The sequence below is a fragment of the uncultured Algibacter sp. genome, assembly GCF_947490405.1.
GTDB lineage: Bacteria > Bacteroidota > Bacteroidia > Flavobacteriales > Flavobacteriaceae > Algibacter_B.
Window position 1 is genome coordinate 57672 of sequence record NZ_CANLGU010000001.1, and the last position, 57671, is coordinate 115342.

The window sequence follows — 57671 nt, forward strand, 5'->3', positions numbered from 1 at the left end:
TTCTTTTTAGATTTTCTAATCGTTTTCATAGGTAAAAACAAAATAGAAGCGACTAGAGTTTTACCCGATAAATTTTCAAATGGCGATAAAAATCAAATAAAACTTGAGATAAGAAACAATTATTCTTTTACCATTCACCTAGAAATTATTGATGAAATCCCAGAACAGTTTCAAGTCCGCGATTTCAAAATAAAAGATGTCGTCTCATCACGAAAATCAAAAACCATTCAATACAATTTAAAACCCACCGAACGTGGCGAATATTATTTTGGAAGCCTAAACGTTTACGCATCATCTGTATTAAATATAGTTGCCAAACGATTCACATTTCAAAGTGGCGCCATGGTACCCACCTACCCGAGTTTTAAACAATTAAAAAAGTTTGAGCTACTAAATATCAATCAAAACTCACTAGAATACGGCCTTAAAAAAGTACGCAGACTGGGGCATTCCATGGAATTCGAACAAATAAAAGACTATGTATTAGGAGACGATTTACGCACCATAAATTGGAAAGCCACCGCAAAGAAAAACCAGCTAATGGTTAATCAATTTCAAGACGAAAAATCACAACCCGTATATTCTATAATCGATAAAGGACGTATCATGAAAATGCCTTTCAACGGTTTAAGTCTTTTAGATTACGCCATAAATGCATCTCTCGTTATTAGTAATGTAGTTTTAAAAAAGCACGATAAAGCAGGCATGCTTTCATTTTCAAAACGTATAGAGAATGTTGTTATTGCCGAAAGACGCAGCTCTCAAATGCAGCTTATTCTAGAAGCGCTTTACAATGTAAAAACAGATTTTTTTGAGAGCGATTTCAGCAGACTTTACAGCAGTATAAAAAGACACATTACTCACCGAAGCCTCATTTTAATGTACACCAATTTTGAAACATTAGATGGCTTAGAGCGCCAACTCCCCTACCTAAAAGCCATTGCAAAAAGTCATTTACTGGTTATTATCTTCTTTAAAAACACAGAGTTAAATAGCTTAATAGAAAACAAAGCAGAAACCATCGAACAGGTTTACGACAAAGTTATTGCAGAAAAATTCGCCTTCGAAAAACGCCTCATTGTCAACGAGCTCAAAAAATATGGCATCCACTCCATCCTCACAACTCCAGAAAACTTAACTATAGACACTATAAATAAGTATCTTGAAATAAAAGCCAGAGGCTTATTATAATTTAGGGCGTTACCACAAGGGTCGGGCTATCCGTTACAAGTCCTCGCACTTCCTTCGTCAGGCTGTGGGCTATCCACTACTATCCCTAACGCAGGCTTATTTGCTAGCTAGTTTTTTAAGCTGAAAGTTGTTTTATTTTTGGAAAGGTTCGCTTGACGGTCTTGTATACGAAATGTTGCGTGTTTGTGTGCGAGGATTTTCCGAAGGAAAATCAGAAGCTAGCAATCGAGCAACTGACATTGGTTTAGCCAAAACCAGCAATTTTTTATATACTATGTTGTAGCTAGTTTTTACAACCCAAGTTTATCCATTTTACTTTTCTCATACCTACTGTCTTCAGCAGGATACCTTAATTCATTTTCGTATTTTTTTGAATCTTTGGCTAATGCCCAAATTAAACTTTCACCAGCATAATTTGGAATGTTACTAAAGATAGGGTCATTAAAAGCTTTATCAGCAGAAATAACTTTCCAGCCCTTTTTCTTAAACATGTCAATTAAATCATCTAAAAATAAAGCAGCAGCTAGGTTATGATGAAGTAATAATGTATGACTTATATGTCTATTATTAAGCTTATATGATAGTGTTTCATAATATGAAGATCGTTCAAATATATGTTCTAAATAGAATTGTTTAAACGTTTCTATATCAGCTTTAGGGTTTTCTTTTAATCTTTTATTTAACCTACTATCAATATACCAATCAGATGCATCAATTGTAACATATCCATTTTTATATCCACAATCATTTAAAATATGTCGAATACTATCTATTTTAACTTTAGAAGTTCCTTCTTTTAAATAAGGAAATCTAAATAATTTTTTGAAATTACTGTAACCATTAATTAGAGAATCGGTTTTTAGTAATTCCTTTTTAAAATCTAACGCACTTATGTTTTTTCTATTGAAGTTAGGGTGTGAAAAGGTGTGATTTGCAATTTTATGACCTCTTTCATTCCAACTATCTAATAAATACTTACCTTTTTTATTTACCACTCCATTTCCTTTAATAAAGAAAACGGCTTTAATGTTTTCATCATCTAAATGGTTAAGAATTAAATTATTCCATTCTTCAAATTTATAAGAGCCTTTATTTGATGTGCTTCCATCATCAAATGTAAAGCTAATAGTTGGTCGGGGTGGTTCAAATAAATTGATTGTATAATCTAATAATTCGGTTCCTCCATATTTCCCATGTCCTGGAATTACCGTTTTTAATTGAGGATATTTTTGTTTTATTTTTTCTACTGTTGAAGACCATTCTGCTAAACTAGCATCTTTTAAATTGCCTTTACGGGCATTTGTTTCTTTAATTAAGCATCCTCCAAATAGTAGGTTTTCACTTGGAATATAGCTTACAATATTATCCACTGTATGACCCTTTCCAAAATAGGTGTTTATGATTTTTTTGTTTCCAATATTTAATATTAATTCCTTGTCAAAACCAATTTTAGGAACTGTAGTATTATCAGCTTTAGATAATGTAATGGTTTTATTATTTGCATAAGATTTAATTCCATTTAGATGAAATTCATCTAATCCACCTAGACAGTCATCATGAAAATGATTTATAACAATTGATTTTATTTTACATTTTAATTCTTGAGTAATCCATTTGATTAATTCTTTGGAAACTACATTGTCAATTGGAGTATCAAATACAATAGCTTCTTTATTGTTTCTAAATATCAATCCATTGAGAGGAAATTTACCATATTTTGGAATTTCTAAAAATGATGTGTGAATAAATGTATTATTCGATACTTTTCTAATAATAAGTGTTTCTGATTTATATATCCTATTTTGTGTATAGCAATTAATGTAAAATAGGACACTCAAAAATAAAATTAAAGATTTCGTCATTTTTTTGAAATTAGCTACAACGCAAAGATAAAGTTCCGTTTCAATGAACTTTATCGATTGTTAAACGAAATTATCCTTTTTTTCTGACAAAGTCAAGTACGATAATTAACGATTCATCATGTAAAAAATACAGTTCGGTCATTACAATTTTAAAAACCTATACTGGTGTTAGATATTTGAAGTGTCAAACACATAAAACCATATATCATGAAGACATTAACATTAATCATCGCACTAGTAGTATCAGTAAACTTTAGTAACGCTCAAGAAGGCGCAGACACAGGAAAATCAATTACAGTAACCATAGAAAACATAACCAATAATAACGGTAGTGTTATTCTAGGACTTCATACCAAAGACACCTTTATGAAAGGTCAAGGTATTATGAATGCAGAAAGCAAAATTGTTGACGGGAAAATTACAGTAACTTTTAAAAACGTAAAAGCTGGGAGTTACGCTATTATGGCATTACACGACGAAAACGAAAATAAAAGAATGGATTTTCAAGAAAACGGTATGCCTAAAGAATCTTACGGAATGTCAAATAATCCAATAAGTTATGGACCTCCGCAATTTGACTCAGCAAAATTTGATTTGAATGATAAAGATTTAGATTTAAAAATTATATTTTAAAATTTATAAAAAAACTTAATAAATTAAAATAAAAAAAGCGACCTCTTTTTAAGATGGTCGCTTTTTTAAAACTAACTCTAAACTAATCAAACTAAACTAATACCTTAGACGTTACAATTAAGACAACCTTTCAAATCGTAACATTTTTCTCTTTCTAACCACAAGATTAATTTATAATTAACATCTGTTTCTATAAGTTTTATTGATAGTTTTTATATTTTTATGACCTAAAATCACATCGATGACAATTACTCAATTATATTATGTTTTAGCTGTTGCAGAGAACCAAAATTTCACCAAAGCTGCAGAAAAATGCTTTGTAACTCAACCTACCTTGAGTATGCAAATTCAAAAATTAGAAGATCAACTTGATGTTCAAATTTTTGATAGAAGCAAAAAACCTATTGAGCTTACTGATGTTGGTAAAAAAATAGTAACCCAAGCCAGAAACATTGTAAACGAATCTTATAGAATACAAGATATTGTAGATCAGCAAAAAGGATTTATTGGCGGCGAGTTTAAATTGGGAATAATTCCCACTGTTATGCCAACATTACTCCCAATGTTTTTAAAAACTTTTATAAAAAAACACCCTAAAGTTAAGCTTAAAATTGAAGAGCTAACTACCGAGGAAATTATAGCTAGAATAAAGGATGGGCATTTAGATGCTGCTATTGCTGCTACACCATTAGAGGATGACAATATAAAAGAACGCGTACTGTATTTTGAGCCTTTTGTAAGTTACATTCCAAAAGGCCACCGTTTACATTCAAATAAAAAAATTGAAATAGCAGATTTAGATATTGATGATATGTTACTTCTTGAAGACGGACATTGTTTTAGAGATGGTGTTATTAATTTGTGTAAAGTTTTTAAAGACCACTCTGATGATAAATTTCAATTAGAAAGCGGAAGTATTGAAACCTTGATAAAATTATCGAACGAAGGTTTGGGTATGACACTGTTACCTTACTTACATACTATAGACATTAACGATAAAGAAAAAGCTAATCTACATCACTTTACAGAGCCTACTCCAGCACGAGAAGTTAGTATTATTTATCACAAAAGTGAGTTAAAGATGCAAATTATAGAAGCGCTACAAGATGTGATTTCTGGAATAATACGAGGCGCTATTGCTTTTCAGAATGTAAAAATAATAAGTCCGTTGCCTAATAAATAAAGTATATTAAAAAAGCGACCCGTGGGTCGCTTTTTTTATTTTAGATAAATTAAACATTGATTTAAATCTGGGTTTTGCTGTACCATTGATTGAATAAAAATTTTAAGCTCTTCAATCTCATAAGGCAGTAATCTTTGTAATGCCTTTTGTACTTCTTTGCAAAACAACGTTGTATCAAAACTAACTTTATTAAGCACAGTTTTGGTATACTCTAGCATTGCTCTCGCCATGTTCTTGTTAAGGTTTTAGGTTTAAATTAATAGTAGATTTTTTTATAGGCTCTTTTATTTAGAACTCTAAATTTAATAAAAAATTACATTAGTCTACTATTTTAATAGGACTTTAACACATTAAAACCTGTTATCGCCGTCCAATAAATCGCCCAAACCACCTAAAATGCTTCCTTCGCCTTTGTCTTTACCACCACCTCTTGGAGCTGATGCCAATACTCTTCCTGCAAGCCTGCTAAATGGCAAAGACTGCACAAAAACAGTTCCTGGACCTTGCAACTTAGCAAAGAATAAGCCTTCGCCGCCAAATACAGTATTTTTAATACCGCCAACAAACTCAATATCATAATCTACAGTTTGATCAAACCCTACAATACATCCAGTATCAACTCTTAAAGTTTCTCCTGTTGCTAATTCCTTTTTAGCCATCGTTCCCCCAGCATGAACAAATGCCATACCATCACCTTCTAATTTTTGCATGATAAAACCTTCGCCTCCAAAAAGTCCGCGACCTAATTTTTTAGAAAATTCTATACCCACGCTTACACCTTTTGCTGCACATAAAAAGGCATCTTTTTGACAAATAAACTTACCTCCAAATGTTGTTAAATCTATTGGGATAATTTTACCAGGGTATGGTGATGCAAAGGATACATTACGTTTTCCAACAAGATCATTATAAAAGGCTGTCATGAATAAACTTTCTCCTGTTAAGATACGTTTTCCTGCTCCTAGAATTTTCCCTAAAAAGCCTGTATCTTTTTGTGAGCCATCTCCAAAAATGGTTTCCATTTTAATACCGTCATCCATCATCATAAAGCTTCCTGCTTCGGCTACTACGCCTTCTTGTGGGTCTAGTTCTATTTCTACGTATTGCATTTCTTCCCCGTAGATGCGATAATCTATTTCGTGTGATGTCATTTTTTATTGTTTTTTGTTGATTTGTTTATATGTTGATTTGTTTTGAGTTTTGTTACAAGTTTTTTTAAAATTCCAAACTGAGAATAAATTTATTTTCTCACAAAGGCAATAAGTCGCAAAGAATTAAGAGACTTATTGACTACCTAGACTGATACTGAGACTGAGACTGAGACTTTAAACTAGCTCTTAACTTTTACGCTCCACTCAAAATTGAAAGTGGAGACTACAACACCATCTTCATTTAACCCAACGGATTGCATCCATAAGGTTTGCCCTTCTCCTGTTTCTATGGCTTTTTTTAGAATTTCATCTATTGCTTTTCCATCATTGCAGGTAAATTTAATTTTTCCTGTGGCCTTTTTGGTAAATGTGGCATTGTTTGATGTTACTAACATAGAGATACGTTTACCAGATTCTTGTATCTTACTTATCATTAATGCACCCGTTGAAAACTCTGCTGCCATACCCTGTACTGCCCAAAACATAGACTTAAAAGGATTTTGGTTTATCCATTTAAATGTAACACCTACCACACATTTCTCGTTATCTATATGTTTTGTTCTAACACCACACAGATATGCTGCTGGCAGTTTAAACATAGTGTAAGTATTTAATTTTCTTGGTGTTAACGTCATTATATTTTTTTTAATTCTCTACTAAGTTATGAAATTATAAGCTATTGATAAATGTTAAATTTATGTTAATTTTTAGTACTATGCGTAACAAAGTACCTTCTTTTAGACATATATTTGCATAAGAAACTATTATATGTTTTAATCAATCATCAAAAATCATGTTAGACAATCATCAAAAAAACATTGCCACTTTTATTCATTTATCTACCTTTAGTAGATTCTTTATTCCGTTTGGAAATTTTATTGGCCCAATAATATTATGGAGTGCCAATAAAGAAAAATCTGAATTTATAGATACGCATGGAAAACAGGCTATTAATTTTCAGATTAGTGTTTTTCTGTATGCCATAATTTTAGGAACGTTGACGATTCCGCTTTTTATTTTTAAAATTTTTAATGGCATTGACTTTATAGATTTTCATGGTTTTGAGAGTTTTCATATTAATATTGGAAAGCCTTCTCCGCTACTTTATATAGGTGGTGTTTTAGGTGCTTTTGCAGTAATTGGTTTTATTATTGAACTAGCCTTGATTGTTGTTGCGAGTTTAAAAGCTAGAGATGGTCAGGTTTATAAATATCCGTTAACTATTAACTTTTTAAAATGACACTATGCTTAGGAACGCGTTTAGTTAGCAAATATGCCCGCGTTAGGGATTGTAGTGGATAGCCCACAGCCTGACGAAGGAAGTGCGAGGACTTGTAACGGAAAGCCCGACCCTTTAGGGTAACGCCCAAATTATAATTTAGAATACAAATTTCATCAAAATAATCATCAATCAAATCAATCAAAAAATGAACAGTTTCACAACATTAAACGAATGACACTATGAAGATAGAAAACACAAAAGCACAAATGCGTAAAGGGGTTTTGGAATTCTGCATACTATCGGTTTTAAAAGACGACGATGCATATGTAGCAGAAATACTGGGCACCTTAAAAGATGCGAAGTTGCTGGTAGTTGAAGGGACCATTTACCCTTTATTAACACGACTTAAAAACGCAGGACTTTTAAATTACAGATGGGAAGAATCGACCTCTGGACCTCCAAGAAAATATTATGGTTTAACCGAAACCGGAAAATTATTTTTAAAGGAATTGAATACCACTTGGAGTGAATTACATAATGCAGTAACTATAGTAACAAGCCAAAAAACAACAAAAAAATGAATAAAACAGTCAACATAAATTTAGCAGGTATATTTTTTCATATAGATGAAGATGCGTACTTAAAATTGCAACGCTATCTGGAGGCTATAAAACGTTCATTTACAGACTCACAAGGTCGATCTGAAATTATAGCAGACATTGAAGCGCGTATTGCCGAACTTTTTAACGAGCGCGTGCAAAACGATAAACAAGTTATAAGAATTAAAGAGGTAGATGAAGTAATCTCAATTATGGGGCAACCTGAAGATTACTTGGTAGATGACGAGATTTTTGAGGATGAGCCCAAAACCTCGTACAGAAGCAGCAAATCTGCTTCTTCTAGAAAACTTTTTAGAGATACAGACAACTCTTATATTGGAGGTGTATCGTCTGGATTAAGTCATTATTTTGGTATTGATACTATTTGGATTCGTTTAGCTTGGATTCTTTTAATTTTTGGAGCAGGTACAGGTATATTACTATACATTTTACTTTGGGTGTTAGTTCCTGAGGCTAAAACAACTGCTGAAAAGCTAACCATGACAGGGGAGCCTGTGAACATTAGCAATATTGAAAAAAAAATTAAAGATGGATTTGATACGGTAACTGAAACTGTTGGTGATGTTGCGAAAAATGTATCGGATTCCGTATCGAATGCTGCCAAAAATATTGATGTAAAAAAAACTGGTAACTCGATAAAATCGTCGTCAAGAACTTTTTTTGATACTATTGGGGATGTTATTATGTTTTTCTTTAAGGTGTTTGCAAAGTTTATTGGTGCTATCTTAATAATTGCGGGAGCTGCTGCTTTAATTGGTTTAATTATTGGTTTGTTCTCATTAGGTGTTGCAGATATAATACACATTCCAGGGTTAGATATGGTTGAACTTGTTAATGCAGGAGAAACCCCTATTTGGTTAGTATCGCTATTAGCATTTTTCGCTTTTGGCATTCCTTTCTTCTTCTTATTTTATCTAGGACTTAAGATTCTTATAAACAACTTGAAATCTATAGGAAACGTTGCAAAATTTACCCTACTAGGGTTGTGGTTAGCTTCTATTATAGCTTTAGTTGTTGTGGGAGTAAGACAAGCGAGCGAACATGCTTTTGAAGAGAGTTATACTTCAAAAACAGAATTACCGATTACAGCAAATGACACTTTAGATATTAAAATGGTAAATAGTGATAATTTTAATACCGACAGACATCGCCATAATAGATTTAAACTTGCGTATAATGAAAATGGAGACAAAGTATTATACTCCTCTGATATAGATATTATAGTAAAATCTACCACAGATTCTTTAGCAAAAATTGGAATAAGAAAACGAGCAGATGCCAGCAACTATGAAAAAGCTATAGAGCGTGCTAAAAATATTGATTATGGCTTTGAGCTTAGAGGAAAAACTTTATTGTTAAACTCTTACCTAACTACGAATCCTGATAATAAGTTTAGTGATCAAGAAGTAGATGTTATTCTGTACTTACCAGAAAACTCAATAGCTTATTTTAATAATAGCACCAGAAACTATTTGCACTATCGCACTTATGATGGTAACATTGTTTCTAGAGATAAGACCAACCATTACTTAAAAATTGGTTATGATGAGGCTGAATGCTTAGATTGTCCTGAAGAAGATTTTGATGTAACGGTAGATACTCCTAATTTAAAAATCAATGATGATGGAGTAGAAATTCAATCTGATGATGTCCATTTAAAAATAGATAAAAACGGAATAAAAGCTGAAGCTGAAGATGTAAACGTTAATATTAACTCTGAGGGTGTTGATATAAAATCTGAAGACTAACGAAAGATATCCCGATATAAAATTCGGGATTAGTTTAACCTTTAAAACTTTATTCGCTACGCTTTTAAGTTTTGGGTTTCTCTAACAATTCATCATTAAAATACAACAATTCGGATATTTAATTTATTAAACACACACGTAACATTAGATATTTGAACAACTAATTAATCATCAAAAAACAAAACAATCATGTCAACTCTAATCAAATTAATTATTGCCACCGTATTGAGCTTAACGCTTTTTTCATGTAATTTCGATGTTAACTTCAACTCAGGTGTTAAAGGAAATGGTAACGTAATTACTGAAGACCGAAACATTAATAAACCTTTTACATCAATTAAAGCTACTGAAGGTTTAGATGTTTATTTAACACAAAGCAACAACGAAAGTATAACTGTTGAAGCTGATGAAAACTTACATGAATTTATTTTAACTGAAATTGAGGATGGTGTTTTAAAAATACATACCAAACAGAATATTGGTAGAGCAACTTCAAAACGTGTTAATGTTAGTTTTACAAATATCTCCAGTATTATTTCTACTAGCGGCAGCGATGTATATTCTACAAATACGATTAAAGCCGATAGGTTGAATTTGAAATCTACAAGTGGTAGTGATATGAAACTTGACGTTAATACTTCTGTTTTACATTGCAAATCTACTAGCGGAAGTGATTTAAAAGTCTCAGGAAAAACTATAAAACTGGTTGCTGAAGCTACAAGCGGAAGCGATATTAAAGCTGCAGATTTAAGAGCTGAATCTAGTGAAGTTAAGGCTACTAGTGGCGCCGATATCACGGTTAATTCAACAAAAGAATTGTCAGCGAGAGCATCAAGTGGAGGCGACGTTAAATATTATGGAAATCCTGAAAAGGTTGATAAAAGTGATAGCGCCTCTGGCAGTATAAGACAGCAATAAATCAAACAGAAAAACCAGCTGATTTTGAAACCACTCTAAACTTTCATAAAAAGTTTGGAGTGGTTTTTGTTTTATATTTGTTAGTGACTAATTAGGCGTCTATGTGTCTAATTTGTAACATTTAAGCAATTAATCTATTTCAAAAATGAAAAAAATCCTAGCACTTCTTTTTTTTGGTTTATTGTCTTTTTCATTTTGTTACGCGCAAAGTTCTGAAAAAATAAAAGGCAATAGAAATGTAACCACGGTTCAAACAAATATTGAATCTTACCACACGATAGCTTTGGACGAAGATTTTGAAGTTGAAATCATTTATGATAGAAATCCTTATGTAGAAATTGAAACAGATGAAAATCTACACGAATTTATAGAATTTCAGGTCATAGACAGCGTGCTAACTTTCAATAAGACTATTAGAATCACTTCAAAAAAACGATTGAATATTAAAGTTACTTATAATGATGCCTTAAAACATATTGAAACTACGGATAATGCCGAAATATTATCATTAGCCACTATGGATTTAGAAAATGGGACATTAAAAACCAGAGGTGCATCAAAAGCTGGTTTAACTATAAAATCTGATAACTTTGATTTTAGTTGCGATGATAAGTCTAAAGTAAAACTAAACTTAACATCTGAAAATTGCATCTTAAACATGAGCGGAAACAGTAAACTCGAAGCTTTAATAAATACAACTGATATTTCTACAACATTATATCAACGTGCCAACGCTAATATTGAAGGTTCTAGCGAAACTGCTAAGTTAGATTTAGACAACAATACGCAATTCAATGGAAAAAACTTTACAATCAATACTTGTGAGGTAGTTTGCGAAATTAGTAGTGATGCATATCTTGAAGTTTTAGATAATATTACTATTGATGCTTCTGGCAGCAGCAGTATTAACCTTTATGGGAACCCTAAAATTATTATAAATAAACTTACTGATACAACAAAACTTCAGAAGAAAGTGAAGTAATATGTTTTTTAACTCATTTTAAAAGATACTATTCAAGTTAAACTACAAAATTATATATAAAATTATTAATAATTTAAAAAAGATAAAATCCCGTAAAAACGGGATTTTATCTTTTTTATTACTGACTTTTTAAAATAATGTATTTGATTTATTTCTTCCAAAGATCTTCCATCTCTTCTAAAGTTTTCCCTTTTGTTTCAGGCACAAACTTCCAAACAAACCACATGGCTAATAAAGACATAATACCGTAAACCCAATATGCAAAACCATGATTAAATTGTTCGGTTAAAGCTGTATTATCATTCATCATTGGGAAGGTTAATGATACTAAATAATTAGAAATCCATTGAGCTGCAACTGCAACTGCCATAGCTTTCCCTCTAATTTTATTAGGAAATATTTCAGACAATAAAACCCAAACTACAGGTCCCCAACTTAATGCAAAACTTGCAACATAAAGCATCATACATGCTAAAGCTAAATATCCTGTTGCTCCAGAGAAAAACACAAACCCTAAAGCCAACATAGCTACTGCCATACCTAATGCACCAATAAGCATTAACGGTTTTCTACCACGCTTATCAACTGTTTTAACTGCTATAATTGTGAATAAAAAGTTTACAATACCCACAATAATGGTTAATAACAGAGCGCCATCTGTATTAGGATCAATAGATTTAAAGATTTCTGGTGCATAATATAATACCACGTTTATACCCACAAATTGTTGGAATACAGAAAGAGCAATACCAATAAGTATAATACCCCAACCGTATGATAATAATTTTCCAGAGCTTTGAGTTTCTGTAACAGAGTTTTTTATTTCAGCTAAAATTCTGTTTCCTTCTTCTTCACCATTTACTTTTTTAAGAACATCCAATGCTTCTTCTGGTTTATTTTTAAGCATTAAAGAACGAGGCGTATCTGGTACAAAAAACAATAAGCCCAAAAATAATCCTGCAGGAATAACTTCTGAGGCAAACATCCATCTCCAACCTACTTCATTTAACCATGCATCTGATCCACCACCTCTAGAGATAAAATAATTTACAAAATAAACGACCATGAATCCACCTACGATAGCCAGTTGATTAAAAGAGACCAGTTTACCTCTACTATCTGCAGGAGCAATTTCTGCAATATAAAGTGGAGATAGCATAGATGCTAAACCAACACCTATACCTCCTATAATTCTATAACAGATAAAAATTGTGGAAAACGTATGATCTAATTCTCCAATTGGTGCTAGACCCATTTCAGGCATTGCAGATCCCAAAGCAGAGATTAAAAACAATATCGCAGCAAGAATTAATCCTTTTTTTCTACCTAACTTTTTACTTACAAGTCCACCAAAAATACCACCAATTATACAACCAATTAGAGCACTAGCCACCAAAAATCCCTTAAATGCATTTGCTGCTGCTTCTGATAAGCCTTTAGGTTCTACAAAAAAGCTATCTAAAGAACCTACGGTCCCCGAAATAACACCTGTATCATACCCAAACAAGAGCCCTCCTAGTGTAGCCACTAAGGTAAGTTTTAATAAATATCCTGAATTTTTTGATGTTCCCATAATTTATATTTAGTTAATTAATATTTAAAGATGTTTCAAGTTTAAAAACCTGAAACATCTTATGGTTATTATATGTATTGATTAATAATATTCTCAAACAACTCTTGTTTACCACTTTTTAATTGTAATTCGCCGTTTTCTTGAGCGATTTTATATAAATCTTGTAAACTTAATTTACCATTTTCAAAATCTTTTCCTTTACCTGAATCAAAAGAACTGTAACGTTCCTTTCTTAATTTTTCATAAGGAGACGAAGTTATAATTTTATCTGCAATTAATAAAGCGCGAGCAAAAGTATCTGCACCACCTATGTGCGCGTGGAATACATCGTCTAAATCTGTAGAGTTTCTTCTGATTTTAGCATCAAAATTAACACCTCCACCTTGTAAGCCTCCTGCTTTAAGGAAAACCAACATAGCCTCTGTGGTTTCTTGAATGTTATTAGGGAACTGATCTGTATCCCAACCATTTTGATAATCACCTCTGTTAGCATCTAAACTTCCCAACATACCTGCTTTTGCAGCTGTTTCAATTTCGTGTTGGAATGTATGTTGTGCTAAAGTAGCGTGATTTACTTCTATATTTATTTTGAAATCTTTATCTAATCCGTATTCCTTTAAGAACCCGATAGCTGTTGCTGTATCAAAATCGTACTGGTGTTTTGATGGTTCCATAGGTTTTGGCTCAATAAAGAAATTCCCTTTAAAACCTTGGCTACGTGCATAGTCTCTTGCCATACCTAAAAACTGCCCCATGTGGTCTAGCTCACGTCCCATATCTGTATTTAATAAAGACATATAACCTTCTCTACCACCCCAGAATACGTAGTTTTCACCACCTAATTTTATGGTTGCATCTAGTGCTAATTTAATCTGCCCTCCTGCTCTGGCTACTACATCGAAATCTGGATTTGTTGACGCACCATTCATGTAGCGTGGGTTTGAAAAACAGTTTGCTGTTCCCCATAATAATTTAACACCACTAGCGGCTTGTTTGTCTTTGATATAATCTGTAATGGTTGCTAATCTTTGTTCTGATTCTGCAAAGGTTGCTCCTTCTTGGATTAAATCGAAATCGTGAAAACAGAAATAATCAAAGCCCATTTTACCTATAAATTCAAAAGCGGCATCTGCTTTGTCCTTTGCTGCTTGAATAGGATCTGATGATTGATCCCATGCGAAGTTTTGTGTTCCTGGACCAAATGGATCTGAACCTTGACCACAGAACGTATGCCAATAAGCTATTGAGAATTTAAACCAATCTTTCATTGATTTTCCTGCTACAACTTGATCCGGATTGTAGTATTTAAATGCTAATGGGTTATCTGAATCTTTCCCCTCAAATTTAATTTTGTCTATTCCTTTAAAATACTCTGTATTTGCCATAATTAAAATATTTATTTGTGTTTTTATATTTATGTCTTTGCTTAATTCTTGTTCTATATTGCGTTAGGGATTGCAGTGGAAAGCCCACAGCGAGGTACGAGCGAGGACTTGCAACGTAAAGCCCGACCCTTGGGTAACGCCCAACTATTTTTTATTTATTATAAGTTCTAATTCGTTTTTCCAATTATTATAAGCTTCTAGATAGGGCTTCTTATCTTTAAACGGCATAAACGTCATAACATGGTCGTTATCCATAATAGCCTTTCCGAAGGCTTCAAAATCACCATTGTGTAAATTTGCTGCTCGGGCTGCTCCTATAGCACCAGTTGTATTGTAAATTTCTATTTCCTGCTCAATTAAAGTGGCTACTGTATTTGCGAAAATTTCTGAGCGGAATAGATTATCGTTTCCAGCACGAATTACGCTTGGTTTTATACCGTCTGATGTCATGATTTCCATACCGTATACAAATGAAAACGCAATCCCTTCTAGGGCTGCTCTACACATATGCCCTTTGTGATGATTGTTTAAATTCATGTTGACGATACGCGTACCTATTTCTTTGTTATTTAGCATACGTTCTGCACCATTTCCGAAAGGAATTAAACAGACACCATCCGATCCTACTGGAATTTCTGATGCCAACGTATTCATCTCTTCATAAGAGCTTACTGCTAAATTATTAAGTAACCAGCGGTACTGAATACCTGCGCCATTTACGCATAGTAACTTACCAATTCTTGGATCTGCACCTTTTTGATAATTGACATGGGCAAAGTTATTTACCCTTGAACTTTCTTTGGCAGATAAACTATCAGTTACTGCATAAACCACGCCTGAAGTCCCTCCTGTTGCTGCTACTTCGCCGGGATTGAAAACGTTTAATGACAAAGCGTTGTTTGGTTGATCTCCTGCTCTGTAAAAAATAGGCGTTCCAGCGGCAATACCACTTTCTGCTTCTCCTTTCTCATCAACTGTAGATTGTACTCCAAATGTTTCAACAATATCTGGAACTAAGGCTTTATCTATACCATAATGTTCTAATAAAAAATCAGCTACATTGTCTTCTTTGAAATTCCAAAAGATACCTTCTGACAATCCTGAAATAGTCGTATTTATTGTATTGGAAAATTTATATGCTACATAATCTCCTGGGAGCATGAATTTATAAATCTTATTATAAATGTCTGGTTCGTTATCTTTTACCCATTTTAATTTTGAAGCAGTAAAGTTTGCAGGAGAATTTAAAAGGTTTGTAGCACAGATATCGTTTCCAATCTCATTAAAAGCTGTATTACCAGTTTCAACTGCTCTACTATCACACCAAATAATACTTTTACGAAGAGGGTTGCCTTCTTTGTCTATTACGACAAGCCCATGCATTTGATAAGAAATACCTATACCTTTAATTTGGGTTTTGCTTACGTTATACTTCTTTTTTAATTGTGTAATAGCGTTGCAAATGTGTTTCCACCAATCGTTTGGACTTTGTTCTGCCCATCCATTTTTTGCGGCGTACATTCCCATTTCTTCTTTTGGTTCTTGCACTACACCTAAACTTTTACCTGATTCTACTTCTACTAAAGCGGCTTTAATAGATGAACTTCCTATGTCTAATCCTAAGTAATAATTCATTTTATAATGAGTCTCTAATTATTAATTTTGTTGGTACATAATGTTGCATCGGTTTATCTTGAGTTACAAATTCTGCGGCTTTGGTTCCTAATGCTTTAAAATCTGTTGAAATAACCGAAATGCCTTTATAAATAAATTTTTTAGTTGGTGTTTCGTTATAGGATAGAAAGCCTACATCTACACCAGGTTCTAAATTATTTGTTTTACATTGTTCTAAAAATTGCCCTAACATTCTATCGCTAGTTGAGATATATGCTACATTCTTTTTTACCTCAAATAATTTTGGGTTTGATATTATCTCATAGTCAAATTGAAATAATTTGCAATATTTTTTAAAATAATCAATAGTTTCCTCTGGGTGAAACGTAAATGTTGGATAAAGAAAAATTAGTTTCTTATATTTTTTAAAAATACTATTAGCTGGCTTTAAAGCTTCAAAAAAAGCTTTACCAAAATCTTGAAACACATAATTATTATCTGCATTAGAGTGTATGCTCCAATCTATAAGCAACAGCTTCTCGTTGTCAATATCTGAAAGCACCGAAGGGACATCATCATGATTAAACGTCATAACAATATACTTATAATACTTGCCCTTACTGTTATTCAAAATAGTTTTGAAGTTGTCAATATTATAATGATGAAATTGAACATCTGTAATAATATTATCGGGTAAATTATTTACAAAAGAATGATAAACTACTTCTTTATAAGCTTTAAAAGTATCTAACACCAATAGTACTTTTCGCGTATCATTTGCAATGTAATACCCTTTATTGGGAACTGACTCTATAACGCCTTGTTCCTTGAGAATAGAATAAGATTTAAATACAGTATCTCTGGATAATTGATAAGTATTACATATATAATTAACAGAAGGTAATGCATCACCACTTTTTAACTTATTATTTGCAAGTTCATTATTTATAGCGTTAACCAATTGTTGATATTTTGGCACTTCACTATTAATATTAATGGTTAAATTTATACTCATTAAACCGTTCTGTTCTGTTCTGGTTTGCAAATATAATATAAAATTGTTTCTCTAAAATAATTTACTGCTTTTTTATATTAAAAACAGAATATGTTAAGCGGTATTATTTTGTAATAAACGAACAATATGTCTAATAAATTTTTGCGAATCGGAATTATTTATATTTTGCGAATTTTTCCATAGAATATAACTCGGGTTTACCACCTCTATTACCACTTCCTGCAACTATATAAATCTCTTTTTTATAAACTATGGCCTGAGAACCATGTCTGCCTCTTTTTAAATTATTAAGCTTTCTCCAAGTTTTAGTTTTTATATTATATGCATCAACATCATGATGTGCCTTTTTTTGAGATATACTTTCTCCTCCTATTAATACCAAATCATCTCCTAAGAATACACAAGATGCTCCAGCACGTTGAACGTTAATATTATTTTCCTTACCTAAAGTCGTCCAATTATTTGTATCAATATCATAAACGTCTACTTCTGGAATGGTTAATTGAAATGTTTGCTTCGTAGCGTAAGAAGAATTTCTACCACCAACAGCATAAATTTTACCATCGTTAATTGCAGCATGAAAATGATCTCTTGGTCTGGGGGCATCTTTTAAAATTTTCCATATTTTGGTTTTAAAATCATAAACATCTACCCAAGGTACATGTGTACTATTATGTCCATCTACAATACCACTAACTATATATGCATCGTTTTTTTGAATAACGACACCCGCAGAACCACGACGTCTTTCTTTTGGGATTTCAGCGCCTTCAGCCCAAATATCTTTTTTAGGATTATAAATTAGAATATTGGGTAATGGCGTTTCGTATGGATACTTACCAGTCATGGCTCCAAATATGTAAATATTTCCTTTATAGGTAACAGCTTGAAAATGATGAATCTCTACAGGTGGTTTTGCTCCTTGACTCCAAGTATTCGTCTTTACATTATAAATTGAAATTGGTTTTATACCGCGACCACCGAGTAAATAAAACTTATTTTTAACACGAACAAAGCTATTTTCATGACGTGCTAAAGGTTGGTTTATAGTTGTTATAGTTTCCCATATTCCTCCAGAAACAAAACTTTGTGAAAAACTTAATATTGTTGAAGTAAAAAAGAGATAGAAAATAAAAAACCTTAAAGATTGCATTGTTTTAATTTTAAACAATTAGGAATCTCTAAGGTATGTTTTTTATTTGATTATAATAAACTCTATTCTTATCGCTTCTGAAATTTTTTACTAAAAAATAAAAATAAAATACCACAAAGTAACCAAGCTGGTAGTGTTACAAAAGATAAAAACACATCGAACTGAATAGAGATAAAATAAAATATTCCAAAACTCACAGCCCATGCTAGAAATACTGATTTGTTAAAAGCTAAATTAGCATGTTCAGCATAATTTTTAATAATTCCTACCTTCTTATGATAAAAATGTTCAAATACGATTATGGCTCCAAATGGTGCTAGTATAAATCCATATAATGCTACAAAACCTAATAATTTCATAGCAAACGCAGGAAATAAACCAGCTATAGTAGCCACAGTTCCTGCTAATATTGTAACCTTGGCAGTTGATAGTTTTGGTAGTATAGCTTGAAATGCTAAACCTGCCCTATATATTGTTGGATTAGCGGTAGTCCAGCCAGCAAGTACTACGGCAATAATACCAAATACACCAATAGCATTATATGCCATTGGTCCAGGTGCAACTGGAGGCGCAGAGTTTGTTGATAAAAACGCTTGCGCTTCGGGAGATTTTAAATATACTGCATATAATAGCGCAGCTGCTATCCACGCCATATAATGTCCAACATACATACCTGCTGCTGTAGCCCAACCTGCTTTAGCTTTCTTAGCAAAACGAAAGACTGATAAGTCAGACATACCAATATGCATAGCACCATTAGCAAACCAAGACCAAATAACAACATGCCAAAATGTGAATTTAGTTTGCCCTGGAAATGGTTCACCACCTTCTCCCCATATATCCCAAAAATCCGAAAAACTTTCTACTCCTAACTGTCCTAAAGCCACAATACCACAAGCTACAAATGCTAAAACGATTATAGGTGACATCCAATTCGCTGCTTTAGTAACTGTATCATAACCTCTAGCTGCGATGACTGAGATTACTGCACCTATTACAATTACAATGATTATCCAAGTCATTCCATTTGGAAGCGTATCATCTAACTTAGGCATAGGCATATTAAAAGGAATACCAACTGCAGTGGCAGATACTGTAATCATAGAACCAGCAAGAAAACAAAACAGTATACCATTTGCTAAATTATATCCGGTTACTAATTTTTTACCACATATTTTTTCTAATTGATAATAAAGAGTAAGTCTATTTTTTACTGCTATTTCTGCTGTTAAAAATCTCCAACTTAAAACTGCTAATAAATTCCCTAAAAGTAAACCAACAATTAAGTCGAAGGCGCTAACACCTGCCGTTAGAAACAATGGACCAATCATAAATTCAGTTCCCGCAGCATGTTCTCCTGCATACATTCCTATAAAGCTTTTCCAGCCTTTTAATTTAGATTGAGGAACGGGAGTTCTTTCAAATTCACCTCCTGCTATTTCTTCTACATCTTCTTCAATATTATACTGACTCATAGTTAATTTAGTTTTGGTTAGTAGTATTTGTCCACAATTAATCTTTTTAGATTCATGGTGAAAACGAAAATATGATGTGTATTAATTTATTCTATCCTGTACTGTACCGCTAAAATTAAGAATAAAATATCAGAGTACTTATTTTACTAGGATTGAATCCAATAATAATTTCAATTTATAATTGAAATTAAACAGGTTATGTCAGGACAGATATTACTTAATATTACTGTATTTTTATTTTTATAATTTATATTAAATTTAATATATGAGAAAAGCAGTATATACCCTATTCACCTTATTTACACTATCAAGCTTTCAACAAAGCTCAAATATTGACAAGGTGCTAAGTGCCATCAACAATAGATTTAACAGTATGGAAGTAAGTTTGGTAAACTGGCCCGATGAATTGTACCCTAGACTAGGTGGGCTAAAAAAAACAGCGTTTATGGCCTTTCCTAAAACAAAAACTACTAAAAAACTACCACTTCTAATATCGCTCCATGGTGGAGGTGGAAAGGCATGGACCATAGAAGAGCAACTTAAGCGTTCTGCTGAAGTAAAAGGGCTCTCACTTGCAGAATTAGCTAAGAAAGACTTAATACTCTTAGAACCAAATTCTTTTGAAAAGTGGAATCCTAATACCCTTAACATTATGCTAGATTATATACTTGAAACATATGAACAAATAGACCATAGCCGTATTTATGTGATTGGACATAGTATGGGAGGACGAGGCTCTTGGGATTGGATACAACAATCTCCAGAGCGTTTTGCAGCTGCTGCACCATGTGGTTTTAGTGGTGTATCTGAAAATGATAACTTCACTAAGCTAGCTAGATTTCCTATATTTGGAATGGTAGGTGGTGAAGATGAAAAAAATGTAGAATCAGTAAAAAAGATGACAACGCATTTAAAAGCGGTTGGTAATAAAAACGTAAAGTTTATTGCTTTTCCCGGAGCTAATCATTCACAAGGAAACAAAAAAGTGTTTAGCTATATTGAATGTATAGATTGGATGCTTAATTTTTCCAAAGAAAACTAGTAACATGTATTCAATTAAAAAAATACTTAGTTAAAATGAAATTTAACTGAGTGTTTATATACAATATATAAATGAGTTTTTTTAGTAATACTTAGCAAACCATTTTGTATATAAATATTCTATTATAAAATGCGTACCATAAGCTCCTCCTATACCAAATTTTTTCTATCCTGCATGAAATACTTGTGTGGCTTCAAAACTGTTCTCTATTTACATAAGTTTCTTAAAAATGTAAACCATTCGTAGCTTTCATGATATTATTAAAATTTCCAAAAAAATATTAAAGCACCATAAACTGCATATTAATAAATTGTTTATGGTGCTTTAATATTGTTTAAAGTTTAATCTGTTAGTGTAATTCTACTTTATCAAGTGCTCAGGAAAATCACTAGTTTTTTCACAACACAATTGTTCCATTACCTGCTGTAACTCAGTTTTTAATAAAGAGATCGTATGATCGCCTCCTTTTTTTCCTAATGCAGAAACACCATACATGAATGAACGCCCCATAAAAGTAAATTTAGCCCCACTTGCCATAGCTCTGGCTACATCAGGTCCAGAACGCACACCACTATCCATCATAATTTCAATTTGATCTCCATATTTCTCGGCTAGAGTTGAAAGTGGTTTTATTGTAGATTGACCTGCATCTAACTGACGACCACCATGGTTCGACACTATAATACCATCTAATCCTAGTCTAATTGCCTGTTCCGCATCGTATTCAGAGGCTACACCTTTTAAAACTAACTTTCCTTTCCACATATCGCGGATAGGCTTAATTTTTTCCTCATTTAGCCTTCCTGAAAAGGTTTGGTCCATAAACTTACCCAACTGTTTCAAGTCAAGGTTTTTAGGCATATAAGGTAGTAAGTTTGCAAAATTAGGTATACCATGTTTTAGAGTTTGCAAACTCCAATGTGGTCTACCAAAAGCTTGTAAAATATTACTCAAATTCATTTTAGGGGGCATTGCCAAACCATTTCTAATATCTCTTGGTCTAAACCCAAAACTTGGTACATCACAAAGAATTACTAAAACTGGACATTCTGCAGCCGCTGATCTATTGATTATATCATCTCTTAGCTTATCTTCTGTAGGATGATATAATTGAAACCAAGCTTTACCTTCTGTTAATTCCGCGGCACGCTCTATACTTGTTGTAGTTACTGTACTTAATATAAAAGGGATATTATGTTCGTATGCTGCCTTTGCCAAAATTTCTGGAGAATTAGGCCACATTAAACCTTGTAAACCAACGGGTGCAATTCCAAAAGGTGCATCATATTCAATTCCAAATAATTTGGTTTTTAAAGATGAACCATGGTGCTTACGTAGATAATTTGGTTTTAATTGAACTTCTCTTAACTCTGATGTATTTCTGATTAAATTGACATCTTCATTACATCCTCCATCTAAGTACTCAAAAGCAAATTTAGGTATCTTTTTTTGTGCCTTTGTTCTTAAATCATCTATTGATGGATATCTTGTATCAAAATTTATTGCCGCCATATTTATTTATGATAAAAACTTTTTTCTTAAATCTTCTACTTGTTCATCGTTTATTGGAACCATATCACCCAATGAGTTTCCTAAAACAATAGATTTTGCACTAAACTCTGCAACTTCCAAATAATCAAATGTTTGTAATAATTTATCACCAGTTACAATTACAGAATCGTTTTCTATAATCAATGCTGTGGCACAATTATCTACAATTTCTGAATTATTATTTTCTCTGAAGTGGTGTCCATATTCTACAAAATTTATGTCCTGTAAAAATATCCAACTTTCAGGTATCGTTCTTACATTAAGATATTCTCCAGTGACTCCAAATGCCATTAAATATGGTGATTGCGTCATAATAATTGAATTGACATCAGGATTTCGGTTGTAAATCTCTTGATGAATCCATGTGGCTCTGCTTGGTATTTTTCCTTTTTCGCGTTTACCATCTTTTATTTGAACAATATCTTCCAAGTCTAAATCCCACCTGTTTACATTTGTTGGTGTAATTAAAAAGTCATTACCTTTCCATCTCATAGATACTGTCCCATAGGAACCAATCATCAAACCTTGTTGACAAGAACGTTGAACTATTTTACAAATCTCCAAACGTTTGGCAACTTCTTCAGATGTATAGTTAGTAGTTTCCATTTCTGGCAAAACACCTGTTGCTTGAGATTCGAATTTATCTATTTGCTGGTCTGTCAAATATTTTGGTGTTCCAATTTGAGATCCGTAAGCTATAGTCCTTGCACAAAACTCTAAAGCTTCAAAACGCTCATAAGCATCTGTTAAATCACTTCCACCTAAAACAGTACCGTGGTTTTCCATGATTACTGCCTTATATCCCTTTTTGAATTCATCTGCTATAACATCTCCTAAATCTTCACTACCTGGAAGCCTATACTTAGCATATCCTATGGGTCCACATATGTGCTTTGCTTGAGAAATGATATTCGTATTTGGAATTTGACGAACTATACTAAATGACACCAAAGCTGGTGGATGTGCATGAATAACTGATTTGATATCTGATCTTGCTTCGTAAATAGCTTTATGAAATGGAAATTCTGAAGAAGGTTTATGCTTCCCAATAATAGTTCCATCTTTTTTTACACAAATAATATCTGAAGCTCTTAATGAACCTTTATCAATAGCCGAAGGTGTAACCCAAATATCACCTTGCTCATCTATGATAGAAATATTACCACCTGAAGTTGTGGTCATTCCTCTTTTATAAACTCTACTAATAATTTCAGTGATTTGATCTCTCGGGTGAATTAACTTTATGTTTTTAGACATCGTATTTTGATTTAGAAATGGGTTTTATTATTAATTTACACCTATTTTAGTCACTTGAATTAACCGTTGACTATAAAAGGAACATGCTTTTTAAGCGCATAATTTTGTTTTAAAAATTTAGAATTCAATTTTTTATCTGAAATTGAAATTGCTGCTCCTAATGCTGAACCAAGTGATGCATCTGTTGTACTCAACTTTTTATCATTAAAATTATGAGACAGTAATTTTATATATATATCGTTATTACTAAATCCACCATCAACATATATTCGAGCAATTTTATCAGCTCCCAACGCTTCTCTAATACACTTAATTTGTAGGAGTACAAGCTCTGTCATCATTTGATGGTATGCATGTTCATACTTGTCAAAATAAAAAGATGTTTTTTCAGGCATGTTTTCATCTACAAGACTTTCCCATTTAAAACAATACTTAAAGTCTTGTTTAATCTCAAGATAGGTATCGTAATCAAAATTTACTTTACGATGATATTCATCATTTACACCAAAGTGTTTATTTAGTTTTTCTACTTGTAATTTATACTCATTTCCTAAGAATACACGTGTAGCCTTGACAGGTCTTCCATTAATTCGCATATAATTAAGAGTATCACTGTTATAATCATCATTAACACCATGGTCTCCAGTAAATGGATTAAATACTATACTCCAAGTACCAGTAGATACTAAAACAAATTTTTTCTTTATACTTCTTACATAAGGTAAAAGTGCAGCTGAACTATCGTGAATACCAACACCAATTTTTATTCTATTGCCATTGTAATTCATGTTTATACTCGTTTCGGTTGAAACTATAGGTGGTAATATCTTATCTATCTCTTCTTTGTAAACCCAGTCATGATAATCTTTTTTACTAAAATCCCATAATGCAGTATGGCATCCAATACTAGTATATTCACTTAAAGGGATGCCTGTAAATACATAACTTAAATATTGAGGTAAATGTAGTGAGTATTTAATTTTAGCAAACACCTCAGGTTGGGTATATTTTAACCAGTATAATTGCAATCCTGAATTAAGCATACTTAAATCTACACATCCGGTAGACTTTAAAAACGCTTCTCTTGGTCCATACTTTTCAAAAAAAGAATCTACGATTTCCTTAGGTAAAGATTTTGTATAATTATAAAGAGGCGTTAAAGGATTTCCGTTTTCATCTATATGAACAAAACTAGCACCATAAGTCGAAAAATTTATAGCCTCAACGTTAAATTCCTTTTTTTCTAAGATACGATCAAAAACTTGTTTTAACCATTTTTTTAAAGCTGGTAGGTTTTCAGTTGGATGTCCATCTTCATCTTCTACTTCTTCAAAAGAAATATATTCTTTATGGACTTCTTTGAAGCGTTTATCAAAAAGGAAAAACTTTTTATTGGTTTTTCCTATGTCGAAAACTGCTGTAACTTTTTGCTTCATTTTTACGGTTATAACCCTGTTGCTACTGTATGTTTACCTCTTTCGGTAATTAAAATGTTTCTGATATCTAAATCGCGATATGCATTTATTGGACTTAATACGCCTCCAGCATTTAACCTTGCTTTCTCTAACAAAGGTCTAACATCTGTTCTATATGCCCCTTGCAAAATTTCTTGACACTTAACAACATCATTATCTAGCTGCGCAACTTTTAAAGCGTTTTGGTCAATCAGCATCGCTTTAGCATAAGCTTCTTGAATAGCTTCTAGGGACTGAATTAAATCTTCTAATGGGTCTTTAACATTATGGCTAGCATCAATCATCCAAGCTAAATCTGGATTCTGAGGATTATTCTGCATACCGTATACTAACTCATTAAAAATTAAAAATAATGCATATGGCTTAATGCTACCTACTGTTAAATCATCATCTCCATACTTACTGTCGTTAAAGTGGAAACCTCCTAACTTACCCTTTAATTGTAAGATAGAAACTATTTGTTCTATATTAGAATTAGGCAAGTGATGTCCTAGATCTACTAATGTGTATGCTTTGTCTCCACAACCATTTGCTAGCATCAAAGAAGCTCCCCAGTCTTGAATTACTGTACTATAAAAGTTTGGTTCATAAGGCTTGTATTCAACTAATAACTTCCAATCATCTGGTAAACCTTTATAAATATCTATTAAGCTATCCTGTGTATTTTGAAAAGCAGTTTGAAAGTTATTCTGTCCTGGAAAACAAGAACCATCTGCTAACCAAACAGTTAATGCTTTTGAACCTAATTTATTACCTATGTTAATTACATCTAAGTTATGTTGAATAGCTTGATCTCTAACCGCTTTACTCGTATTACTTAACGAACCATACTTATAACTCTCTGATGCATCTTTTTGATCTTGAAAAGTATTAGAGTTTACTGCATCAAACTTTATATTTAATGCATCAGCTTTTTCTTTTATAGCATTATAATCAGAAGGGATATCCCAAGGAATGTGTAAAGAAACAGCGCCAGCAGTTTGAGTTAAACTATGTAAAACACCAATATCATCAATTTTCTGCTCAAGATTTGAAGGTTCACCATAAAAAGAAAAACGTCCAAAACGTGTACCTCCAGCACCTAAAGCCCAACTAGGTATTGCCACTTGAAAATCAGCTAATTTTGAAACTAATTCATTAACATCTTTTCCTTGTTTTGTTAATTTATTTGCTAAAAAATCGAAATTTTCGTTATGATTTTCTAAACCTTTTTTATTCGATTCTAATATTTGATTCTGACTTACTTTCATGCTTTTAAACTTTTCTTAATTAAAGAAACTTCCATAAATGTATGTTATTTATGGAAGTTTTCTTTCAACTAAACTAACTAAACAATTATACTATTATTTTATCTAACGAAGGCATTTGCCATACCTCCATCAACATTTATTATATTTCCTGTTGATTTATCGAGTACACCTACCAAAGAGAAAACACCATTTGCAATATCGTCTGGCGTAATAATTTCATTTAATAAATTTCTTTTAGCGTAAAATGCAGGTAATTCTTCAACAGTAATTCCATTAGCTTTTGCTCTACCTTCTGCCCAGGCACCTTCCCATATTTTACTACCAACAATAACTCCATCAGGGTTTACTGTATTTACTCGAACCTTATCCTTAGCTAATTCCGCAGCTAACAAGCGTACCATATGCTGTTGGGCAGCTTTAGCAGTTCCATAAGCGACATTGTTTGGTCCAGCTACTAAACCATTTTTACTCGCAATAGCAATATAATCGCCTCCTAATCCTTGTTTACGAGTAATAGCAGAGAATTGTTTTGCTAGATCAAACTGACCTTTAACTAATATGCTTTGTAATATATTCCAATCTTTATCTGTTGTATCTAATAAAGGTTTAGAAATTGCTAATCCTGCACTATGCACAATAATATCAACTCCTCCAAACTCAACAACTGCTTTTTTATAAGCACTAGCTATTGACTCTGTGCTAGTTACATCACAAATAGCATAAGTAGAAATATCTCTAGCGTATGTTTTATTTGCTTCTATAAGTGCGTCTTCATTAATATCCGTAAGAACAACATTCGCTCCTTCAGCAGCTAATTTATCAGCAATTGCTTTACCAATTCCACCACCAGCTCCTGTAACTAAAGCTACTTTACGAGATAATGGTTTTTCTTTTGGCATACGTTGTAACTTAGCTTCTTCTAACAACCAATACTCAATATCAAAAGCTTCTTGTCTTGGTAAAGAAGTATATTCTGTAATAGCTTCTGCACCACGCATCACATTAATTGCGTTTATGTAAAATTCACTGGCCACACGTGTAGTCTGTTTATTTTTAGCAAAACTAAACATTCCTACACCTGGATAAATAATAATAACTGGATTAGCATCACGGATTGCAGGACTATTATCCTTTTTACAAGTATTATAATAGTCTACATATTCTTGACGGTATGCTTCAAACGCTGGCTCTAACTTTTTTAAGATAGCATCAGCATCAGATAAATCTTCATTTTTATCTAAGTCTAGAACTAATGGTTGAATTTTTGTTCTTAAGAAGTGGTCTGGACAAGATGTACCCATTGGCGCTAATCTCTCTAAATCATTACTGTTTATGTATTCCATTACAACATCAGAATCAGAGAAATGTCCAATCATTCTATTTTCAGAAGAACATAATCCTCTTAATAATGGCATTAACTGAGCTGCTTTTTCTAAACGCTCATCTTGAGGTAAACTTTGAACCTTTTGACCACCAAAAACTTCACCTTGTTCTTTTAATTTATTTTCAATGTATTCAGAAGCCATCTCAATTACTTCTAAACTATTCATATAACATTCATAAGATGTATCTCCCCATGTAAATAACCCATGGCTACCTAAAACGATACCTCTGATACCAGGATTATCAGCTAAACACTTTTCTAATTGTAATCCTAAATCAAAACCTGGTTTTTGCCAAGGTACCCATCCCATTGTATCTCCCCAAATTTCTTTGGTTACTTTCTCACTATCTTTTGCAGCTGCAACTGCAATAAGTGCATCTGGATGTAAGTGGTCAATATGAGCAAACGGCAGTAAACCATGTAATGGTGTATCAATAGATGGTGCTTTACTATCTAAATCATAAATACAATGATTAAAAAGACCAACCATTCTATCTTCATCATGTAAACCTTTGTAAACATTTTTCAAATCTCTCAATCGCTTAGTATATAACCCAGCAATCCCAGATCTAGTTAGAGTTCCAATATCTCCACCAGAACCTTTCACCCACATTACTTCAACTTCTTCGTTGGTTAATGGATCTGTTTCTATTGTTTTACAGCTGGTGTTTCCTCCACCATAATTTGTAATCCGCAAATCTGCTCCTAAAATGTTCGAGCGGTATAAAAATAATTCAACTTGGTTATCACCCAACGATGCTGCTTTTTCATCATCCCACAGATAATCAACGTATTTAAAAGTCTTTGTGATGTTTTCCATATTACTATTCTAAAATAATTTATTTAATCAAAAATATATTAGTCTGCCAACTTTTGTATCCTGTACTATACGGTAAGTCTTAAAAAAAATATATATACAAGAATGTGCAGTAGTATTTCTAAGCTAAAAAACTCAAAGATGTTACGGCTTTCTTAGAAAAACAAGTACAGGACATCGCAGGATAGAACAAATAATTTAAAATATTAGATTTGGATGTTAGCTCATTAAAAATTAAAAAGTTACCAAGAAAAATTATAAAACTTCTTACAGGCTAAAAAACTATTTTTAGAAATCTCTAACATAGGTTTCTTTTACATTTTTAATTATGGAAATATATAAGTACATAAAAATTGACGATCACACTAGAATACCTAAATATCAGCAAATTGTCAACTCTATCATACATAACATTTCCATAGAAAATTTTAAAATCGACCTTAAAATACCATCTATAAATACCTTAAGCGAAGACCTTTATCTCTCTAGAGACACAGTTGAAAAAGCATATAATATTCTTAAAGATCTTAATATTATAATTGCTGTTAGCGGTGAAGGCTATTATATTGCTAAAAATAAATTAAGAAATAAAATTAACATTTTATTTCTTGTCAATAAACTCAGCTGGTACAAAATGGAAGTTTATCAGTCATTTCGTGATACTTTAGGTACCAATGCATTTGTTGACTTAAAAATATATCATTGTGAAGAATCTTTGTTTTTAAATTTATTAAATAAACATAATGAAGCCTACAACTATTACATTATCATGCCTCATTTTAAAACAAAAGCCTTAAAACACACAAGCACAACAGATGCTATATCTAAAGCTATTAACAAAATCCCAAAAGAAAAATTGGTGATTTTAGATAACAAGGAAGTATCAATTGAAGGCAATGCTATTACCGTATATGAGGATTATGAAAAAGATATTTACAATGCTTTAAAAAAAGGACTTAAAAAGATTTCGAAATACAAAAAAATAATCCTCATCTATCCAAATAAATCTCCTTACCCTTACCCAAAACGGATAAAAAAAGGTTTTACGAAATTTTGCAGCGAAAACAATTTGGATTTCGAAATTTTGGGTGAAATTTACAATGATATGGTGCTTTTAAAAGGCGATTTATTTATAACTATTGACGAAGACGACTTAATTAATTTAATGAATCAAGTCAATGAAAAAGAGTTCATACTAGGCGAAAATATTGGTATTATATCTTATAACGACACACCTCTCAAAGCACTTCTAGGAATTACTGTTATATCTACAGATTTTAGAAAAATGGGAGAAGTGACTTCACGCATGATAATAAACGAAGAAAAGGGTATGTACAAAGTACCCTTTAGTTTTATAGATAGAGAGTCTTTATAATAATCGATACCTATTAATTAGTTAGGGTTATATCATCAAAAGTCTTTCTTATAAATTTAAAAAGGTAACATTGGCTAGTTTTAGAAATTATTAATGAAAATCATTATAATTTATTCACAATCTCAACTCTTTTTACTACATTATTGGTATTGATTACGTTAAAAGCACACAATAACATAATATTTTCTTACAAATACACATTGATTAATTAGTATTATTTTATTTGTTTTATTTACTAAACAGGATTTCCTAAAATAACCTTAGTTTTGTAGAGAATAATCTTTATTTGTTATCTGTGAAATAATAATATCAAGAATGGATCTTATTAAATACATAAAAATCAGTGAAAATTCGAGGGTACCAAAATACCAGCAAATCATTGATTCTATTATCCACAATATTTCAGAAGGTAATCTTACTATGGATCAAAAGATTCCTTCTATTAATATGTTTAGTGAAGAGTTTTATTTATCTCGAGACACTGTAGAAAAAGCATATAGTATTTTAAAAGAAAGAAACATAATAACCTCAATTCGCGGTAAAGGCTTTTATATATCTAGAACCAAACTAATCTCAAAAGTTAATATTTTATTTTTAGTAAATAAATTAAGTTCTTATAAATTAAGAACCTATAATCATTTTATAAATTCAATTGGAGCTAACTCTCATACAGATTTACACATATACCATTGTGACGAAACTCTTTTTTTAAATTTACTTGATAAAAATAAGGCTGCTTACGACTATTTTATTATCATGCCCCATTTTAAAACAGAAAACTTAAAACATCAAAGTTTCCCAGATAAGGTTTTAAAAGCGGTAAATGACATTCCTAAAGAAAAACTTATACTTCTAGATAACAGCAAACCTATTTTTAGTAATCAGACAATTGAAATTTATCAAGACTTTGAAAACGATATTTATTCTGCCTTAAAAGCTGGACTAGAAAAGATAAAAACTTACAAAAAAATAATGTTAGTTTATCCTGAAAAGTCTGTTTACCCTTATCCAAAAAGGATTTTACACGGTTTTAGAAAATTTTGTGTTGAATATAAACTAGATTTTGAAATTCTTAATGAAATTTATGATGATATGATCCTAAAAAAAGGAGACGTATTTATTACTATTGAAGAAGCTGATCTGGTTAGTCTAGTAAAACAAGTTAGAGAGGATGAATTTAAACTCGGCGAAGACATTGGCATCATATCATATAATGATACCCCACTGAAAGAACTATTAGGCATTAGCGCTATGTCTACAGATTTTAAAGTTATGGGAGAGACAGCTGCTAAAATGATTCTAAATAAATCTAAAGGAAAAGTAAAAGTCCCTTTTAACTTCATTGAAAGAAATTCACTTTAATTAATTTACCAAATAGTTCCTTATTAATTAGAATAAGTTTTATAATACGAATTTGAGGTATTGGTTATAATCTCCTCGGTTCGATATTTCAATTTTTCCCCTTCTCCAATATAAATGCTTTTTAAATTTTGATTAGCATCTAAAGTAATTACTGCAAAAGAGCCTTTAAAGTAAACATCCAAATCCTTATTATGAAAGATCTTATTTTTTGATTGCGTAATTACATACTGCACCAAAGTTTCAGAAGACGTTTCACTAACAATTTTCAAACCTTTGTAACGTCCGTCTTGCTCAATTTTTGAAACTGATTTAATAGACGGCTCTTCATTTTGATTAAAAGGCTCATAGACAACTACAAACGGGTTTTCCCAAGCTTCACCTTTATTACGAATCACCAAAGTTGGTGTAGACATAGTATTATAAGGTTTAGGAGACTCAAAAGTAATAGGTGCTTTTACTTTTGTATAAGTCCTGTTTTTAAAACCAGGAATGTACAATTGCATAAAAACAGCTCCATCAATCAAACGCCTTGTATGAAATGTGGCCTTCACACTATTATCATAAGCTTTTGAAGTTTTTACATTACTAAAAAAATGCCAACCTGGGTTACGGTATTGTTTGTTATGTTCCCATACAGCATTTGCATTTCCCATATATCTTCTGGGTGTTTTTTTAAAACTCATATCATCATTTTCAAAAACCAGTTTATCACCTATATTGTGATAGAGATAATCATGATATTCATTTGGTAACTTAGATTTTGAACGGAATACATCAACGTAATAACCCGTAGTTGGAGATGTTCTAATTAAAGCTAGAGTTCGCTCTTGTTTTGCCTCTGCTTTTTCACCTTTATCATCCACAAAACTAGTTTGGCTAAAAGAATGAAACGGAGACACACCTGCTTTGTCAACTTCAGGCTCCATTGCTATTAGCTGAACTTTATTTATACCTAAATTAACCCATCCACCTTCGCCTTGAGAACTACCATTTACTATTACGGTATTGTGCGCTGCAAAGATTCTAGAGTAGTTTTCATGAAGATCCTTTCCATATTTTTTCCTTCCATGGTCAACACCTAAAACCTGCCCTTCTCCATACAACTCAATATTCATACCTTCCGCGTGCCCATGTACCATGTGTGCGCCCCCTACAAAACACATTAACCCATCTTTTGGATTATTGGTACTACTAAGGTTTCGTTGCATTACTATACCGGCATGATATACTCTGTCTGTTCTGGGTAATTTTATACCAATTGAGGTTTCTTTAAAATCTTCATCATACCAAAAAAGTGCTTGAATGCTATATCGTTTGTAATTTCCTTTTTGAATAGCATTACTTATTAATGGTGAAAATTTGTTTTGCAATTCTGACAACCCCTCCATTTTAGCCAAAGCATATGCATTTTCATAAGCTTGATATGGTGCATGAGCTCGCCTATGTCCATCTCCCCAACGAATGATTTCATGATTTGGATACACAAAATAATCTAACCTAGGTAAAGCGTGTAAAACGTTTTGATATTTGGTTCCTAATTGTAAAGACGGGTTATATCTATTGACAACCAACAATAGTTCTGCTAAAATTGATGTAGAATGATTTAAATATTGTGATGTTTCTGGCCAAATATCGCCTTTGTTTTTATAATTTTGATACATTACAGATAATGCATCTTGATTTTCTGTGCTTTTTATTAAGAAATAATTCAACCATTTTTCACGCTCAGCTAAATCATCCATAGCTAAAGCGTTATAGACCAAACTTGGTGCTTCTAAAACAGAATGATTGGAGCCAGTTTGCCCATAATTTACGGTAATGTTTGCATAGGTTTTAAAAACAGTTTGTGCTTCTTCAAACGGAAAATTCACTTTTTTAGACTGAATAATATCTAAAGACTTGCCTTCATTTTTAAGATAAGGATGAATAAAATCGTAGATTAAAGGCAGTCTATAGCCCAAAACACGAACTTCTCTAAAACCATCATATGGAAACAACCATCCTCCTCTACCTTTCCAACTAGAAACTTCTGATTGTTGTACTGATTTTATATACGAATACAGAATACTACTAGCTACATAAGCATACTTATCATCTTGGGTTAAATAATACAGCTCGCCACAATTAAGTGCAACTTGTAAATAGGTAATTAGTAATTCTGCTGGTTTCCACTCCTCTTCTGTAGCATTGTCTAAATTTCTATGTTTTCCATTTTCTATATGGTCTGTTTTTAGAAAAGCAGGAAAACTATTTTTCTTTTTTTTAGACCAATTAAAAGGCAACCTCTTAATGTATGCTGTTGGGTTTTTATAAAACTTTTTAACTTGAAAATCAGTTTTCAATTTTAAGTTTTCATAAATATCTTTAGCCCAAGGTTGGGTATCTATTTTATCAAGAATTTGGTTTCTCTCTTTTGCTGTAACTAAGATAAAAGGACGTTCTTTTACTTGACCATGTATTTGAATAACAGTAAGTAGAACTAAAAATAATAAGAGGTTTTTTATTTTCATTTATTATAAAGTTATAATACTTTATTTATAACTAATTGCCTGTTCTTGCTTTATCTTTAGCGCATTTCTCATGTCTTCAAGGACCTCAATATAGCTGTTATTTTTTACGACATTCTTATTTTCTTCAGGGTCTAATTTAAGGTTATACAACATCTCCTCACCATTCTCATATAATGAATAGGTAAAACCTTCCGTTACAATAGCATCCGCCTTTTTAAAACGCGCATAAGCGTTTTCTCTAAACGACTGTTTGGGATTATCTAGAACAGATTTAAAACTCTCTCCCATGATGTAATCAGGTGTATCTAAATTAGTTAAATCACAAAGTGTTGGGTAAATATCAACACTCTCTACCATAGCTTCGGTATGTTGTCCTTTGGCTTTTCCTGGTACTTTTACAATTAGTGGAACTTGTAATGCATTATGCAGGGTATTGTGTTTTCCCCAAAACTCGTGCTCTCCTAAATGCCAACCGTGGTCGCCCCATAATACTACAATCGTATTTTCAGCTAAACCAAGCGTTTCTAATTCTTTAAGCACATCACCTACCATTTGATCTACGTAACTCACACAAGCATAGTAACCATGACGCATCATTTTATGAAACGCTTCCGTATTTGGTTTATAATCACCAAAGCTATAGGTTTTAAATTCTGTACTACCTCTTAAAGGCTTAGGAGCATTTTCAGGTAAATGACGATTGTCTGCAACTGCTATGGCATCTCTATCATACATATCCCAGTATTTCTTTGGGGCATAAAACGGCATATGAGGACGAAAAAATCCGCAAGCCATGAAAAAAGATTCTCCTGATTTTTTAAAACGACGTAAATCTTTAATCGTTTTTTGTGCAATCTTATAATCTGGATATGCGCTGTCCTCAACATCTGGCGCTTCATATACACGACCATTTCCTGATTTCATTACTACGTTGTTAGTTGTAGAATCATAACTTACACGATGACCTCCTTTTGGCATCCATGGATTTTCGCTCCAACTTGCTTCCTGAACATCTTTATTGTAATGAAAAATCTTTCCGTTTGAAATACTAGTATAACCAGCATCTTTAAAAAGACTTGGCAGTGTTTTTGCATTTGGTACGTCTTCTTGCGCTTTTGCTCTATAATCTATAAAACGATTTTTTGTGGGTAAAATACTTGTTAATAAACTAGCTCTTGAAGCACCACAAACAGGCACATTACAGTAGGCACGATTAAAAACAACAGCTTCTTTTGCAAATTGATCTATGTTTGGTGATTTTACTTGCGGTGCACCATAACATCCTAATTCGGGTCTTAAATCGTCAATAGCAATAAACAATACGTTCATTGGTTTTTGACTTTTGTCTTGAAGTTCTTGTTTATTTTGAGCAACTACAGTTTTTTCTTTTGGTTTACATGCTACTATAAGAAACAGTAAGCTACAAGTGTATGTTAAAATTTTATTCATCATCTCTGGTTACCAGTGTTTTATAAAAATATAATCGGTGTCTTTTAAGGTATTCTTTATCGAATCAGGAATTTTTCGTCTAGGTGTATCTTGATCTAATTTAAAACCACGCTTGCCTTTTGCGGTAATTAAAGGCATATTTCCTATGTTTTCATCAAGAAAATCGCCCTGAGCTTTCATCCAACTAAATAAGTCCTTTTTCAAAGTTTCTTTAATAGCTTGTAATTCTGGTTTATTTGCTAAATTCTTTTGTTCGAAAAGATCATTCTTTAAATCGTAAAGCACCTCTAATGGTTCGTTTTTAAATTTAGTAGCACCACGTTTTATAAAATAATCTACATTCGATTTTCCAGTTAAATTTTTATCTAAAACTTCAATTGAATTAAAGTTTCGTATGTACTTATAACGTTTATTACGTATCATTCTAGAAGGAAAAACTTCAGAATTTAAGATATTCTGATTGGTTCTTACTCCATACACATATTTGTTTACTGATACATCTTTACCTTCTAATATGGGTAAAAAACTAGTACCATCCATATCGCCAGCTAATTCGCCTCCTGCAATTTTCATAAAGGTTGGCAAAACATCTGTATAATGAATCAACTGATTTGAAGTAGATCCTGGTTTAATTACTTTTGGCCAACGCGCTACAAATGGCACTTTTAAACCAATATCTTTTACCGTAAATTTACCTGAAACCCCATGATCTGCACTGTAAATAAATAATGTGTTATCACCTAAATACTCATCTACCAATTTTAAAACACCTTCTATTTGTGTGTTATCTTCTTCAATACTTCTGTAATACCCTGCTTTCTTTTTTACAAAAGCTTTGTCATTTTTTTTATCCTCATTAAATGGGAAAAACTTAATAGCTTCTGCTTTCGGATTTTCAACATCAAAATACTTTCCATGAGGGTATTTTGAAGTGATAAACATACAGAATGGCTTTTTCGCTGATTGGAAATAACTTTCAATACTATCTAAAGGAATATAATCTCTAGGCACACCCTTTTTAGGAACTGGTTCCCATTCTCTATCCCACTGGTATACACTCGCTGGTTTTACATGACTTTTACCAGCCAAAACAACTTCGTAGCCCAATTTTTTCATTCTAGAAGTTACACTTTCAATATTGGGTCTTGTACCTGTATGGTTGGCAAAACAACCATTTTTAACAGGATAATTTCCTGTAAAAAGTTGCGATCTACTAGGTGCACAAATAGCCTGTGCTGTAAATGCATTGGAAAACAACATACCTTCTTTTGCCAATCGATCTACTGCTGCAGTATTTACTTTTTCATTACCGTAACAACCATAATCATATACATCTTGATCATCCGCTAAATAAAAAATTAGATTGGGTTGATTCGCCTTTCTTTGTGCTGTATTCGTTTTAGAAATAACTTTAGATGTTGCATCCGTTTTTTTTACACCAGAACATGCTGCTAATAACATTGAAATACATAGTATTGGAAATAACAGTAAGTTTTGTCTATTCATTGTCTTTACTACTTATTTTTTATATGCTTTTACTGCGTCTTTTTCAGGGTAAGATACTCTTTCACCGTTTTTTACCCAAGTTCCTGTTGGCGCATTGTTAGCTTTTAACCATGCCAACATATCTGCATTCATTTGTAGAGCAATTTCCATTTCTTTGGATGTAGGATTCTTTAAAATATTTCTTTTTTCAGAAATATCTTTGGTGATGTTATACATTTCAAATTCTTCAGTTTCATAAAAATAAAACAACTTAAAATATTCTTCTCCTACTCTTGTTTGAATTAATGTTGATGGAGAAAAACGCTCATCCATATATCCTGGAAGATGCCAAAACAAATTATTTCTTGAGATTCTTTTTGCTTCTCCTGTTAAAACTTTTACAAAAGAAGCTCCATCAAATTTAGGTTTACTACCATCTTTCTTTTTTAATTTGGTAATATCTACATCAGCTAAATCTGCTAAAGTGGGTAAAAAATCGATACAATGTACGGCTTGATTGGTTACTGAATTTTCTTTTATCACATTTGGATATCTAAAAATTAACGGTACTCTAAGACCACCTTCTGTTAAATTTCCTTTTCTACCTTTCAATGGATTATTTTCTCTTAGCCCTCCATTATCAGAATAAAAAATGAAAATAGTATTGTTGGTGATATCATCAGCAAAATTACCATCGCCATTGGGGTCTTTTAAAGCACTATTTATTTTTCCTACGTTTTGATCTAACAACTCAATCATAGATGCATACTCTGCTGCTCTAGGGTTCAATCCTTTTTTTAGATATTTTTCCGTTAAATCTTTTCTACCTGTCACTTTTGTGTGTACCGCGTGAAAAGGCACATATAAAAAGAAAGGATTTTTGTCTTTTGCTTTTTCTTTGATATAATCTACAGAGAAATCTCCAATGGCATCTGTAAGATGTTTTGGAGTTCCTTTTAAAAGGGATACATCTCCTTGAGAATGGTAAGGCTTTAAAGTTGTGTTGATGTATTTATCATCGTAAGGATTTGCATATTTATCTACAAACTCTGAATTAAACGTCCATCCTTTTTTATCAGAATTTAAGGCTAAATAAAACTTTTTCGTTCTTTTTCCGTTAATTGGAGCTGCTATAATATGATGAATATCTGCGGGTAAATCTATACCATAATCACCAATTAATGGATGTGGAGTTCCGTGACTTTTACCCACTAAAGCAGTTTGATAACCTTTTGTTTTTAAAACATCAAACATATTGATGCCATCTTCTGCAATTACTTTTTTTTGCTTGTGAGGTTCAATAAGTACATTTGGAAACCCTTTAGTTCTTTTGTCTTGTCTTTTTAAAGAACCCACATTATACACCTGATTATCTACACCAGTTGCGTATTGTCCGCTAATTAAAGCCGCTCTTGATGGGGCACAATTTTGATTGGTATATGCATTTGTAAAAGACATGCCTTGAGATGCCAATTTATCGATTACAGGCGTTTCATAAATTTTTGAACCATTATTCTTATTTGTATCCCCTGTACTTACATCAACCCAACCTAAATCATCTGCAAAAATTAATACGATATTGGTTTTTTTTTTATTATTGTTTCCTTTTTGTGAAGATGCTAGATTGCAACTAAAAAAAAGAATGGCTAAAAAAATGAATATTGAAATTTTTGAAAGCATCTTTATCTTTATTTAATTTCACTAATTAAATAGTATTTTTTTGTAAGTATTGTTTATTTTAATGATATACATGCCATTTGAAAAGTTAGAAATGTCTATTGTTTTTCCTTTTCCTGATAACACTTTGGATCCTGTAAAATTATAAATCTCCCAGTTTTCTGAGTCATGATTTTTTATTGTAAACACGCCACTTACACTTGGATTTGGATATACAATAAAGCTTTTATTTTGTTGAAAATTATCCACAGACAAACCCTCTTGAACAAATGTTGCCGTAATATTTAAGTCTGAATTTACGGTTATTGCTAACGGATTTTCTGTACTAACTATATCACCAGACCAACCTTGAAAAACCCATCCCTGTTCCGCAATGGCATTTAAATCAAATTGCTGTCCTCCAAAAGAAGTCCCGCTAGTATAATTCAACAAACCATTACCTTCTTTATTTATAACAACATCAAATACCTCAGCGTTTCCTTTGGGAATAAATTCTATTCTATCAAAAACTATACTGCCAGTATTTACTCTTTCATACACCTTAAATTCATTAATAATTCCTGCCCAATGCGACCAATTTGTTAAATCTACATTAATAGTATGCCATTCATCATCATTAGGTATAGTTATTTTTTTTCTACCTGTTGCAAATTGCGACCCTGGAATATTTGCTGCCATTTGAAGACTTGTGCCTTCTGTGTTATTCTTAACTACCAATTGTAATGTCTCATACAAATCTGAGTTGATATTTAGACCTGTTATTGCTGCAATGGGTAGTGCGAAACCACTAGAATAATTTAAAGTCAATTTATCATTATCAGTATTTACATTCATTCCAGCAGTAACTGCTGTCCAAGGGGCAAAATCTTCTGAAGTTGTCCATACTACAGTTGCTGGTGCAATAGCTTGTACAAAATAATCTTCGATTCTAAATTCAAATTTTTCAAATGCAAATGAAGGCAGTTCAGCGTCTACACTTATCACAGAACCAGATTCACCATCATTACGTGCAGTTGTTATAATACTTTTCCATTCACTATAAGCATGTGGGTTTGGATTATCATAGGCATCAAAGGCAGCTAAACCAGCCTCGGTTAAAATTCTATCTGGAGAACCCCTATCATTAAAACCACTCTTTACATAACCTGACCCAGAATTGTCATCTAAGAAATTCTGAAGTTTATTATTAGCTTTACTATAAGAAAGGCTTCTGTAATACAACGTTGTACCAACAGGTAATTCTGAAGTAAACGTTACATTTACAACTTCATTATCTCTGTAAGTAAGTGAACTACCATTGTAATTGTATATTAAAACATCATACTCTGTGTCGGTTTCACTTTTTGCGAAAAATGCGTCTAAATCATTATTAGAATTATTAGGTGTACCCGAAACATTAGATGTGTAATGAATTTTATTATTCATTGTATTTAAGCTTGTTATCGCTGGAGGATCTTCCGTTCCTACTTTATTACCCCATCTATAAATAAATTCTAGCCCATTCTCTTTATTCTTATAAAACATATTAGAAAACGACAATTCTACAATTTCAGCGTGAGAAGTTTCAGCATTAATAAACCCTTTACCATCAGCACCATTCATAGTCGTTACTGTGGCATACTCCATTAAATCGATAGTAGCATTATTATTCCATTTAGGATGATTTACCAAATCAGCAAAAAGCTTATCAAACTTAGTTCTCATATTACGTAAATTACTGTTTCCTATAATTACATAATCAGATATTCCCCAAAAATCGTATCGCAAATCATTATCAAAGGCATATGATATTAAATCTTCTGCAAAAGAAGCAAAAGGCTCGCCTTTATAATTTAAAACCGTTCCGTTTTTAAAAACAAAATCTGGAGCTCTTGTGTGCAAGCCTACAATTGCTTCAGGTAAAACAGCTCTAATGGCTTGCTCTGTATTTTCAAAATGCTCTATAAAATCTTGTTTAGTTCCAAACCAATGATCCGGTGTTTCAATCTCAGAACCTATTCTAAATCTCCAAGACAAAACCATTTCTTCACCATAAGTTTCAACTAGCTTTGTCATTAAAGCCTCTATATAATCATGATACGCTTGTTTATCTGCAGGTGGTAACGAATTTCCATAAATAGATATTTGTTCGTCTTCACGAAAATTTATATTATCTCTAGTTCCCGCAGGAATAAATGTGTAACCGTGTTGAAATGCCCAAGAAGGTTGATCTAACACAATTTGATGAATTTCTGTTTGAGAATTGATAATTTTATCTAATCTATCTGTTAAACGTTCAAATCTATACACATACACATTATTGATAGAATCATATAAACAGGTATCAAAATCCAAGTCTTTTACATTTTCGCCATTTACAGTCTTTTTGATTCCACCAATCATCCTAACCGTATTCATCTTCAGTCCTGGACGAATATTGGATCCATTTTTTGGACTAATGCGATTAGCAACAGACCATATGTTATGCAGCGGTTCATTTTGCTTAGCATTATCTGTAAAATCTGTAGACAATGTTACTTGCGCATTTAACCCTATAAACATAAAAAGTGATAGGACTAAAATTAATCTTTCTTGAGATATCATATGCATGAGTTTTCATAATGGCATTTTAACTTGTTAGTAAGTTAAAAGATAATATTTTAGAGCAAATTACAAACATTTTTTTTTAATACTATCATGCACAGTCTTGATTTAGAATTAACAACAATACATAAACAATCATCGGTCTGCACCAATTACAATTACAGGCGTTTTTTGACCGCCGTTTACTCGTTTTTTCTGCGCTACAAAATAGGGCTGAAACGTATAATTTGAGGCTTCATCCCAAATAACGTTTTTCTCTGGCAATAGTATTTTTAAAATGTTCTTCTTATTAGAAAATTTTATATTACCCGCTTCGTTATACCATTCATTTGGATCTACACTATGATCATAAAATTCCTCTGTACCATCTTCATAGCGTATATAGCGATACCCCTCTTTTTTTATAGCATGGTTATTCATTGCAAAAGTAGTAATTGCATAAGATGCATCTACACCTTTATCGCTTTGCATCATATCTACCAAACTCTTGCCTTCATTTCTCGTATAGGCTGGTAATCCACTCAATTCAAGCAAGGATGGATAAATAGATAACATTTCTACAGGCGCAGTAATTTTCTTTCCTTTGGGCAAATTGGGACCAGCGAACATTAATGGTGCTTTAGTAGCTGTTTCCCAAAGTGCGTGTTTTGCAAAAGTGCCTTTTTCTCCTAAACGATAGCCATGATCAGACCACAATACAATAATGGTATTGTCTGCATATTTACTACTTTCTAAAGCATCTAAAACACGACCTAACTCATAATCTACATAACTAACACACGCTAAATAAGCCTGTACAATCTTTTTCCACTCGCCACTTTCCTTCGCCCATTCTGTGGATGGCATCATTGGTAAATCGTTAATTTGTAACCCAACGTTTGGAATATCGTTTAAATCATCGGACTTGTATGGTGGTGTTTCAATTTTATCCAAAGGATACAAATCGAACCATTTTTGAGGCACATATAAAGGCACATGCACACGCAAAAACCCTAAGCCCATAAAAAAAGGCTTTTCGTAATCTCTTTCCAGACGTTCTTTAACCCAATTTACAGATTGATGATCTGGCATTAAGGTATCATTTTCTGGAAAAGCACCCCAATCAGTGCTTGTCCTTCCGTGTTTTCCTTTAACACCTTTACCAAAACCATCCCAAACAAAACGTTTTTCAGGGTAAGGACCAAAACCTTTTACACGACCTCCAGATTCATCGAAAACATCATTAGGTGCATGAATATGAAACAGTTTACCAATGCCCATAGTGTGATACCCATTTTGCTTGAAATACTCTGGTAAAAACGTAATATCTTTAGTTGCAGGATTTCCTTCTCTTCTAATTTTATTATCAGGCGTCATACCATAGATACCGGTTGTTGATGGCCGTAAACCTGTCATTATCGAAGCTCTTGAAGGCCCACAAAGTGGCGCCTGCACATGGGCATTGGTAAAGGTTACTCCCATTTTTGCGAGTCTATCAAAATTGGGCGTTTTTACATTTGAAAAATTTTGAATTGGACTAATCCAATTATTCAAATCATCAACTGCTATAAACAATACGTTTGGTTTTTTAATCTTTATTTTTTTACTTTCAGACTTACAAGCACCTAAAAATAGCGTACCTATTATTAGTAAGAAATACGTTTTTTTCATCACAAATTATTTAGACCTAAACTCTTTGATTCTATTTTTTAGTCTTTCCACTACTTCTGGGTTCTGATCTGCTAAATTATTTTTTTCAAAAGGATCTTCTTCTATGTTGAACAATTGTACAACCTCTCCTTTCTTTCTTACCGAATCTGGTACGATAATTTTATACGGCGGAAAAATGGCCATGTTATAAAACATACTATTTTCAATTGTATCAAAATCATGTGCATATACTTCTCCAAAAATACCCTTACGCTCAGCTAATGCTTTTTCATCTAAAACACTTACTCCAGGTAAATTTTCAGGTTTTTCAATTCCTAAAACATCAAGTACTGTAGGCACCATATCTATACTACTTGTAATGGTTTTATCATCCATTTTAGGAGTAATTTTTCCTTTCCATTTGTACATAATTGGTGTGCGGATTCCCATATTATAAGGCGCACGTTTAGAATGTTTTAAGTATCCGCTTTTGTCAGGGTTTTGGGCCCAACCATTATCACATACATAAACAAAAAGTGTGTTTTCTGTTAAACCTTTGTTTTCAATTAAATCGAATAATTGTCCGCAAGTTTCATCAAACCACTCACACATTGCCCAATACTTTGCTAAATGCTCTGAATCTGTTTTCTTTTTATATTTTTCGAATAAATGTTGCGGAGGATTATGAGGTCTGTGTGGTAAAAATGGTGCGTACCATAAAAAGAACGGTTTCTTTTCTTTTAATGCTAAATCTACATAGCTGTTAATTGTATCTAAACCTTTTCTTCCAATTTCTAAACCATAATCACCATGCCTTCCACCACGCGTTGGATCTCCATGTGTCATACCATAATCAAACCCACCTATTTTGTGGTTACCGTGCCACCATTTACCTGTTTGAAATGACAGATAACCTTTTTCCTTAAGCATATCTGGGAGTGTGGTTTGTTTTTCAAAAGCTGAAATTACAGGTTTATAGGCTTCTGCTCTTGCTTTTCCACGGATATTTCCACGATCATAAACCTTATCATTTCCTAAGATTCCATGGTCTTTAGGATATAAGCCTGTAATGATTGTTGCCAAAGAAGGCGAACATAATGGCGTTGGCACATAGGATTGTGTGAAGGTTAAACTTTCTGAAGCAAATTTGTCTATCCTTGGAGTTTCTATATTTTCATCTCCCATGAAACTATAATCTGTCCACGATTGGTCATCTGATAATATGAATACAATGTTAGGTGGTGTTTGCTTTTTATTAGAAACACTTTCAGTTTCTTTTTTAGTTCCTTTTCCGCAAGAAACTAAGATACTTACTGCTAATATTCCTAAAGATATTTTTTTAATCATTTTCATTTTAGGTTAGATATATTAATTTTTGGTTTGTTTTATTATTGGTTTTGCTATTATACTTTCTTTTTTATTTCTTTTTATAGGTCCATTATCTCCTATAAGATACATTTTTCTAAAATCAGTACCATCCTCTTTTTGTGCAACAATGATTCTAGCATCGGGATGTGGATTATCGATAAGCGACGATATCACAAAACCGGAATTCTTTCTACTTAAAAAAACGGTGCTCTTTTTAAACGATTTTCCAGCATCAGAGCTATCCCATCTGCTTATTTCTCCAACATTACCTTTACTTTCATGTTCTAAATATAGGCTTACTTCAGTGGTAGATTTTACTTCTAAATCGCCATTACCGTTAGGAAGATCTGGATTCTCACTTTGTAACCACTCTTGTCCATCCCATCTAAAAAGTTGTAAACGTTTAGGACCACTTCTTTTTTCGCCTATGTCAGGCCCAACCAAAACACCAACATGTGGATTGCCATTGGGGTCAACATCTGCTACACCTTGAAACGTCCAATCGTTAGGTATTTCCTTTACCAATGTTTTTCTATCTGCCATTTCCTTGGTTAAAGGCATTTCTAAAGGTTCATTTTTAACATTTTTCCATTTTCTGGTTTTCGTATTAAAAACCATGTAATACAAATTATGTCTTTCTGGAATGTGTCCTCTTGCATCTTGAGCGTTTTTATTATCTCTACAAATATGGTAATCGAAAGCTATAATAATATCATCTCCATTACCTTTGCTTACCCAAGGATACCAAGAATCTTCGGCTTCAATATCAGTTCTTCTTTTATGCTTTAAAAAGGAAACTGGCTCTTCAAATGTTTTACCATTATCAGTTGATTTTTGATATACCCAGTTACTCCTATGTGCTCCATGACGATAAAACAAGTACATATCGCCATTATCCATTTTTACAAACTGACTGTAGGTTCCAAACAATGAAATATTATCTAATGTTTCCCAGTCAGAAATATCTAAAGGTTTTTTAGAAACTGCATGAATATTTTTTCCATAATGATGATTTCCTAAGGGATTTTCACCGTCTTCAGGTGTTCCTCCATGACCTCCAAAAGCAATGTGAATATATCCTGCATCATCAATAAGAATTGCAGGCTTACCATGATTGTCTATTTTTTTCTTTCGATTAGGATCTTTCCCCATTTGACTAACACCTGCTTTAAAAGGACCTTTCCATTCTTTTGTAGTATGATTATAGGAAGCTACATAAGGATCTTCTAATTCCCCTTGATAACAGACATAAGTAATTCCTTTATGATAGACTCCTGCAGGATGTTGCACCACAGCAACTGCATTTCCAAAACCATTGTCAGCAAAATATTCTGCATCATGTTTTTCAACACCATTGCTTTGTAAGTCTTTTTTAGTAGACTTACAGCTCAATAGAATGAAGCCTAAGAAAAATATAACAATAGATCGCTTATTAAGCATTGATACTGATTATTTTATGATTAGTTTTTTTGTAAATTGATTTCCTTGTTGTCCTTGAACAACTATAAAATAAATCCCACTTGTCATTTTTTGTTCTTGTGCATTTATTATTAACTTGTTTTGAGCCTTGTTATTAGTATAAATCCTTCTTCCAAGAACATTATAAATACTTAAGTTTTTCCAATTAGATTTATTCAATTTTACTGTAAATAAATGATTCGTTGGATTTGGAAATACATTTATGTTGAATTTATCTTCATTTTGAATGTCAGATACTGAAAGACTATTTAATTTTAATTCAAAGGAATCTAAATCAAAACCAAAATTTAATAAACTAAACCTCAGCACATGCTCTCCTGCTTCTAAATCAAAATTACCAATAGATTCTGTTAAGTATGCACCAGAACCTGTGTTGGTCAATATGATATCACTTAAAAAGGTCATATTTTCATCTGGAAAAGAAACTGTAAGTTGTTTAAATGCTGGACTTCTTCTTGTTTGGTGTGTTACCTCTAATTCATAATTTCCTGATTGGGTAACATCAATAGTATATTCTAACCACTCTCCATTTTTTATATCTCTCACAATTTGTCCGTTAGTACTAATATCAACCATTTCATTAGGTCTAAAGGATGAACTATTTTGATTTTTCTTATCCCAGTATGCAATATCAATACCACCATTATCATAGTGTTCAAATTCTATTTTTCCAGGAACTGGATGTGGTTTACTATCTGATCTGTAGGCCCATTGATTAGGCGTTAAAATAGTAAATGTTCTTTCCTCTATATTACCTCCAGCATCCTTTGCTTCTATTTTAAGTAAATATGAAAGTTCGGTCATATTTGTTAGTTCTGGTACTGAAGACCATATATAAGGAGCCTCTGTTAAAGCACCAACACTTACATTGTCTACATATAAAGTTGCTTCGATAAAATCGGTTCCAACAACAGCTTCAACTACTAAATCACTTCCTTTTAATATTTCTTGGTTATTTTCTAAATCTTTAAACCCTAATACTCTACTTAAATCAAGTGGCACCTCAATGATCTTTTGACCTTTTTTACTGGCATCGGCATCAAATGAATGTTCACCATAAGTTATGCTAGTTCCTTCTCCAATATATAGGGTAACAAAGGCTTTTTCTAGGTCTTGCTCATGACGAATAACTGCAAAATGCCCAGTAAATTCAACACCTATACTTGAAAGACTAAGTACTCTAGAAGCATCTTCTTGACAAATAATATAATCTTTAATAACCTTATCTCCAATTTGACTATTAACTATAGCTCCAACAATAACAGCTTCTCTGTACAAATGCTCTACAGATTTAACGCTTGTATTTGTAGATTTAGAAGGTTCGAAAATATGTACATACGGTTTATCCCATGCTTCCCCTTGTTGCCTAATAGCTACAATTTGTGTTTTCTTGTTAATATAACCCCCTTTAGCTTCTCTAGAAGCTGGTCCAAGTGCCTTAGTATACTCTCTAGCTACTCCAGATGGTGCAAACATATTCATATACGTGTTGGTTTCATTTAAATCAAACCGAACTTTTACTGCATCATTTATAACTTGTGTAACATTGGTATTTTCAAAAAATCGCCAACCTGGAGATTTTCTTAAATCTCCTATATCATTTTGGTATCTGGTTGTTGGAGAAACCGCCAATTCTACATCATCCATCGTCATAACATGAGTTACATCACCGATATTATGATATATATAATCATGAAAATTGTTTGCACCTAAAGATTTAGAACGAAACATATCAAAATAATAACCAGTAGTTTCACTAGTTCTAATAGTGCTTAGAGTTCTTTTCTGTTGATCGTTATTTACTGTATCATCCAAAAATTGAGTTGCAAAACTAAAATTAGGATTTATAGGGTCTTCCAGATGTTTTGGTTCAGCAGCTTCATTAACGGTTGTGTTCATCCATAAATAAGAATTTGAATTCCAAGACCCTGGTTGAATACCATGTGTAGTACCATTTACAATCATCGTATTATTTCCTGCGTGTCGCCAAAAATAATCTGTATGCTCTACTAATTTTCTTTCTGCAACAGTATTAGGTAATCCAGCTCCAGGAGCCATAATATAGTTGGCTCCATACAATTCCATAGTTATTCCTGTAACATGAGAATGAACATAATGTGCCCCACCAATAATACCCGTAAGACCATAATCTTCATTATTTTCTTTTACTAAATTACGTTGTAATGCAACTCCCGCATGTTTGATAATAACTGTTGGTTTTTCAAAATCAATTTCTCCATCAATAGTATCGGGTATATCTTCTGCCCAAAACAGTTGTTCAAAAGCATCAACGTTTTCATAAGTACTTATTCGTATGTTTGGAATGTAACCGCCAACAGCGTTATACCCTTGCCTTAAGGCTATTTCAGATTTTTGAACGTAGTCGCTTAGTCCCTTTCTAGATGCCAAATTATGCGTATATCTATAAATTTTTCTTGTTTGATCACTATATCTTTTAGAATCTCCAAAACGTACAAAAGTTCTATTAGGATGCCTTAAATTATCAAAGAGAAAGTTCCCATCTAATATATTGGTGTAATTATCCATTACATTCAATTCTGGTTTCAAACGATCCACTATATTAAGTACCATAGTTACATTGGGCATAAAACTGTAGCTCACAGGCTCAGGCCAAATACCTTGTTCTCCAAATATGGGTAAGATGGTTCTGGTAAAAGAGTTTTGACGCCTCGTTCCAATGTTCCAGAAAATGTTAAACATGCGTTCCCTTTCTGCATCATCTTCTACACAAAGTATCGTAAATAAAGACCCCGGAGCTGTTAAAATAGGATGGTTACTTACTGTTCTTCCATATCTATTATCTACACCCGTAAATTCTCCTAATGCATTCATTGCTATGTTGTGTACTGCTTCTTGCGCCATAACATTATCAAAAGGTATTTTATTTCCTGAAGATTTTTGATAGACTCTAGTTTCTGGTTCTTTTAAATAGTTTACCATAAAATCATAAGCGATAGCAAATTGTAAATACCCCGTACGAGGGTCTGCAAAATAATTACCACTCATAGCAGTCTTATCTGGCGTTCTTGAAGCAAGTTCTTCAATGTAATACCATAAAACATCTGCAGCAAATTGAGCATATTTCTCTTCTCCAGAAATATAATAAATCATAGCTGCGTATGATGCGTGATTCAAAATTGAAGCATGTCCTGAAATAGCAGAACCTGCATCTGCTTCTGATACATTATCGTCTGCTGCTAATGTTGGAATGGTATTGAGAAAAGCTGCCGGATCTGTAACGTGTGCATTTACTTTAGCATCTACAAGCCCTCTTACTTGAGATACAATAGTACTTGCCCATTCATGATTTTGAATTTTGTCTAAAATTGCTGGTTTTTCAGCAGCAGTTGTCCAAATAATAGGATGCTCTAAAGATTGCGCAGACAAAAACAACACTTTAACTAAGAATAATCCAAAGAGTATCTTTTTCATTTTTTTTGGTTTTAATTAATCTTAACAGGGCACAATGAGCTCAATGTTAATTATTCTCCCTTTTACTTCAATATTTTCAATAAGAAAAAACGGCTTCATCACTTTGATGTTCTGTATATTTTTATTCTATTGATATTTTAAAAATTTTATTGTTGTTTTTAACATTATTCCAATTCACAAATAAGGACACCGATCCTGATAAGGATGTATTTATTTTAGTTGGTTGCGCATCAGGTCCAAACTCTGTTGGTTTTTTCCATTTTGAGCCTACCGCAGGAATGGCATTAAAAAAATAAAACCCTTCCTTTTTAGGATATTCCCAATCTGCCATTTTTGCATTTTCACCATTTATAGGGTTTAATACCCCTAAAATGACATCGCTATTATTTTGAAAACCTACAGACACATTATCTTCCATATGAAATACAGCCCATTTCCAAGGTGCAAAACACCCTTCAAATTCTGGTTGATTATAAATTTCTCCAGGAATATTTATCTTTTTTTCTACTGCATGCACATTATAAATACCACCCTCTACACGATTTTTCCATATTCTTGTAGGGCCTTCTCCTAGCCAACGTTTACTTTTTATTGCTTTAGCGCTTACTTCCATACCAATTCCAGCATATTCATAAACACCTTCGTTTACCGCATATGTATAATCTAATTTTAATTCTCCTGTTGGTTTAATCGTCCATCTAATAGATTCAAAACCTTTTTGGTTTTTACTTTCAATAATAAAACGATCATCCCTATTTTTAATTGAAGCCTTTATCGGAAGCTTATTATTAGATTTTACTTTTAGCGTGTCAGCCCTTTTTATATCAACAAAAGGGAAATTTTTAATACTCGTTGCTTTTCCTTTTACAGCCACTGTTTTTAAAACCCCTGTATATTCATCAAACAAAATTGTGGTATCCCCGATATAAAAAAGAAAGGGATTCTTTTCGTCTTGGATTACTGTATTTCGTATTGATGTTTGAAAAAAGACTGTTTCTTTTTCAAGTTGTAATCGTTTTTCATAGACTAACAGACCTTTATTATCAAAAACTTCAATAATTAAAGCATCGAATTTAGGGAGGTTTTTTGGTAAATCTGTCCTTAACTGTCCTGATTCATTTGGTAAAATATAAGGCGAATTAACATTTCCTGATGCTACGGTTCTAAATCCTGATGCCGATGTGTTTGGAGTTTCAAAAGCAATGAGTTTCCAATTGATTTTACATTCATTTAAATTCACAAAATCAAACTTATTCTCAATAGTTAATTCGCCATTAAACCGTGATGTTATTTTATCTTCTTTAATTTGTACTGACGACCAAATTTCTCTTACCGCATAATAACTGCCATCTTTTTCTCCATTGGGTCCAACAATACCATCTGGTGCATTGTTCCCTTGATGAAAAGGTTGATTATTCATATCGGTTCTTCGCAAACCTTCATCAAAAAGTGCCCAAATCATCAACCCTCCACCAACTTTAGATTTTTCAATGGCATCCCAGTAGGTTTTTAGGTTTGCACCGCCGCCGCCATCATAAAGCGCATGTAAGGCCTCATTGGGTAACACTATATGGTTTTCTTTAAACAAACGTTGCTTTAATAAAGTATAAGAAGGATAAAAATTGGTTTTTATAATATCGAAATCAGGAGAATAGTTTTGATAAATGTCGCCTGTTTTGGTCTCATTTTTTAAAGGTCTTCTTTTCTGAATATCCCACTTAAAAAAAGCGGCATCAAATTTGGGATTATGTGCCAAATGGTTACCATTACTCCAAAGCACAACCGATGGATGATTGACATCTCTTACAACAAGTTCTTTTACAATTTTACTCCCAATTGCATCGGGATAGGGATGCCTCCAACCAGGTAATTCGTCCATTGCCATTAGCCCTAAAGAATCGCATAGGTCTAAAAACTCAGCATCTGGCGGGTAATGACAAATACGCACGGTATTAAAATTCATCTCCTGCATCAGTTTTACATTATCTAGCATATCTTGCCTAGTTAATGTGCGCCCTGTCTCAGGCCTAAAACTGTGCATGTTTGCTCCTTTTAATAAAATGCGTTTGCCATTGAGGTAAAAACCGTCATGGTCGCGCACTTCAAAGGTTCTGAATCCAAACTTTTGTTTGTAGCTATGTATTGTTTTCTTTTTTTGTTTTAAAGACACCTCAACACTATACAGGTTTGGATACTCATGAGACCATGCTGCAATACCTTTTAAAGTGGTTTCTAAATGTCCTTTATTTTTAGAAACTTTTCCAGAAAATGACTTTCCTACTTTTTGATTGTTACTGTCGTAAACCTGCGCTGTTAATGCTATATTTTCTATAGAGGTATCTGTAAAAACATCCATTTTAAAATTACCATTCATTTGCGCATCAATAGCAACACGATCTATAAAATTTACTGGCAGTTCTTCAATATAAACAGGTCTAAAAATACCCCCAAACAACCAGTAATCTGCAATACGCTCTGCTTTTACCACTTGTGGATGCGTTGCTGGTTTTAAAACTTTAACGTCTAAACGGTTGTCTCCTGTTTTTAAAAAATTAGTGATTTCATATTTGAATTCTGTAAAGCCTCCTATGTGCGTATCTCCTATTTGTTGTCCATTTAATTTGACTGTTGTTTCGGTCATAGCTCCCTGAAAAACAATAAAATAACGTTTATCTGATTTTAAATTGAATTTAAAGTCATGACGGTACAACCCCATTTCTGGTCTTGTTTTATAATCTTTGTGGTCTTTGCCATAGGTATAATAGCCAAAACCTTTGGTTTCCCAATTTGATGGCACAGGAATGCTGGTCCAGTATCCGCTATTACGACCTTCAGACATTTTAAAGTCCCAGTCTACAGCGGTATCAGCATAGGTACCTGACAAGTAGGTTTTATTTTGTGCAATTAAACTTCTAAAAAACAAAAAGTTGATTAGGACAAAATAACCTATATACCTACTGGTTTTCATGATTAAACTTATTTTATATGCTTTAATTTAAACACATTAATTCTCACGGGCCCTAATAAACCAGACATTTTTAATTCATCATCTTTTTTCCAATGTTTCCAAGAGGAAAAGGTTTGTCTTTTGGAATCACGAGATTCAGGATGTGACAACCAACTAGGAATTGCCTTGGTTTTATTACCTTGGCGTTGGTAATCTAAAGGTTCTTTTTCGTCGCCAATTAAGCGGTTTACCCATAAATTCGTGATTTTTATTTTTAAACTATTGTTGCCTTTTTTCACATAATCATCAATAGCGACTCTAAAAGGTGCTTTCCATAAGGTACTTACCTTTTTACCGTTTATAAACACTTCGGCTACAATAGCTACACTACCTAAATCCAATTCAAAAGCATTCTCTTTACATAACTGTTTTTTAGATAGGGTGAATTCTTTTTCATAAATGGCAGTTCCTGAAAAATGTTGGATTTCTTCTTCAGTTGCTTCCGACCAAGACGATAATGTTTTAAAATGCTTCTTTAGTGCTGGACCGTTTTTTAAAGGAAATGTAATGTCCCAATCTTCAGACAGGTCTATTGGCTGTGGAACCTTAACCTTTATTTCTTTAGATTTTCCTGATGCCTTTGTATACGATAAGCTTCCTGAAAAAGGTGTTTTCCAAATGGTATTACCATTACCTTTATATATTTCTGATGAAGGTATAGACCTACTTAAATTCAAAAATTCTCCTTCTGGAATTATAGTTGTTCTTGAATTCCCATCGGTTTCAAATGTAATTTTCAGAAAATTATTAGCATTTTTTAATGCTTTTCCATTTACCAATTCATCTGAAACTTTGATATTCAAGTTTCCAAAAGTCACTTGTTTTTCGATGTCTTTAGTGATATCAAAAGCTTCAAAGTTTTTAGGCACACCTTTGGTTTCTGCTTTAAATTTACCAAACACCGCAGAAATTATTTTGAGGGGTTGATTGCCTGCATCAATTTTAACAAACTCTCGTTCTTCGGCATGAATGTGTTCTACTTTATCACCAATTTGATATTCCATTCGAAACTCCTTGACATACCCCATTGCTGGGTCGCAGTCGCAAAAGGCTCTAGACATCTGAAAATTTAATGTTCCACCATTTACCTTTGTAGCTACTTTATCCGTAATATCTACTAAACCTTCTTGTAAAAAATTACCATATTCTGCTTTAATGATTTTTAAGTTAGATAGTGGTGTTGGTGTTGATTTTTCTAATTTTACATCAGCTTCAACAATGTAATTTTTATCTACTGAATTTTCTTTAAACACTACAAAAACAGCCTGTTCACTATCTAAAACAATAGGAATATTTACAGTACCATCATCATTACTTTTCCAAACGGCTACTTTTTTAATGTCTCCAGTTTCAGCATTCCAAATTTCAGGCAATTTGTTTGCAACTTTAAAGCGTCCCGTAAATGCTACTTTTTCCTTTTTGGCATTGGCTATAAAATAGATATCAGCGTCCTTTGTTTTTCTGTGAATAAACCCAATGTCTTCCCTATTCGCCTCGGCAATAGAAAAATCTGGAACAATCTTCTTTTCATTTAAAAATTCAGCAATTGAAATAGCTTTTATCAAACCTTTATCCCAAAGTGCATTGGCTGTTGTTTTTATATGAACATCACTTTCAAGGTAATTGCTCAAACTTGGCGAACGCTTTGGTTTATTACCAATAATTTTTGCGCCTTTTTTAACTAGAGCATCTATTATCTTTAGTGTTTTAGGTGTTATCCAATCGCTTTCTGGTAAACTCAATACTTCGTATGCTACTCCAAATTTGGTAACGATTTTTCCATTTTTCACAGATAATTCTGCCAATTTATTAGCTCCAATTAAATCATAATCATAACCAGATTTCTTTAATTCAGGTAATAAAAAAGCGGTGTTTGGAGAAGAATCTCCAGTAAACATCAAAACATCTGCAACATTAGTCCCCTGTTGTAATAAATATTGCGATTTGGCGATATAATCTAAATACGATTTGCTTTGTGTCCACCAAGTGTTCAAGCGGTTTAAATCAAAACCGTGATAACTTAGTGCCATGCCTGGTCCAATATCCCAAGGTTGATGCACATAGGTGTGAAATATAAAACGGGTAATGCCTTCTGCCCAAGCTTTATCTCCAATAGATTTAATGGTTGCAGGGTGTTTGTCCCAGCCCCCAATGCCGGTAAAAGATTCTGCTCCAACAATGCTGCTTCCGTTTAAATGGGCTATAGAAGATACAAATTTTGATGAATCAAAAAACGGATAACCTCCACTCCAAAACTCGCACATCACAATATCGCCTTTGGCGCCAACTTGCATATTATCAAAAGGTCCCCAATAGGGTTCTACAGAAAATTTTAATTTGTTTTTATGGCATAATTCTGCAAAATGACCATAGTAGTTTTCAGCAATTAAATCGCCTATAGTTCTTCTAAAATCCCATTGAAAACGCTCAGTAATTTCGCCACTTTCTACATAATAACCTGCTAAAGTTGGTAAATACGGTGTTAAATCATAACCTCGTAATTTTTTAAATTGATGCTCAAAACCAGTGGTCCAATTTTGCGACCCTACTTCGTAACTATCAATCAAACAATTATTTACAGTACTCACTACTAAGTCTCCTAATTTATTTAAAATGGGCTGCACACCTTTGTTCCAATAATCATCTAGAGCAGCTGTAGACATTTTATCGACCTCTAAACCATGTCCACCATCTACTGCGGGTCTGTTTTTTGCACCATTAGGCGTATGTCCTATTCGTAAAATAACCCATTCACCTTTTGGAACGTTCCATTCTAAAATACCATTTTCAGAAAATTTAGACGTAATGTCAATGATACTTTCCTTTTGTATAATGGCTGCATTTGGAATTTCTTTGGTATCTGGCAACAAATGATTTCTGATTCTATCTGATAATATTTTATAATCTAATCCATCAATTTTTACAGACGTCTTAGGCTTTGGAAACGCCAAAACAGCGATATCTTGGTAATAACTGAATTTGGTTTTTGGCTTAGGGAGTTCTGTTTTCAATACATTACCACCATCAACAACAAGCTCACTAAAAACTACAGTTTGCATAGCATTTTCTTCGGTAACCCAAGGACCACCAGAAGAGGACCAACCTGCACTGTTATGAAATGCCAAGTCTAAATCTAATCGTTTTGCTTCTGAAGCTGCAAAATGAAATAAATCCAGCCATTCTTCACTCAAATAGGTAACGCCACCTTTTGGAAAACCCAAATGCACATTAAACAATTGTGCTTCTTGAATGCCCACTTGTTTCATGGCTTCTAAGTCTTTTGTGATGCCTGATTTGGAAACATTTCCACTAATCCAATGCCACCAAGTTCTGGCTTTGGCTTGGTTTGGTGGGGTTATAAATCCATATTCTAAATCTGAACCCACTTCTTGTGCAAAAAGTGTTATAAAACAAAATAAGACCGTGAATAATGTACTTACTGTTTTCTTCATTTTTATTTTTTTGTAATTAATTTTGATGTTGTAATTGTAATTGGCCCTAACAAACCTGATGGCAATAATTTATCTGTTGCTTTTTGAAATGAATAAGCGCTAAAGGTTTTTCTAGGTCCTTCCGGAAGGGGTTCATTATTTCTAAACCATTCTGGCATTTTTATCATATCGCCTCTAAAATTAGAAGGTCCAAAACCCAATTTATTTCTCCTTACATCATACCCAGTTTGGTTGGGTAATTTTTCATCTCCAATTAAACGATTAGTCCATTGGTTGGTTACTTCAACAACCAACTCATTTTCACCTTCTTTTAAGGCTGAAGTTACATCAAGACTGTAAGGTGCTAACCAACTTACGCCAATCTCTTTTCCGTTAAGCATTACTTTTGCAATAACTTGAACGTCTCCAAGGTTTAACGTAAACGCTTTATCTTCTTGTAAAAATCCTTTTTGAATATTGAACGTTGTTTGATAAATAGCTGTACCTGAATAATGCTTAATGCCTTCGTCTTTATGGGTTGTCCAATCAAATAACGTATTGGTTTTTATTTGTGCTTTGTGATGATCTTGTTCGCGGAAATCGATAGTCAATGCGTTGGCAATTGCAACAGGATTAGGAATATCGGTAACGTTTATATTCCATTTTTCAGTATTGTTAATTAAGCTTGAATAGTTTCCGTTTTCGAAAACTTCCATCTTCAATTTTTGACCGTTTTGATTTACTGAAAACAAAGGTTTTTTTGAAGCATTTGTTTCAATAGCAGTAATTTTAGTCGCTTTTTTTGAAGACTTTTGAAACACGACAAACACCGATTCTTGTGGTTTTAAATCAATCGACACATTTGTTCTTCCATCTTTATGAGAATAAGCTGCCAATTCAACAATTTCTCCACTAGTACTTTTCCATAATTCTGGCACTTTTCCATCAATTAAAAAACTACACTCTAAAGTTTCAGATTCCGTTAAATTATGATTGTAGATAAAATAAATATCTTCGTTTTCGGTTCTTCTATGGTAATAGTTAAAATCGGGTTGACCTTTAACAATAAGATCTTTTTGGATGTTATTTGTTTTGAAAATGTTTTCCCATTCAAAAGCAGTATATGTTTTTTTGCTTGACCAAATCGCTTCGATTAATTCGTTAAACGTTTCTTGATTTTCCTGTGATTTTTGATAACCTCCTAAACGTTTCGGCTTTTTCCCGATAATAATTGCACCTTGTTTACTTAATTCCCAAATACCCTTTACAGTTGCTAAAGTCATTACATCGGTATTAGGCAAAACCAAAGCATTGTACGTAATCCCATTAGGTAATTTCAACTTGCCGTTTTCTACCGTTAATCGGTTTACAATAACTTCAGCATTTACACAATCGTATTTATAAGCTTTAGGCAATTGTGGTTTAATTTGTTTACGATGTATTACATGATTTGGAGCTCTATCTCCAACAAAAAACAACAAATCTACCACTGGATTTCCTTGACGTAACATGTACGAACCTCTTGCCAAATAATTGAACCACTCTGGCCCTGCATTGTCCCACCATGTTTGCGTTCTATCTATATGAGAACCTACAAAACTCATAGACATGCCTGGTTCTACATGTGTATTGGATTGGTGTGCAAAACGATGAAACATATATTCGTTAATACCGTTTGTCCACTCGTAATCACCTTTTTGTTTGGCTAACGCTGGATGAAAACTCCAGTTTAATTTGGTACTTGTAAAAGCTTCCGCAGAAATGACATTTTTCCCATAAATATGTCCTGATGACACGGCTGCTCTTTTATGATTGTTTGGTTTCCCCAACCAAAATTCTCCCATAGGAATATCTGCACTTCTACCTGCATCTAAACTATTAAAAGGCCCTACAAAACCGTAAGGTTCTATATAAGACAACAATCCATCTTCGTGACATAATTCTGTGAAGTAATCGAAATAATTGGTTACCATTAAATCGCTAACCAAACGTTTCATATCCCAAAACACATCTTCTACTGTTGCTACATCTTCTACATATTTACCTGCAAATAATGGTAAAAAGGGCACAAAATCGTAGTTGTATTTCTCTTTAAATATAATTTCCATGTCGTCTGTCCAGTTTTGTGGCCCTACTTCATAACTATCAATTTCTACATACTGCAAAGCGTTTGGAGCATCAATTTTGGCTTGTTTTACCAATTTACCCACAAAAGCATCATAGTGAATTTTTAAAGCTTTTTTACTGAATTTATCAATCTCTAATCCTGTTCCTGCATCAGAAGCAGGCTCGTTTGTTGCTCCAGAAGCTGTAAAACCAAATCGCATAATGGTCCAGTTTCCTTCGGGTAAACTCGTTTTTA

At 32.8% G+C, this 57671-nt stretch carries 38 protein-coding genes and 1 pseudogene (2 of these 39 cut by a window edge); 11 read left to right on the forward strand and 28 right to left on the reverse strand.

Features of this window, described 5'->3' with window-relative positions; all coding sequences use genetic code 11:
- Positions 1-1191, forward strand: the 3' portion of a protein-coding gene (locus Q0772_RS00315) for a DUF58 domain-containing protein (protein ID WP_298338577.1). It extends 141 nt beyond the left edge of the window; the window shows 1191 of its 1332 coding nt (coding positions 142-1332); its start codon lies beyond the left edge, outside the window; it ends in the stop codon at positions 1189-1191.
- 290 nt (positions 1192-1481) lie between these two features.
- On the opposite strand, the gene Q0772_RS00320 is transcribed toward Q0772_RS00315, so the two are convergent.
- Together Q0772_RS00320 and bla are read right to left on the reverse strand one after the other, a co-directional pair.
- The gene (locus Q0772_RS00320) at positions 1482-2348 is read right to left on the reverse strand and encodes a polysaccharide deacetylase family protein (protein ID WP_298340580.1); all 867 of its coding nucleotides are present in this window, start codon (positions 2346-2348) and stop codon (positions 1482-1484) included.
- Positions 2334-3053, reverse strand: a pseudogene (bla, locus tag Q0772_RS00325) (subclass B1 metallo-beta-lactamase); the annotation flags it as partial. The pseudogene bla and the gene Q0772_RS00320, both read right to left, overlap by 15 nt.
- Positions 3054-3260: 207 nt before the next feature.
- Here bla and Q0772_RS00330 point away from each other — a divergent pair.
- Both Q0772_RS00330 and Q0772_RS00335 read left to right on the forward strand, forming a co-directional pair.
- Positions 3261-3686, forward strand: a complete 426-nt coding sequence (locus Q0772_RS00330; protein ID WP_298338580.1) for a DUF2141 domain-containing protein — start codon at positions 3261-3263, stop codon at positions 3684-3686.
- A 241-nt stretch (positions 3687-3927) separates the two neighbouring features.
- Entirely contained in the window at positions 3928-4869 is a 942-nt protein-coding gene (locus Q0772_RS00335; RefSeq protein WP_298338583.1) for a LysR substrate-binding domain-containing protein, read from the forward strand.
- Positions 4870-4904: 35 nt separating this feature from the next.
- Here Q0772_RS00335 and Q0772_RS00340 read toward each other — a convergent pair whose 3' ends face one another.
- The 3 genes from Q0772_RS00340 to Q0772_RS00350 form a co-directional block, all read right to left on the reverse strand.
- Positions 4905-5099, reverse strand: a complete 195-nt coding sequence (locus Q0772_RS00340; RefSeq protein ID WP_298338585.1) for a hypothetical protein — start codon at positions 5097-5099, stop codon at positions 4905-4907.
- Positions 5100-5219: 120 nt separating this feature from the next.
- Positions 5220-6020: a TIGR00266 family protein gene (locus Q0772_RS00345; protein WP_298338587.1), complete on the reverse strand. Its 801-nt coding sequence runs from the start codon at positions 6018-6020 to the stop codon at positions 5220-5222.
- Positions 6021-6199: 179 nt separating this feature from the next.
- The gene (locus Q0772_RS00350) at positions 6200-6655 is read right to left on the reverse strand and encodes a DUF4442 domain-containing protein (protein WP_298338590.1); all 456 of its coding nucleotides are present in this window, start codon (positions 6653-6655) and stop codon (positions 6200-6202) included.
- Positions 6656-6813: 158 nt separating this feature from the next.
- Between Q0772_RS00350 and Q0772_RS00355 the strand changes: the two genes are divergently transcribed.
- The 5 genes from Q0772_RS00355 to Q0772_RS00375 all read left to right on the forward strand — a co-directional run bounded on the left by Q0772_RS00355 (position 6814) and on the right by Q0772_RS00375 (position 11510).
- Positions 6814-7260 carry a DUF4870 domain-containing protein gene (locus Q0772_RS00355; RefSeq protein ID WP_298338593.1) on the forward strand — a complete coding sequence of 149 codons (447 nt, stop codon included), beginning with the start codon at positions 6814-6816 and terminating at the stop codon, positions 7258-7260.
- A gap of 221 nt (positions 7261-7481) precedes the next feature.
- Positions 7482-7823 (forward strand): PadR family transcriptional regulator, encoded by a 342-nt coding sequence (locus tag Q0772_RS00360; RefSeq protein WP_099564330.1) that lies wholly within the window; start codon positions 7482-7484, stop codon positions 7821-7823.
- On the forward strand, positions 7820-9610 hold the full coding sequence (locus tag Q0772_RS00365; protein WP_298338601.1) for a PspC domain-containing protein: 1791 nt from the start codon (positions 7820-7822) through the stop codon (positions 9608-9610). The genes Q0772_RS00360 and Q0772_RS00365 overlap by 4 nt, the downstream gene beginning before the upstream one ends.
- Before the next feature lie 189 nt (positions 9611-9799).
- On the forward strand, positions 9800-10528 hold the full coding sequence (locus Q0772_RS00370; RefSeq protein ID WP_298338604.1) for a head GIN domain-containing protein: 729 nt from the start codon (positions 9800-9802) through the stop codon (positions 10526-10528).
- Positions 10529-10673: 145 nt separating this feature from the next.
- Positions 10674-11510 carry a DUF2807 domain-containing protein gene (locus Q0772_RS00375; protein WP_298338608.1) on the forward strand — a complete coding sequence of 279 codons (837 nt, stop codon included), beginning with the start codon at positions 10674-10676 and terminating at the stop codon, positions 11508-11510.
- 148 nt (positions 11511-11658) lie between these two features.
- On the opposite strand, the gene xylE is transcribed toward Q0772_RS00375, so the two are convergent.
- The 6 genes from xylE to Q0772_RS00405 form a co-directional block, all read right to left on the reverse strand.
- A complete protein-coding gene (gene xylE / locus Q0772_RS00380) occupies positions 11659-13083 on the reverse strand; it encodes a D-xylose transporter XylE (RefSeq protein ID WP_298338611.1) in 1425 nt (474 codons plus the stop codon).
- A 68-nt stretch (positions 13084-13151) separates the two neighbouring features.
- On the reverse strand, positions 13152-14477 hold the full coding sequence (gene xylA, locus Q0772_RS00385; protein ID WP_298340581.1) for a xylose isomerase: 1326 nt from the start codon (positions 14475-14477) through the stop codon (positions 13152-13154).
- Positions 14478-14612: 135 nt separating this feature from the next.
- The gene (locus Q0772_RS00390; RefSeq protein ID WP_298338614.1) at positions 14613-16103 is read right to left on the reverse strand and encodes an FGGY family carbohydrate kinase; all 1491 of its coding nucleotides are present in this window, start codon (positions 16101-16103) and stop codon (positions 14613-14615) included.
- Between the two features lies 1 nt (position 16104).
- Positions 16105-17097, reverse strand: a complete 993-nt coding sequence (locus Q0772_RS00395; RefSeq protein WP_298338617.1) for a GntR family transcriptional regulator — start codon at positions 17095-17097, stop codon at positions 16105-16107.
- Between the two features lie 154 nt (positions 17098-17251).
- Positions 17252-18250 (reverse strand): kelch repeat-containing protein, encoded by a 999-nt coding sequence (locus Q0772_RS00400; RefSeq protein ID WP_298338620.1) that lies wholly within the window; start codon positions 18248-18250, stop codon positions 17252-17254.
- A gap of 68 nt (positions 18251-18318) precedes the next feature.
- On the reverse strand, positions 18319-19725 hold the full coding sequence (locus Q0772_RS00405; RefSeq protein ID WP_298338623.1) for a hypothetical protein: 1407 nt from the start codon (positions 19723-19725) through the stop codon (positions 18319-18321).
- A 265-nt stretch (positions 19726-19990) separates the two neighbouring features.
- On the opposite strand from Q0772_RS00405, the gene Q0772_RS00410 reads away from it, so the two are divergent.
- Positions 19991-20767, forward strand: a complete 777-nt coding sequence (locus Q0772_RS00410; protein WP_298338626.1) for a dienelactone hydrolase family protein — start codon at positions 19991-19993, stop codon at positions 20765-20767.
- A gap of 360 nt (positions 20768-21127) precedes the next feature.
- On the opposite strand, the gene Q0772_RS00415 is transcribed toward Q0772_RS00410, so the two are convergent.
- From Q0772_RS00415 to Q0772_RS00435, 5 genes are all read right to left on the reverse strand, one after another.
- Positions 21128-22279 (reverse strand): alpha-hydroxy acid oxidase, encoded by a 1152-nt coding sequence (locus Q0772_RS00415; RefSeq protein WP_298338629.1) that lies wholly within the window; start codon positions 22277-22279, stop codon positions 21128-21130.
- A 6-nt stretch (positions 22280-22285) separates the two neighbouring features.
- Positions 22286-23575: a class II aldolase/adducin family protein gene (locus Q0772_RS00420; RefSeq protein ID WP_298338632.1), complete on the reverse strand. Its 1290-nt coding sequence runs from the start codon at positions 23573-23575 to the stop codon at positions 22286-22288.
- Positions 23576-23634: 59 nt separating this feature from the next.
- Positions 23635-25011: an FGGY family carbohydrate kinase gene (locus tag Q0772_RS00425; protein ID WP_298338635.1), complete on the reverse strand. Its 1377-nt coding sequence runs from the start codon at positions 25009-25011 to the stop codon at positions 23635-23637.
- A gap of 8 nt (positions 25012-25019) precedes the next feature.
- Entirely contained in the window at positions 25020-26300 is a 1281-nt protein-coding gene (locus tag Q0772_RS00430; protein ID WP_298338638.1) for a sugar isomerase, read from the reverse strand.
- Between the two features lie 98 nt (positions 26301-26398).
- Positions 26399-28504: a bifunctional aldolase/short-chain dehydrogenase gene (locus Q0772_RS00435; protein ID WP_298338640.1), complete on the reverse strand. Its 2106-nt coding sequence runs from the start codon at positions 28502-28504 to the stop codon at positions 26399-26401.
- 325 nt (positions 28505-28829) lie between these two features.
- On the opposite strand from Q0772_RS00435, the gene Q0772_RS00440 reads away from it, so the two are divergent.
- Together Q0772_RS00440 and Q0772_RS00445 are read left to right on the forward strand one after the other, a co-directional pair.
- Positions 28830-29876 carry a GntR family transcriptional regulator gene (locus tag Q0772_RS00440; protein WP_298338643.1) on the forward strand — a complete coding sequence of 349 codons (1047 nt, stop codon included), beginning with the start codon at positions 28830-28832 and terminating at the stop codon, positions 29874-29876.
- A 315-nt stretch (positions 29877-30191) separates the two neighbouring features.
- The gene (locus tag Q0772_RS00445) at positions 30192-31238 is read left to right on the forward strand and encodes a GntR family transcriptional regulator (RefSeq protein ID WP_298338646.1); all 1047 of its coding nucleotides are present in this window, start codon (positions 30192-30194) and stop codon (positions 31236-31238) included.
- A 23-nt stretch (positions 31239-31261) separates the two neighbouring features.
- Here the strand turns inward: Q0772_RS00445 and Q0772_RS00450 are convergent, their stop codons facing one another.
- From Q0772_RS00450 to Q0772_RS00505, 12 genes are all read right to left on the reverse strand, one after another.
- The gene (locus tag Q0772_RS00450) at positions 31262-33748 is read right to left on the reverse strand and encodes a heparinase II/III family protein (protein ID WP_298338649.1); all 2487 of its coding nucleotides are present in this window, start codon (positions 33746-33748) and stop codon (positions 31262-31264) included.
- Between the two features lie 21 nt (positions 33749-33769).
- Entirely contained in the window at positions 33770-35200 is a 1431-nt protein-coding gene (locus Q0772_RS00455) for a sulfatase (RefSeq protein WP_298338652.1), read from the reverse strand.
- 6 nt (positions 35201-35206) lie between these two features.
- Entirely contained in the window at positions 35207-36703 is a 1497-nt protein-coding gene (locus Q0772_RS00460; RefSeq protein WP_298338654.1) for a sulfatase, read from the reverse strand.
- 12 nt (positions 36704-36715) lie between these two features.
- A complete protein-coding gene (locus Q0772_RS00465; protein WP_298338657.1) occupies positions 36716-38362 on the reverse strand; it encodes a sulfatase-like hydrolase/transferase in 1647 nt (548 codons plus the stop codon).
- Positions 38363-38383: 21 nt separating this feature from the next.
- A complete protein-coding gene (locus Q0772_RS00470) occupies positions 38384-40942 on the reverse strand; it encodes a T9SS type A sorting domain-containing protein (RefSeq protein WP_298338660.1) in 2559 nt (852 codons plus the stop codon).
- A 135-nt stretch (positions 40943-41077) separates the two neighbouring features.
- Positions 41078-42592 (reverse strand): sulfatase, encoded by a 1515-nt coding sequence (locus Q0772_RS00475; protein ID WP_298338664.1) that lies wholly within the window; start codon positions 42590-42592, stop codon positions 41078-41080.
- A 6-nt stretch (positions 42593-42598) separates the two neighbouring features.
- The gene (locus tag Q0772_RS00480) at positions 42599-43918 is read right to left on the reverse strand and encodes a sulfatase-like hydrolase/transferase (RefSeq protein WP_298338667.1); all 1320 of its coding nucleotides are present in this window, start codon (positions 43916-43918) and stop codon (positions 42599-42601) included.
- A gap of 21 nt (positions 43919-43939) precedes the next feature.
- A complete protein-coding gene (locus Q0772_RS00485; RefSeq protein WP_298338670.1) occupies positions 43940-45379 on the reverse strand; it encodes a BNR-4 repeat-containing protein in 1440 nt (479 codons plus the stop codon).
- 9 nt (positions 45380-45388) lie between these two features.
- Positions 45389-48871: a T9SS type A sorting domain-containing protein gene (locus tag Q0772_RS00490; protein ID WP_298338672.1), complete on the reverse strand. Its 3483-nt coding sequence runs from the start codon at positions 48869-48871 to the stop codon at positions 45389-45391.
- 121 nt (positions 48872-48992) lie between these two features.
- Complete coding sequence (locus Q0772_RS00495) at positions 48993-51839, reverse strand: glycoside hydrolase family 2 TIM barrel-domain containing protein (protein WP_298338675.1); 2847 nt, start codon at positions 51837-51839, stop codon at positions 48993-48995.
- An 8-nt stretch (positions 51840-51847) separates the two neighbouring features.
- Positions 51848-55330, reverse strand: coding sequence for a glycosyl hydrolase (locus tag Q0772_RS00500; RefSeq protein ID WP_298338678.1), 3483 nt, complete (start codon positions 55328-55330; stop codon positions 51848-51850).
- A 2-nt stretch (positions 55331-55332) separates the two neighbouring features.
- A protein-coding gene (locus tag Q0772_RS00505; RefSeq protein WP_298338682.1) for a glycosyl hydrolase crosses the window boundary here: on the reverse strand, positions 55333-57671 show its 3' portion. Its footprint extends 1048 nt past the window's final position; 2339 of the gene's 3387 nt are visible here — the last part of the coding sequence; its start codon lies off the right edge, out of view; it ends in the stop codon at positions 55333-55335.

Excerpts from the sequence above, each read along its gene's own strand:
- Q0772_RS00395 (WP_298338617.1), bottom strand. The coding sequence starts at position 17,097 with ATGAGTATAAATTTAACCATTAATATTAATAGTGAAGTGCCAAAATAT.
- Q0772_RS00360 (WP_099564330.1), top strand. The coding sequence starts at position 7,482 with ATGAAGATAGAAAACACAAAAGCACAAATGCGTAAAGGGGTTTTGGAA.
- Q0772_RS00390 (WP_298338614.1), bottom strand. The coding sequence starts at position 16,103 with ATGAATTATTACTTAGGATTAGACATAGGAAGTTCATCTATTAAAGCC.
- Q0772_RS00350 (WP_298338590.1), bottom strand. The coding sequence starts at position 6,655 with ATGACGTTAACACCAAGAAAATTAAATACTTACACTATGTTTAAACTG.
- Q0772_RS00500 (WP_298338678.1), bottom strand. The coding sequence starts at position 55,330 with ATGAAGAAAACAGTAAGTACATTATTCACGGTCTTATTTTGTTTTATA.
- Q0772_RS00415 (WP_298338629.1), bottom strand. The coding sequence starts at position 22,279 with ATGGCGGCAATAAATTTTGATACAAGATATCCATCAATAGATGATTTA.
- Q0772_RS00330 (WP_298338580.1), top strand. The coding sequence starts at position 3,261 with ATGAAGACATTAACATTAATCATCGCACTAGTAGTATCAGTAAACTTT.
- Q0772_RS00445 (WP_298338646.1), top strand. The coding sequence starts at position 30,192 with ATGGATCTTATTAAATACATAAAAATCAGTGAAAATTCGAGGGTACCA.
- Q0772_RS00375 (WP_298338608.1), top strand. The coding sequence starts at position 10,674 with ATGAAAAAAATCCTAGCACTTCTTTTTTTTGGTTTATTGTCTTTTTCA.
- Q0772_RS00440 (WP_298338643.1), top strand. The coding sequence starts at position 28,830 with ATGGAAATATATAAGTACATAAAAATTGACGATCACACTAGAATACCT.
- Q0772_RS00430 (WP_298338638.1), bottom strand. The coding sequence starts at position 26,300 with ATGAAAGTAAGTCAGAATCAAATATTAGAATCGAATAAAAAAGGTTTA.
- Q0772_RS00340 (WP_298338585.1), bottom strand. The coding sequence starts at position 5,099 with ATGGCGAGAGCAATGCTAGAGTATACCAAAACTGTGCTTAATAAAGTT.
- Q0772_RS00345 (WP_298338587.1), bottom strand. The coding sequence starts at position 6,020 with ATGACATCACACGAAATAGATTATCGCATCTACGGGGAAGAAATGCAA.
- Q0772_RS00465 (WP_298338657.1), bottom strand. The coding sequence starts at position 38,362 with ATGCTTTCAAAAATTTCAATATTCATTTTTTTAGCCATTCTTTTTTTT.
- Q0772_RS00420 (WP_298338632.1), bottom strand. The coding sequence starts at position 23,575 with ATGTCTAAAAACATAAAGTTAATTCACCCGAGAGATCAAATCACTGAA.
- Q0772_RS00410 (WP_298338626.1), top strand. The coding sequence starts at position 19,991 with ATGAGAAAAGCAGTATATACCCTATTCACCTTATTTACACTATCAAGC.
- Q0772_RS00475 (WP_298338664.1), bottom strand. The coding sequence starts at position 42,592 with ATGAAAAAAACGTATTTCTTACTAATAATAGGTACGCTATTTTTAGGT.
- Q0772_RS00480 (WP_298338667.1), bottom strand. The coding sequence starts at position 43,918 with ATGATTAAAAAAATATCTTTAGGAATATTAGCAGTAAGTATCTTAGTT.
- Q0772_RS00425 (WP_298338635.1), bottom strand. The coding sequence starts at position 25,011 with ATGAAGCAAAAAGTTACAGCAGTTTTCGACATAGGAAAAACCAATAAA.
- Q0772_RS00490 (WP_298338672.1), bottom strand. The coding sequence starts at position 48,871 with ATGAAAAAGATACTCTTTGGATTATTCTTAGTTAAAGTGTTGTTTTTG.
- Q0772_RS00460 (WP_298338654.1), bottom strand. The coding sequence starts at position 36,703 with ATGAATAGACAAAACTTACTGTTATTTCCAATACTATGTATTTCAATG.
- xylE (WP_298338611.1), bottom strand. The coding sequence starts at position 13,083 with ATGGGAACATCAAAAAATTCAGGATATTTATTAAAACTTACCTTAGTG.
- Q0772_RS00435 (WP_298338640.1), bottom strand. The coding sequence starts at position 28,504 with ATGGAAAACATCACAAAGACTTTTAAATACGTTGATTATCTGTGGGAT.
- Q0772_RS00470 (WP_298338660.1), bottom strand. The coding sequence starts at position 40,942 with ATGATATCTCAAGAAAGATTAATTTTAGTCCTATCACTTTTTATGTTT.
- Q0772_RS00485 (WP_298338670.1), bottom strand. The coding sequence starts at position 45,379 with ATGCTTAATAAGCGATCTATTGTTATATTTTTCTTAGGCTTCATTCTA.
- Q0772_RS00400 (WP_298338620.1), bottom strand. The coding sequence starts at position 18,250 with ATGCAATCTTTAAGGTTTTTTATTTTCTATCTCTTTTTTACTTCAACA.
- Q0772_RS00365 (WP_298338601.1), top strand. The coding sequence starts at position 7,820 with ATGAATAAAACAGTCAACATAAATTTAGCAGGTATATTTTTTCATATA.
- Q0772_RS00455 (WP_298338652.1), bottom strand. The coding sequence starts at position 35,200 with ATGATGAATAAAATTTTAACATACACTTGTAGCTTACTGTTTCTTATA.
- Q0772_RS00450 (WP_298338649.1), bottom strand. The coding sequence starts at position 33,748 with ATGAAAATAAAAAACCTCTTATTATTTTTAGTTCTACTTACTGTTATT.
- Q0772_RS00335 (WP_298338583.1), top strand. The coding sequence starts at position 3,928 with ATGACAATTACTCAATTATATTATGTTTTAGCTGTTGCAGAGAACCAA.
- Q0772_RS00495 (WP_298338675.1), bottom strand. The coding sequence starts at position 51,839 with ATGAAAACCAGTAGGTATATAGGTTATTTTGTCCTAATCAACTTTTTG.
- Q0772_RS00355 (WP_298338593.1), top strand. The coding sequence starts at position 6,814 with ATGTTAGACAATCATCAAAAAAACATTGCCACTTTTATTCATTTATCT.
- Q0772_RS00405 (WP_298338623.1), bottom strand. The coding sequence starts at position 19,725 with ATGAGTCAGTATAATATTGAAGAAGATGTAGAAGAAATAGCAGGAGGT.
- Q0772_RS00370 (WP_298338604.1), top strand. The coding sequence starts at position 9,800 with ATGTCAACTCTAATCAAATTAATTATTGCCACCGTATTGAGCTTAACG.